Below are 49412 nucleotides of genomic sequence, written 5' to 3'. Positions count from 1 at the left end.
CCGATCCATGGAGAGCCCGTTGCGGTGAGAATCGCACGGCGGGTTCGGTGGGCGGCTCGGGGAAACGGAGCGGCAGCAATGCCACCGCCGCGCCCCGAGCCGACCCTACTGGCGGCAGACACGCCGGGGAGATAAGTACGTGACCGTGATCATCGACCTGACCCCGATCCGCAACGGGACGGGCCCGTCGCGGTTGCTGGACATGGTCGAGGGACGCTCCAAACAGGTCTTCAAGTCCTGGCTCGCCGACCGGCCCCAGGCCTGGCGGGACGGGATCCAGGTCGTATCCATGGATGGGTTCACCGGGTTCAAGACCGCAGCCGCTGAGGAACTACAGTCAGCGGTCGCAGTCATGGACCCGTTCCTCCCCCGCAAGCGGGGGTACCCCCAGTGATCCGGCTCGCCGGAGACGCCCTCGACGGCTGCCGGCGCCGGTTTCAGCAAGCCACGTGCGGGCACCGGGGCCGTAAAGGCGATCCGCTGTACTCTGCCCGACGGACCCTGCACACCGGGGCGGACCTGCTCACAGAGAAGCAGGAACATCGCCTCACCGACCTCTTCACCACCGACACCCACGTGCAGGTCGAAGCGACCTGGGGCATCTACCAGCGCATGATCAACGCCTACCGGGACGAGGACCGGGCCAAGGGCCGGACGTCCATGGAGAAGCTCATCGAAGCGGTCAGCCACGGTGTCCCGGCCGCGCTCACCGAGCTGCGCACCCTCGGGAGGACCCTGAAGAAGCGAGCCGCGGACATCCTGGCGTACTTCGACCGGCCTGGGACCTCCAACGGACCCACCGAGGCCATGAACGGGCGCCTCGAACACCTCCGCGGCTCAGCCCTGGGCTCCCGCAACCTCGCCAACTACATCGCCCGCTCCCTCCTGGAAACTGGAGGATTCAGACCCCAACTACACCGTCGTTTATGAAGAGCCCGTTTATGAAGAGCCGGTTATCGGCGAGCTGCCTAACCCTAATCACCGCTCATCGGGTTGTCCCGTAGGGACCCAGCGTGGCGCAGGAAAGGAGCCATGGCTTCCCGTGAGCAAGTTCGATTGGTGATCAAACCTTCAACGATTCCGGAGGCGTCATCATCCTCCAGATGCGTAGCGCGACGTGAACGTCGATTAGGTCAGGGGCGCGGCGCCAAGAGCTGCCGAGTAGAGAGTCGATTCTTTCGATTCTCTGACGGACCGTGTTGGGATGAATATTGAGATTCTTGGCGGTGTTGGGTGCGTGTGACCCGTTCTCCAAGTAGGTCCAAGCGGTGTGAGTAAGCGTTGTCTTTCGTGTTTTGTCATACTCAAGAAGGGGCAGCAACTGCTGATCGACGAGATTGCCGATCGACTGCTTGTTGGCGTTTCCCAGCAACAGGCCGATCAGTCCGAGGCCGGTGGAATCCACACATTCACTGTGTCGTCCTAGTGCGTTGAGCGCATCAACGAGGTCCTGAGCGCGTTGATGCGCGGCGCGAAGCTGGGTTGGTCCTTTTTCTGCGATCGAACAGCCCCCGGTAGCTGCTGTACCTTGAGCGATGAGGGTAGTGACGAGTTTTTCACCCCATACCAGCCCGTCGCTGCCGGGCACCATGACGCAGAGATGGCCCTCATGGAGTGCGACCAGGCCTGCTTTTCCGCCGAGTAATTCTCGAGCTAACACCATCGCCTTGTATCGGTCCCGTCGGAGCACATTGATTACGAGCATCGTGCACGGGTCACCTATTTTCAGTTCATAGGCAGCCAGGCGGGAGGCCAGCGTTGTCCGATCCAGTGGCCGTTCAGACAGCAAATCGTCGATCAATGTTGCCTGGGTTCGTTGGTCCGCATCGATAAGCGTGCGTTCAAACAGCATCATCACGCTAATGAACACCGCGGATCGCTCAATGGCCGGTACGAGATTCATGCCCGGACCTCCATGAGCTACCACTGTGCCAAGAACTTCATTACCTGCCACTGCCGCGACGACAGTAAGTGGCGAGGACTCCTGATTGACTGTGACGGCTGCTCCGCTGGCTGCTGAGGTGTTTACCGCTGCATTCAGGTCCGGAAGCAAGATGCCGTCATGGGAGTTACTGACGATTAGCTGCCCGGCAGCGTCAAATACGGAAACGGGCAGACCGATCGCGGTGGACAGCACTGAGACCACTCCCGGAGGCCCGGTTCCCTCTAGGAGGCAACCCGTTAGTTGTCCGTCGAGAGTGACCAGCTTGGACAGGGACTGGAGCTTGGACGCGTGTTCGCTTTCGGTCAGGCCGAAAAGAGCTTCGGCGGAAGTGATCCGTTCGTTCAGGCGTTCCTGCTCCAGGGCGATGGCTGTTTGCGCAGCGAGGGCCTCGAGACAGGTCAGAGCTTCATCGTCATAGATCGTGTTCGAGCGGCTCGCCACAAGCAGCGCTCCCACTACCCGACCGGCTATCCGTATGGGAGCACCCATAATTGCTTTCACTCCTTCACCTTCAACGATTGAATCGATGAAGGACAGGTGATTCATATGCGGGTCGCTCAGGTAGTCGTTGGTTCGAATGGATGTTCCTCCAGCAGCGGCCGCTCCGAGGATCCCTGTTCCCAGGGGCATCCGGATCTGTCGGTAGGCCTCGGTTTCCACTCCGTCAGTGACGTCAATGAAAGTCTCCCCTGCCTTGAGATCATTGCGACTCAGGTAGGCCATGTCAGTTCCGATCAGGGCTCTGGTCCGGCGGACTATCCCCTGCAGGATCAGCCGCCGGTCGCGCATGCTGGCTAGATCAATGTTCGACTCCAGTACTGCTTGCAGGAGGGCCTCTCTACCATCGGAGGTCAGTACGGGGCCTTTCCGAACATGATTCCCGGACCGGGCAGGCAAGACCATGGGAGAAGCATATACGGTGCGGACATGGCGTCGCCTAACATGTTCAGGATGTGCCTATGGCGTCTTGTCATATAGCCAGCGTTTGACAACTGCGGAATTATTGCTGGGAGACGCGGCGCAGTAGGGCGCAGTGCGGCAAGCAAAGGTGGTTGTCATGACGGATGAAATGCGGGTCCATGTACTCCAGACGGGAGTCATGGAGACGGACCTTACGTGGCTTCTCCTGAAAGGTGGCCACACCATTAGGGACCGACATCACAAGAATGATCCTGTTGTCTGGGGAGATTGTCCCACTCACGCAGTACTGATCGAACATCCCGAAGGTCGTATTCTCTGGGACACAGGAGTACCCCGTGATTGGGAGGAACGCTGGGCGCCCACTGGTTTCCAGGACTTCTTCCCCGTTCGCGAGCCCGTGGACGGGCCCGGCTACCTGGACACCTCCCTGGCTGCACTTGAACTGGCACCGGATGACATTGACATTTTGGTGCTCTCCCACCTGCATTTCGACCACGCGGCCAATGCCAAAATGTTCAACAACGGCAAGACACGCATCATCGCGAACAGCGATGAGATCGAGGGTGCCCTTGCCATCGATGGTCCTTTTAAGGGCGCCCACCTGGTGAGTGACTTCCAAGGGCTGAACCTTGAACCGATCAGTGGTGACGTCGAAATCGTGCCAGGTGTCAGTGTAATTGAAACACCCGGCCACACGTGGGGAACCATGTCGCTGCAGCTCGATCTGCCAAAGGAGGGTACGAAGATTTTCACTTCCGACGCTGTGTACCTCGGAGAGAGCTGGGGTCCACCGGCAGTTGGAGCGGCCATTGTGTGGGACAACCTGAAGTGGCTCGAATCCGTGGATAAATTGCGCAGCATCGCGGATCGGACTGGAGCCGAGGTCATCTTCGGCCACGACGCCGGCCAGGCCAAAGAGCTACGGTACGCACCGGACGGTTACTACAGCTGAGCCGGGCGGGCCCATTAGTTTCCGCTACGAAAGGAAGCCATGATCCTGTACGACTTCAACTGCACAGAAGGACACCGGTTCGAGGCCGGCGTGCAATCCATGCTCTCCGAGAACCCCGCGTGCCCCATTTGCGCGGCTCCCACCCGACGCCGGCCCAGTACGGTGAAGATCGGCGGCCGGGCCGATGCAGGGCCCTCTAGGGACCAGATGCCCCGCAGCTGGCAAGGCGTGCGCAACGGAGACCACGAGACCGTAGCTCACTGGCGTGAACTCGCCACGAAACGCGAAAGGCTGGAAGAGAAGTATCCCGAGCTCGCTGGAGACCGCCGTCCGGTCCTGGCTCACGAGGGGATTTTCAGCGCCAAACCCCTACGCGCCGGGGACGACGTCCCCAAAGCGGTGGCAGAAGCCAAAGCCTCAGGGGTTCTCCCCCATGGCCACGGGGCGACGCCGCTGTAAGGGCACACACCCCATACGAAGAAACACTTCACCAACATAAGGGACAACGACGTCATGAAGATCAAGGGAGCAGTCCTCGAGGAGATCGGCCGGAGCCGCCCCTACGCAGATTCAAAACCAATCAGCATCTCCGAGGTGGAACTCGACCCACCAGGACCGGGCGAAATCCTGGTACGGATTGAGGCGGCCGGAGTGTGCCACTCCGACTTGTCTGTGGTGGATGGCAACCGCGTCCGGCCCGTCCCCATGCTCCTCGGCCACGAGGCCGCAGGCAAGGTCGAGGAACTCGGCGAAGGCATCACCGACTTGTCCGTCGGCGATCGCGTGGTCATGGCGTTTCTGCCGCGCTGCGGTCAATGCAAGAACTGCCAGACCGACGGCCGACTCCCTTGCACCGTCGGTTCCGCCGCCAATAACGCAGGCACCCTGCTCAATGACGGCCAACGACTACACCGCGACGGCGAGGACATCAAACATCACCTCGGGGTATCCGGATTCGCCACCCACGCCGTGGTCAACCGGAAGTCCGTCGTAGCCGTAGGCGATGACGTTCCCCCCGAAATCGCTGCCGTCCTCGGATGCGCTGTACTCACCGGCGGCGGCGCCGTCATCAATACAGCAGACCTGCAGGACGGCGACGCCGTCATTATCGTCGGATTGGGCGGTGTCGGTATGGCAGCGCTTATCACCGCGATCTCACTCGGCAAAGGCGACGTGATCGGCGTCGACAGCGTTCCGGAAAAACTGGAATCAGCCAAAAAGCTCGGCGCTACCTCCGCCTACACCCCGCAGGAAGCGATCGAAACAGGACTAAAGGCGGCGGTGGTCATTGAAGCGGCAGGCAACGCTCGCGCATTCGAGACTGCAGTGAACCTCACCGACGTCGGCGGCAAGACCGTTACTGTCGGCCTGCCAGCGCCGGACGCACGTGCCTCCCTTGCCCCACTGGGTATCACTGCCGAGGCACGTACCATCGTGGGTAGCTACCTCGGCTCCGCAGTACCGGAACGTGACATTCCGACCTATGCGCAACTTTGGCGGGAGGGAAGCCTTCCCGTGGAAGCGCTGATCTCCTCTCACATCACCCTCGACCAAATCAACGAAGCTATGGACCAACTGGCGGACGGACACGCCATTCGGCAGGTCATTACATTTGGTAACAAAGGACAAACGTTATGAGCGCGAATAATGAGGAACCAAAACTACGCGGCTCGCTTCCCCGCCAACTCTTCATCGGCGGAAAGTGACACGTCGCCGAGGAAGGCGGCACAAGTCGAATCGGTCCGGTTTCTCACCGTGGCGCGGAACTCCGCGGTGAAAGCCCGCTCCGCTGCACTCGTTGAACTACAGGATGTCCTTGTCACCGCACCGGCTCACGTCCGCGACCAGATCACCGCGAGAGGCGGGCACGCACAGGCCACTCAGTGCGCAAAATTGCGTGCCGATATCATACGACTCGATGATCCGGCCCAAGCAGCGAAGCTGACGCTACGCAGCCTGGCCAAACGTATTCATGGGCTCGACGATGAGATCGCGGCCCTCGATGCACAGCTCCACAAACTCGTCACTCAAACTTTCCCAACCGTCGTCTCCCGACTCGGGATCGGCACTGGACATGGAGCTCAGCTCCTCATCACCGCGGGGCAGAACATCGACCGCCTCGGATCCGAAGCGGCCTTCGCTCGGCTCTGCGGCGTCGCCCCGATTCCTGTCGCTTCCGGTAAAACTCACCGGATGAGACTCCACCGCGGCGGTGACCGGCAAGCCAACCGTGCACTGCACATGATCGCGGTCTGCAGACTCCGCTACGACCCAAGGACCACCGGCTACATGCAACGACGCCTAGCCGAAGGTCTCTCGAAAAAAGACATCCTCCGCTGCCTCAAACGCTTCATCGCCCGCGAGGTCTTCAACGACGTCAAAACCGATTTTGGATTCACCTGGCATCTACGGGATCGTCCCGGTGCAGGCCACTAAAGGGCACTATTCTTATGCCTCGACTGCTCACAACATGGAACCTTGAGTACCGTGGAAGAAACGAGTAGGGAGAACGCGATGCAAAGCGAGCACTCCGCCAAGGTCTTCGGCGACAAAGAAGACCCGCGTAAGCGGCTGGACAGCATGTTCGGTGACGCTGATCCTACGAGGACATCTCTGCGGACCGCCGAGGAGTGGGCGCTCGGGAAGCTCAGCGACCACGCTATCGACCCTGCTCGCCATCCAGTTGCTGCAATCGCGTGCCTGCGTAAAGTAGAACCCCGGCTGACCCTGAGGACCGCCACATTCCTCGTGAACGCTCTCCCTCAAACAGCGCCATGACGAACGGCTACTTCTTCTCCGCAGATGCCGAAAAGCTGGACAGGCCCCGAATCCACCAGTGGTTGAGTGAACAGTCGTACTGGGCAAAGGGACGATCCCGCGAGAAGCAGGATGCAGCAATCGAAGGCTCGCGGAACTACGGGGTCTACGACAGCAGGACCGATCAGCAGGTCGCCTACGCCCGCGTCGTGACTGATGGCGTGACCTTCGCGTGGCTCTGCGATGTTTTCGTCTCGGCCCAGGTGCGCGGTCTGGGCATCGGGAAGATGCTCACCGCCGGCGTCGTCGAGGACCTGGAACCGCTGGAGCTCAAGCGCATCCTGCTCTCCACCGCGACGCGCACGAGCTGTACAGGCAGTACGGGTTCACCCACCTGAGTGAGCCGTCCACGATGATGGACCGCGTCCTCAGCTGAGTGAGAAGGGTCAGGCGGATGGCAGGGGAAGCTGGAACCACCCTCCGACGTCGTGCCGCCCGGCGCGCAACGCCGACTGGATGGCGCCACGGTTGTCGGCATGAATCGTACCGATCAAGACGCGATCGGGCTCAGGGAGTTCGCGGGCGAGGAGGGTTATCAGGTGCTGACCGTAGCCTCGACCGCGGTATCCCGGGGCCAGGATGAGCTCCTGCACCTCGTAGCAGGACAGTCCCAGGGACGAGCTGGTGTCAGTGGTCCCAGCCACCCACCCGGCCCACGCGTCGTCGACGAGAACATCGAACAGCGTGCCTGCATCGATACTCTCCTTCAGGTCATCTTTGTCCTGCAGCGCTGCCTGAGCAGTGTGCTCGGGGTGATCGGCATCGACCGCGGCGTATGCTGCTGCCGCATCATCCCAATGGGTCAGGTCTCTGGTCGGAGCGAGTGACAATTCCGAGGGGACCGACGTCGGACCGGCTTCCCTGAGCTCGCGCAACGGGGCCGCAAGGAAGCGCTTGTCACGGTGAGTGCCCGTGAAGGCGTCTGGTCCTGCAGCGCTCCAGATTCGCAGGTAGCGCGCGCCGAAGGAGCCGAAGGCGTCGACGGCGGCTGCCCGCAGAGCGTCGAGGTCGCTCTCTGCCACAGGACGCGACAGCGCAGAGGCATCCACGAACGGCTTGGTCGCTTCGCCACCCTCGAAGCGGATGCTCAGTAGCGCCGAGAGATCAGGGAGAATGGAGACCCATCTGTTGAGCAACTCGTCGGCGTCGTGGCCGGGCGCCAGGGTTGCGCGTTTGACGGCCAGGTCGAGATCCGTGGCGAGCTGCAGGTCGATCTCGTGGTCCTCTGCGAACCGGGAGAGCCGGTCCTCGTCGTCGGACCATGAACGGGTGGCGGCGTGCTGAGCCGCGAGGCTCCACCGCGCCAGGTCGGTCACGCTCGGAAGGGAAGTCATCACAGTTCACGACAGTAGCTACCGTGGACCTGCTCGGCCCGTAGGTTGAGGACATGAGCGCGTCCACGCCGCTGCATCCACTGCACCTCTGTCCATTGAACGACGCCGATGCGCTTGCGACGGCCGGGTGAGCTGTGGATGGGCTGTTCTGTCAAGGTGGCGGGGTGACGACGCAGAGACGGTCGACGCAGGCAAATACCGAGCGAGGAACCATCAGCGGAGCAGGGCCCTCGGAGGGACACTCGGACGATCCTGACCGCGCTCGCTGCATGAAGGCGGGCCGACGGGGCTCGGATCAGTTTGCCGGGCCCAGCGCATAGGCGTTCCAGGCGCGGATAGTGGCGTGATGCTCTGTCCAGGCCTCCCACACCTGGCGCGCCCACTCGCCGACCAGCCGCTGGTGCTGGGCTGCGTCCTGCGCGGTGAGCACGTCCGCCACGGTCATCAGGTCATGCTGACGCGGGGGCGTCAGCCAGCTCAAGTCGGGCCGACGGTCCATCATCCGCCGGTGCAGGGCCGGGCCCTCGACCGGGTCGACGCCGTCCTCGACGATCAGGCACAGGGTCATCAGGCACAGACCCACCAGTTGCACGGCACGTCGACCGGTAGGCCCGGCGTGCTGGGCCGTATAGGTGTCGACGACGAGCTGGTGCACCCTGCGGTAGTCGGCGTCGGTATAGGACCGCGACAGCAGCTCCCCGTACAGGGACCAGCAGGCGTCGGACGCAGTATGCCGCTCCGGAGCGGGAACCAGCACCTGATTTGTAGGCCGGGAGGCGGTCAGGCCACAGCCCGGACATGTGCTTACGAGCATGCCGTCACCGCCCTGGCCGATCACGAGCGGACCTCCTGCAGGATCGTCGCCCAGGTGCGGACGACCGCGTGGTGCTCGGCCCAGGCGGTCCAGGCCGACTCCAACCAGGCTGCAGCCACTGTGTCCTCCTCCGCCGTCGTCCGTACGCCGTCGAGATCCGCGACGGTCACCGGGCCCTGACGGCTTGGCGGCTCCAGATAGGGCCAGTCGCTCAGACCCACCCGCGGCAGGACGACGTCGCTGGTGCGCCCGCGGCGCGCCGCAGCCACCTCGGGACGCTGCCGCAACTCGAGCAGTGAGCAGAGCGTGATGAGATGGACCGCGACGGACCGGCGTTGGCGCCGGTCGTGTTCGGCGCCGCCGGCGTGCTGGACGGCGTAGGCGTCAACGTGATGCCACCGGGCCGGGCCCGCAAGAGGCTCCGCGTACCAGCGTGCGACGACGTCTCCGTACACCTGCCAGCAGCCGGGCGACGCCCGCATGTAGGGGTGGACGGGCCCGGGCACGTCCGGAACGAGGCCACCGCAGCCGGGGCACGGCAGGACCGGGTCGGTCCGGTTCGACACCGGGCCCTGCTGCTCCATAGCGTCACCGTCCATCTGCATCAACACCGGGCGCCCGCCTAGTCCCGAGGATCGGCGAGAAAGGCCGCGGGAACCAGGTCTGCGCCCACCACATCCTCCAGCATCCCCCGCTCGATGGGCACGCCGCGCCGCATGATGCTGATCTCGCCCGTCGATTCCAGGATCACACAAGCCACTTCCGACCAACTGCGGATGCCAGCCAGCCGCAACCGCGCCGTGATCTCGTGCTCGGCGACATGTGTGCGCCGCAGGTTCGCCATGACTGTTCGTTCTCCAGCCATGAGCACATACGCCCTGTTGCTGACCGCACTCAGTCCCCTCGGGAAGCGGCGCAGCTGTCCGGTGACCGCCTGCAGGACCAGCAGGGTGACCACGCCCAGGGCGCCCGCAACGAACGTAGGGGTGTAGCCGAGGATCGCACGACCGATCACCGCACCCAGAGCCACTGCCGCCGCCAAGTCGAAACTGGACAGGCGTGCCATCGTCCGCTGCCCCATGACCCTGATGAGGGTCAGCATGAGCAGATACAGCCCGACGGTGGAGACCACGACCCGGACGGCATCGGCCCACGTCAGTCCCATCTCATGCCACATGACCGCCCCTTCCTGAGGCGTTTCAGCCTAGTCGACGGGTGCCGGACGGCAGCAGAGGGGCGACGACGCCGCCGCACAGGGGCGTCGTCGTCGACTGTGCCCGATGCCAGCGAGCTTGGCAGCAGGACGGACGACGCAGAGCGGGCGCTGGCCCGCCCGCATCCGGCATGCTGCGGACCTACGGTGCGCGCAGGTGGGCCAGCGTCAGTCCGATGGGAATGCTCGTGAGGATCACGACGAGCAGGATGCGATACATCCACAGCGCCCACGCGGGCCCCTCGCCCTTGCCCCGCACCGTCCGGATCAGCAGCGCGAGGGCGACCACGAGCAACACACCACCGGCGTCGACGATCAGCGGTGCGCCGAGCACCGTGCCGGCGAGCACCGCCACACTGCCCAGATTCCAGGCGACCAGCTCCGTTACGACAGTCGCCCGCGACGGCGGTTGCGGCGCCAGGGCTGACTGCGCAGCACCGAGTGCACTCTGGGCGATGCCGGCCACAAGGACCTGGTAGGCAGCGGCCCATGAACCGTGCTCGAGACGCAGCGGCCCGGTCACCGCTGCGACCAGTCCACCGGAGATGATCCAGGCCGTTCCGATCGCGCGGAACGTGCCCGCGCTGGTCCCTCGCATGCGCTCAGAATTCATGCCGGCCATGCTGCAAATCTACAGCTTTTCTACGGGCCGTAGAATAAGCAGATGGCTACCCTTCGTACCGATCTGCGGGACCGCGACGACGTCGAGGCCCTGCTCACCGTGTTCTACGGCCGGGCCTTCGCCGACGACCTGCTCGGACCGATTTTCATCGACGTTGCCCGGATGGACCTGCAGGCTCACCTGCCGATCATCTGCGACTTCTGGGAGACCGTGCTGTTCAAGGCCGGGCTCTACCGACGCAATGCCCTCGAACCGCACCTGAACCTCCATCGACAGGTCCCGCTGACACAGGCGCACTTCGAGCGCTGGCTCACACTGTGGTCGGCGACGCTCGACGAGCACTACACCGGGCCGAAGGCCGAGCTGGCCAAGGTGCAGGCCTCCCGTATCGCCGAATCCATGCAGCGGCGGTTGCAGGGACGTTCCGGCAGTGCGATGGAGACGATCACTATCGGGGAAACTCCGGCTCCGGAGGGGTGAGCAGGCCCGGGCTGGGGAAGCCTCCGGACCGGCAATAGCATGGAGGGACGCCACGGAAAGGAAAATCCATCATGCCCTCAGCCATCGTCGTCCAGCAGTCCGGCGGACCCGAGGTTCTCACCCTCGACTCCATCGACCGTCCTGAACCCGGTCCCGGCCAGCTCCTCGTGAAGGTCGCCGCCGCAGGAGTCAACTTCATCGAGACCTACCAGCGCAGCGGCGTCTACCCCGTGGAGCACCCCTTCACTCCGGGAGCCGAGGCCGCCGGGACCGTGGAAGCCGTCGGTGAGGACGTCACCGACTTCAGCGCCGGAGACCGCGTGGCCTTCGCCGAGGGCACGGGCACCTACGCCGAGTATGCGCTCGTCGACGCCGACCGCGCCCTGCCCGTGCCCGACGGCGTCGACCTCGAGACCGCTGCGGCACTGCCACTGCAGGGCATGACCGCGCACTACCTCATCAACTCCACCTTCGAGGTGCAGCCGGATCACACGGTGCTCGTCCACGCCGGTGCCGGCGGCGTCGGCCTGCTGCTCATCCAGCTCCTCAAGGCCAAGGGCGCCCGCGTCTTCACCACCGTCTCCACCCAGGAGAAGGAGGTCCTCGCCCGCATCGCCGGCGCCGACGAGGTCCTCGGCTACGAGGGCTTCGCCGACGCCGTGAAGGCGCTGACCGACGGCGTCGGCGTGGACGTCGTGTACGACGGCGTGGGCCAGGCGACGTTCGACGAATCGCTGCAATCGCTGCGGGTCCGCGGCACCATGGTGCTTTTCGGTGGGGCCTCCGGTCCCGTACCACCGGTGGATCCGCAGCGGCTGAACAGCGGTGGTGGGCTCTACCTCACGCGCCCCTCGATCGTGCACTACGTGCGTAGCCCGGAGGAGCGCCGCTGGCGGTCCTCCGAGCTGTTCGACGCCGTCCTGGCCGGGCTGCTGAACGTGCGGATCGGCGCCCGCTACGCGCTCGGCGACGCCGCCCAGGCCCACGAGGATCTTGAAGGCCGGAAGACCACGGGCAAGGTCCTGCTGGTCCCGTAAGAAAGCGCACGCCGCCCGGACCCGGGGACGACCCGGGTCCGGGAGCTGCGTCAGCGCTGCACGGCCCCGAACCGCTCCCCCGCGAGCGCGACCGCGGCATCGCGTGCAGCGCTGGCCTCCTCGGCCGTCAGCGTCCGGTCGGGCGCCCGGAAGCGCAGGGCGAACGCAAGCGACGTGCTGCCGTCCGGAATGCCGGGTCCGGTGTAGACATCGAACAGGCTGACGTCCTCGAGCAGCTCGCCTGCGCCCTCCCGCAGCGTCTCGAGCACGTCCCGGGCGACGACGGCGGAGTCGACCACGAGCGCCACGTCCTGCGTCGCCGTCGGATACGTGGACAGCGAGCGCGCCACGATGATGTCGGCGGCGGCGTCGAACAGGCGGTCGACGTCGATCTCGAATGCCACCGTCCGGGCTGGCAGATCGTGGGCCGCGCTGACCTTCGGATGCAGTTCCCCGGCGTGACCGAGCACCTCTCCGCTGCGCAGCGCGAACTCCGCGGTCCGCCCGGGGTGGAACGCCTGGTGAGCCCCCTGCCGCACCACCACGTCCACGCCGGTCACGCTCCCCATGAGCTGCACCACGTCGACGGCGTCGGCCCAGTCCCACGCCCTCGCCTCCACTCCGGCCGACGGCGGCACCTCGAGACCCGTGAACAGCCCGGCGATGACCTGCGGCTGATGCGGGATCCCCGCGTACAGGGCGTCGAGGACGTCGTCGTCGGGCTTGATGCCCAGCGGCGGGATGGTCTTCGTTCCCATCTGCTCTCCCGGCAGGAAGACGGACCCGGACTCGAACAGGGCCAGATCGCGGAAGCCCCGCGAGTGGTTCCGCTTGGCCGCCTCGATGAGGCCGGGCAGGATGGATCGGCGCAGGAACGCGCGCTCCGCACTGAGCGGATTGGCGAGCCGGACCGCCGGTGCGGCTGCTCCCTCCTCGGACGTGCCGAAAAGTGCATTGGCCTGCTCGCTGACGAACGGGTAGGAGAGCACCTCGGTGAGCCCCGCCGCCGCGAGGGCGTTCAGGAGCCGCCGGCGCTGCTGCTGCACGCGGGTCAGACCGCGCCCGGGAGGCGCCACGGGAAGCGTGGACGGGATGGTGCTGTACCCCACGAGGCGGATGATCTCCTCGGTGAGGTCCTCTCGCGTCTCCAGGTCGGGGCGCCAGCTCGGCGCCGTGACGCGCCAGCCGCCGTCGACCGGCTCCACCACGGCACCGAGATCGGTGAGCGTGCCGGTGATCTGGTCCTCGGTGAACTCGCGGCCGATCAGGCGCGCCGGGAAGTCGGCGGCGAGCTCGATGACGCGCGGTTCGGGTGCCTGCCCGACGTTGGTGACGGCGTCGTCGGCCGTGCCTCCGGCGAGCTCGAGGAGGAGATCGACGGCGCGCTGGGCGGCGACGTCGGCGATCTGCCAGTCGACATTACGCTCGAAGCGCCTCGATGCCTCCGACGGGAGCTTGTGCCGGCGGCGGGAGCGCCCGATGCTCACGGGGTCGAAGTGCGCCGACTCGATGACGATGTCCACGGTGCTGTCCGAGACCTCGGTGGACGCGCCGCCCATGACCCCGGCGATGCCGATGGGCCCGGAGGCATCGGTGATGAGCAGGTCCCCGACGTCGAGCGCACGCTCCCTGTCATCGAGGGTCCGCAGCGTCTCGCCCTCGGCGGCGCGGCGCACCACGATCTCACCGGAGAGCTTGTCGCGGTCGTAGAAGTGCAGGGGCTGCCCGAGCTCGAGCATCACGTAGTTGGAGATGTCCACCACGAGGGAGATGGAGCGGATGCCGGCCAGGCGCAGGCGCGCGGACAGCCACGGCGGGGTGGGACGGGTGGGGTCGACGCCGCGCACGGTGCGGGCCACGAACCGGTCGCAGCCGGCCTCGCCGTAGATCGGCGCCTCGTCGGCCAGACGCACCGGGTACCCCTCGCCCGCAGCGGTGGGCACGACGACGGCGTCGGCCGGGTCGGTGAAGGCCGTCCCCGTGGCGTGGGCGTACTCGCGCGCCACCCCGCGGATGGAGAAGCAGTAGCCGCGATCCGGCGTCACGTTGATCTCGGCCGCCTCGTCGTACAGGCCGAGGAGGTCCATGGCGTCGGCACCCACCTCGGGGTCCAGGCCCAGGGTGGAGAGCACGAGGATGCCGTCGTGGTCCTCCCCGATCCCGAGCTCCTTCACCGATGCGATCATGCCGGCCGAGACGTGGCCGTAGGTCTTGCGGGGGCTGATGCGGAAGTCACCGGGCAAGACGGCGCCGGGCAGCGTCACCACCACCTTGTCGCCCTCCTCGAAGTTGTGCGCGCCGCAGACGATGCCCTGCACGCCCGAGGGGTCGATGCCCTCGCCGGTGAGGGTCTGCTTAGCACCCTCAGGGACCACGCGGACCTGGCACCAGTTGATGGTCTTGCCGTTGGTCTGCGGCTCCGCGATCTTGCTGAGCACCTGGCCGACGACGATGGGTCCGCTCAGCTCGTCGGTGGGACGGTGGACGGCCTCCTCCTCGAGGCCCACCTTCACGAGCTCGGCCATCACGTCTTCCGCGGTTGCGTCCGCGGGCACGGCTGCGTACTCGCGCAGCCAGGACAGTGGGATTCTCATCTAGATCTCCATCCCGAAGTGGTCGCTGAAACGGACGTCGCCCTCGATCATGTCGTGCATGTCCACGACGTCGTTGCGGAACATGAGGGCCCGCTCGATCCCCATGCCGAAGGCGAAGCCGGAGTAGACCTCCGGGTCGATGCCGGTGGCCCGCAGCACATTGGGATTGACCATGCCGCAGCCGCCCCACTCGATCCAGCGGGCGCCGCCCTTGGCGCCCGGGTGCCAGATATCGAGTTCGGCGCTCGGCTCGGTGAAGGGGAAGAAGTTGGGGCGCAGGCGCACCTTGGCCTCGTCGCCGAAGAGCTGCTGCGCGAAGTACTCGAGCGTGCCCACCAAATCGGCCATAGTGAGGCCCTTGTCGATCGCGAGGCCCTCGAACTGGTGGAACACCGGGGTGTGCGTGGCGTCCAGCTCGTCGGTGCGGAACACCTTGCCCGGGCACAGCACGTAGATGGGCAGCTCGCGCTCGAGCATCGACCGGATCTGCACCGGCGAGGTGTGCGTGCGCAGCACGAGATGCGCGTCGAGTGGCTCCACGAAGAAGGTGTCCTGCATCTCGCGCGCCGGGTGGTCCGGCTTGAAGTTCAGGGCGTCGAAGTTCAGCCACTCCGATTCGAGCTCGGGCCCCTCGGCGATCTCCCAGCCCATGCTGACGAAGACGTCGCTGACCCGCTCCTGCAGCGTGGACAGCGGATGGCGCGCGCCGTGCCGCCGACGACGGGGAGCGGCCGTGACGTCGACGGCCTCCTCGACGAGGATCCGCGCATCGCGCTCGGCCTCGAGCTCGGCGGTCCGTGCGGTGAGCGCCTGGTTGATGCGGCCGCGCGCGGGGCCGATGTTCTTGCCCGCCGCCGACTTCTGCTCCTTCGGCAGTGCCCCGATCCCCCGGTTCGCCAGACTCAGGGGTGACTTCTCGCCCGTGTGCGCGATCCGGACCGCCTTGAGCCCGTCCAGGTCTGCCGCGGCGGCGATGGCGGCCAGCGCGGCGTCGACGGCGGCGGCGACGGAACCCGGGTCCAGCGGATCGGGAACCGTCGCCTCGGGGACGGTGTGCCCGGGGTTCTCTGGGGTTTCGGTCATGGAGGTGGGATACCTTGCACTCTCGGACAGGCCGCGATGGCTCCACTGCAGGGAGCCACTGCCGACGGGAACAGGAAAACTTTGGGAACCGGTCCACGGCGGGGCCGCTCCGGCGTGTCAAGTCTAGGCGACCGGGTCGACGGCGCCGCAACCGTGAGCCGGGATCGCCCTTGGTATGGCGACGCCTTGGCGTGCCCGGCGCGTCAGTAGGATGAGCGCATGCGTCGACGGCTCGTTCCCTTCCTCAACTGGGTCAATCTGTCCACACCCGTCGGTCTGGTGGTGGCCAGGCTGTCCGGCTGCCGGGTCTCTGCAGGCCCGCACGGTCTGCTGTTGGCCGAGGGCTACCGCCGGAAGTTGCCGAAAGCCCGGGCCTTCACGCTCGGCAGTGTGGTGCTGCTGCGCGGCAGCGTCCCGCACCAGGCGTCCGCCGGATTCGCCCGCATGCTCGAGCACGAGGCCCGTCACACGCACCAGTACGCCGCCTGCCTGGGTCTGCCGTTTCTCCCGGCATACGCGCTCGCGGCCGGCTACTCGCTGGCACGGACGGGTGACCCGGCGTCGCGCAATGCGTTCGAGCGCGGGGCGGGACTGGCCGACGGCGGCTACACCGAACGTCCGCTTCGCCCCCTCAGCGCGGCTCTACCTGTCCTGCGTGGACGGAAAACCACCGTCAGTGCTCGGCGCCGGCGGTGACGCGAACGTCACGCACCGTGCTCGCCGTCGTCGTCGCAATGGCCACGAGACCGGCCGCCATGGCCTCGATGGAGAGCCCCGGCTGACCGTTCGCCTCACCCTGCTCCAGGGAGTACGGCACGTGGATGAACCCGCCCCTCACCTCGGGGCGATCCGCGAGGCGGTGCATGAGCCCGTAGAAGAGATGGTTGCAGACGTAGGTTCCTGCTGTCTGGGACACCTCGGCCGGGATGTCGAGGGCGTGCAGCGCCTGCGCACAGGCCTTGATGGGCAGCGTGGAGAAGTACGCGGCCGGCCCGCCGTCCACCACGGGAGCGTCGATCGGCCGGTTACCCGCGTTGTCCGGTATGCGTGCGTCGTCGACGTTGATCGCCACGCGCTCCAGCGAGATGCGTTCACGGCCTCCCGCCTGCCCCACACAGAGCACGATGTCCGGGTGATGGTCCTCGAGGGCGACGTCGAGGACAGCGCGGCTCTCTCCGAACACGCACGGGATCTCGACGGCCACGGCATCCCGCCCCAGCTCGCGGAGGCGTTCAACAGCCTGCTGTACCGCGAGCCAGGACGGATTGGTGGCCTCTCCCCCGAAGGGTTCGAAGCCGGTCAGCAGGATCATCCGCCCAGCTTAGGACGAGTGAACAGATCCTGACAGCACACTAGAACACGTGTTCTAATAGGTTCATGCGGTGGCAGGAGCAGCGAATCACGGACGACGGCGACGCAGCCGCCTCGGCCGCCCTGCTGCCCCTTGCCGGTCTCGTCCGTTCCGTCAGCACCCCGGACTTCGCCGGTATCACCTTCCACGAGGTGGCCGCGAAATCGGTCCTGAACCGGGTGCCGCCGACGTCGTCCCTGCCCTTCTCCTGGACCATCAATCCGTTCCGCGGGTGCTCCCATGCCTGCGTGTACTGCTTCGCCCGCAAGACGCACAGCTATCTCGATCTCGACACCGGGCTCGACTTCGATGCCCAGCTCGTGGTCAAGATCAATGCCGCCGAAATGCTCAGGCGTGAGCTGGCCCGGCCGTCCTGGAAGCACGAGCACGTGGCGCTCGGTACGAACACCGACCCCTACCAGCGTGCCGAGGGCCGGTACGGGCTCATGCCGGGCATCATCATGGCGCTCGCCGAGTCGGGCACGCCGTTCTCCATCCTCACGAAGGGAACGCTGCTGGCGCGCGACATCCCCCTGCTCAGGGAGGCGTCCACATCGGTCCCGATCGGCATGGGCATTTCCCTCGCCCTCGTGGATCCGGTCCTGGCCGGGGCGATCGAGCCCGGGACGCCCTCCCCGAAGGCGCGCCTCGCCCTGATCTCCCGGCTGCGCGAGGCAGGTCTGCCCTGCAATGTCATGGCCATGCCGATCCTGCCCTGGCTCACCGACGGCGACGAATCCCTCGACCGGCTGTTCGGCGCCCTCGTCGCGGCCGGCGCCACCGGCGTGAGCGCGGGCCCCCTCCATCTGCGCCCCGGGTCCCGGGAGTGGTTCATGCAGTGGCTCGCGCGCCACTATCCGCTCCTCGTGCCGAAGTACGAGGAGCTCTACCGCGGGGGCAGCTACGCGTCGAAGGAGTACCGGGACTGGCTCACGGGCAGGATCCGGATCTTCCGGACGAAGCACGGGCTCTCCGCCGGGGCGGGCTTCTTCCGAAATCTCTCACCCACACCGGGCGGAGCACCGGTACCGGCCCCGGCTGGAACGCCGGCCGCGGTGCCGGTCGGGGCAGCAACCGAGTCCGCTCAGGCGTCCCTCTTCTGACCGGGTTGTCCTGTGTCCCGAGCAGACACCGCCGCCCTGAGCGCACTGAGGATGGGCCTGTCGGCGGGGATCCAGAGGAGGTCCTCCAGCTCGGTACCCGCAGCCAGGTCCACCCACCGCAGCTCGTCGTGGTCCTGCAGCGCCGTAGGCCGGCCGTCGGTCACCTCGGCGAACCACACGCGCATCGCTGCCCTCTCGTTCAGTGGCCAGCCCTGCTTCCCGGGTCCGTCCAGCTCCCTGCCGAGCCGCACGGTGATGCCCAGTTCCTCGTCGAGTTCGCGGTGCAGGGCCGGCTCGCAGCTCTCCCCCGCCTCGACCTTCCCGCCCGGGAACTCCCAGAGCCCAGCGAGCTCGGGCGGTGAGGTGCGCCGTGCCACGAGGAGGCGCGAGGGCAGCTCGAGGGAGTCGACGACGGCCGCTCCGACGATCTGGAGGAGCAGGCCGGAGGCTGGTGTGGTCACCAGGTGAGTGTAGCGAGGGCTGTGCGCACCCTCGAGATCGCACGCCCGGCGTCGGAAGCCCAGGCTCCCCGGTGCCGCGCCCTCGCTGCCCGCAGCCCCCGAGTCGAGCGCCTGGTCCTGAGCCGATCGCCTAGTGTTGCTGATGACGACGTCGTCCGCGTCGCCGGCCCTGCAACCGCCACCCCGGGTATGCGGCGGACGCCTGACCCCCTCGACGATTGCTGCCGCTAGGACACCCGTGACCACTTCTGCTCCGCCGCTGCCCACCCAGAGACTGCACGGTCGCCGCCTCACGCTCGCGATCGCGGCGCTGGCTGCGGGCGGTTTCGCGATCGGGACCACCGAGTTCACCATCATGGGTCTGCTCGAGGAGATGCGCGCGGATCTCGGCATCGACTATGCCCAGGGCGGGCACGTCATCTCCGCCTACGCACTCGGCGTGGTCATCGGCGCTCCCGTCCTGGCGACCATCGGGGCGAAGAAACCCCAGCGGGCCGTAGCGATCGCCCTGATGCTGGTCATCGCGCTGGCCAACCTGTCGTCCTTCTTCGCCGCCGGGTTCGGCTGGATGCTCGCCTCGCGCTTCCTGTCAGGGCTCCCCCACGGCGCGTACTTCGGCGTCGCGGCCGTCATCGCCGCGACCCTGGCCGACCCGGCCCGGCGCGGACGCGCCATCGCCGAGGTGATGCTCGGCCTGAGCATCGCGAACGTGGTGGGCGTGCCCTTCGCCACGTGGCTGGGCCAGCAGTTCGGCTGGCGTTCCATGTTCCTGCTGGTGGGCCTGATCGGTGGTGTGACCGTGGTGCTCATCCGAGCGTTCGTGCCGGACGTCCCTGTGCGGCCCGGCGCGAGTATTCGTGCGGAACTGAGCGTGCTCCGGAGGCCGCAGCTCTGGCTGACGCTGCTCATCGGCATCGTGGGTTTCGGTGGCTTCTTCGCCGTCTACTGTTCATCTCCCCGATCATGACGGAGGTGGCCGGTCTCGACGTGTCCCTGCTGCCGCTCGTCGTCGCCCTGTACGGCGTGGGGATGGTGGTGGGGAACATCCTCGGCGGCCGGCTCGCCGACCGCTCGGTGATGGGGAGCATCTACGGGGTCATGACGACCATCACCGTGGTACTCCTGGTGTTCACGCTCGCTGCGACCACCCCGTGGTCGGCGTGCCTCTTCGTCTTCTTCGTGGGAGCAAGCGGATCCACGCTCATCCCGCCGCTGCAGGCCCGACTGCTCGACGTCTCCCCCGGCGCGCCATCCCTGGCCTCATCGATGAACCACTCGGCGCTCAATGTCGCGAACGCCCTCGGCGCGGCGCTGGGCGGAGCGGTGATCACCGCCGGATGGGGGTTCACCTCACCGGCCCTCGTCGGAGCCGGACTTGCCGTCCTCGGGCTCGGCGTCGCCCTCGTCAGTGGGCGGCTGGACAGTGTGACGACTCAGCGCGCGCGCTGGGCACGCGCGGAGGCGTAGAGGCAGACCGTCGCGGCCGTGCCCACGTTGAGGGATTCCGCGCTGCCGTAGATCGGCACGGCCACGCGAGCGTCGGCGGCAGCTGTGACAGTGTCGGCGAGCCCCTGCGCCTCGTTGCCGAACAGCCACGCGGCAGGATCCTCCAGTCGCACATCATCCGCTGCAGACGACGCAGCAGCCACGCTCCTGCTCGGCTCGCCGGTCGGCCATGGTGTCGTCGGCTGGGGCGTGGGCGGCTGCGGATCATCGCCGCCCGACGACGGCGGCCTGCTGTCGCCGTCCCCCTGCGAGCCCGCGAAGCGCCGGGACTCACTGGCCTCCTGCAGATCATCGAGGCTGGATGAGCCGTGACCGTCGGCGGCGAGGATGGTGAGTCCGGCAGCGCGAAGCCGGGCCGGAAGGTCCTGGACATCGGCGCCGGTCACGACACCCAGGTGGAACACGGACCCCACAGTGGACCGGACGGTCTTGGGGTTGTAGAGATCCACGCTCCCACCGGTCAGGATCACCGCGTCCGCTCCTGCTGCGTCGGCAGCACGGATGATGGTGCCCGCGTTCCCCGGATCCCGGACCTCGACCAGCACGGCGACGAGGCGTGGCCCGGAGGCGAGAATCTCGTCGAGCGGGGTGTCGACGAAGCGGCAGACCGCGATGAATCCCTGCGGCGTGACGGTGGAGGACATGGCCGCCAGGACCTCCGGCGTGACCATCCGGAGGCGCGGAGCAGTGGGGTGGACAAGGAGCTCCGCGATGTCGTCATGGCGTGCCAGAGCCTCGTCGGTGGCAAAGAAATCCACGACGACGCCGCCGGCTCCGGCGTCGACCCTCGTCAGATGCAGCCGCAGGGCCTCGCGCACGGCCTGCGGACCCTCTGCCAGGAACTCACGACGCCTCAGACGCGAAGGACGCCCGGCCAGGCGAGCCACCTCCTTCACCCGGTCAGCCTGGGTGTTGGTCATCAGTGGCGCCCGGGGGCGTCCGTTCGCGGTCATCGTGTCCAGCGGGCGGACCGAACGGCCTGCCGCGGCTGTTGCGCCTAGGCCGAGGCCTTGACGGGAGCCGATGTGTCGGCCGGCAGGGCGTTCCGGGCGATCTCCACCAGGGCTGCGAAGGCAGCACCGTCGGTGACGGCGAGATCGGCGAGCATGCGACGGTCCACCTGGATCTCGGCGGCCTTCAGCCCCTGGATGAGCCGGTTGTACGTGAGACCGTTCGCGCGGGAGGCGGCGTTGATGCGCTGGATCCACAGGCGACGGAAGTCACCCTTGCGCTTGCGACGATCGCCGTAGCTGTAGACGAACGAGTGGAGCAGCTGCTCCTTGGCCTTGCGGTACAGGCGCGACCGCTGCCCGCGGTATCCCTTGGCGCGCTCGAGGACGACCCGACGCTTCTTGTGGGCATTGACTGCCCGCTTCACACGTGCCACGTGCGTTCTCCTTCAGTTCTTTCGGTGACGGCGTGAGCCGCAGCGCTGCACCTGAGGTGCGCGCTTTCCCGAGGGGTGGATTGGTGGTCAGACGCCCAGCATCTTCTTGATGGCCTTGGTGTCCGCCTTCGCCACGATCTGGTCGCTCGCGAGCCGGCGCGTCACCCTCGAGGACTTGTGCTCGAGGTAGTGGCGACGGTTGGCCTGCTGGCGCTTGAGCTTGCCGCTGCCGGTGAGCTTGAAGCGCTTCTTGGCGCCGCTGTGGGTCTTCATCTTCGGCATGGGAACCGATCTCCTTCTGCTAGCCGGGGCGTGTGCTCCCGGAACGCGGCACCCTCAGGGCGCCTGGTTGGTGTGGTGGAATCTTCGGGCTACGAGCCCTGGTCCGTGCTGTCCGGCTTCGGACGGCTCGCCGTACTCCGGGGAGCCGGTGTCCGCGCGCCGGGCTTCGGCATGGCCGAGGGCTTGGGCGCACCCGGCTTCGGCGCCGGCGTGGGCTTCGCAGCCGCTGCAGGCTTGGGAGCAGCACCGTCCGACGACGGCGCCGCAGCGGTGGTCCGTGGTGCAGGTGCAGCAGGACGGCTCGCGGCCGGTCGTTCCGTAGCCGATCGCGGTGCTGTGGAACGGGGCTCCGAGGAGCGCGGTGCGGAGGAGCGAGGCGCGGAGGACCGGGGCGCTGCAGAGCGCGGTACCGCCGGCCGTGACGATGCGGCTGCCGGTGCCGTGTCGCCGGCGGTGGCCTGCTGGGCCGGTGCTTCGGAGCCTGCGGTCGTGGCCTGCGTGGTCTCCTCGGCCGGAGTCGCACTCGAGGATTCCTCGCTCTGCGCATTCTCGGCCGGGGCATCGGGCTCACTCCGGATGGAGTAGCCCTCGGGCAGCAGATCTGCCAGGGACTGCGTCATCGGGGCGTTGCCCGAGGCGGAGGTCTGTACCCGAGCCGGTTCATCGCCGGACCTGGCCGCCTCGTTCGCGGCCTTGGCGTCGGCGCGCTGCGTCGCACGGCGGGCTTCTGCCTTTGCCTCGGCCTTGTTCTTCGTGGGACCGATGACCATGACCATGTTGCGTCCGTCGATGCGCGGCGTCGACTCGACGACGCCGACCTCGGAGACGTCCTCGGCGAACTTCTGCAGCAGCCGGATCCCCATCTCCGGTCGCTGCTGCTCACGTCCACGGAACTGGATCATGGCCTTGACCTTGTCACCCGCGCCGAGGAACCGCAGTGCGTGCCCGCGCTTGGTCTCGTAGTCGTGCGTGTCGATCTTGAGCCGGAAGCGGATCTCCTTCAGCACCGTGTTGGTCTGGTTCTTCCGGGCCTCGCGTGCCTTGACGGCCGCTTCGTACTTGTACTTACCAAAATCCATGAGCTTCGCCACCGGAGGCTTCGCCTGCGGTGCTACCTCGACCAGATCCAGATCGGATTCGGCGGCGAGTCGGAGTGCATCCTCGATTCGGACGATACCCACCTGTTCGCCGGCAGGTCCGACCAGCCGCACCTCGGGGACGCGGATACGATCGTTGATTCTTGGTTCGCTAATGTGTGACTCCTGGGAATGTTTCGAGCTGGAACCGCCTGCAGACGAAAGAAGGCCTCCCATTGCATGCGCAATCGGAGGCCTCGGGAACCGGTCCTGGGTAACCGGCGGGAGCTCTGACCCCCCGCCCGATCAACAGGTCCGACCAGGTGACCCGGCTACCTGTAATGCGGCTCGGGGCTGCACCAGGCAAACGCGGGTGGGAGAGGACTCCGCTTGCAGACCGGCACATCACCTTCTCCACGAAGGAGCATGGCACGTAATCGTGACCGGTTGGTCTATGCCAAGCTTACCAGTATGAACACGCCACGCGATAATCCACAGACCCCTGACGGCGGGCCGGAAAGCACCACACGCCGCAGCTTCAGCGAGGAACAGGGGCGTGCATCCGACCAGCCGGGAACCGCGGACGAGGTGGAGGAGGACGTCCGCCGGCAGATGAGGGACATCTCCGAGGTCGCCGCCGTGGAGGTCATCGTCACCTCCGCCGTTCACCTGATGAGCGCAGCAGCGGTCAAGTGCGGCCTGGCGCAGGAGGACAACGCGGAGGAGCTCAAGGACCTGGACGAGGCGCGGAAGCTGATCACGGCGCTGGCCGGATTCGTGACGGCGGCGGCCCCGGAGATCGGATCCCAGCACGCCGGTCCGCTGCGTGACGGACTGCGATCGCTGCAGCTCGCCTTCCGCGAGGCGTCGATCATTCCCGATCCCCCGGGCAAGGGTCCCGGCGAGAAGTACACGGGTCCGGTCAACTGATCTCCCGGACCCCGCCGACAGCCGGGTCAGCCCAGGAGTCTGAGATCGAGGGAGTCGACGCGCTCCACGAACTCCGGGAGCGCCAGGAGCTGTGAGCGCAGCGACGCGACGGTGTCGCGGACCTGGTGGGAGGTCAGTCCGGCCCTGAGCTGCAGGTCCAGGCGAAGCTCGGGACCCGGCCCGCCACCGGCGGCGAGAGTGCCGTCGGACCCGCGCGTCGTGACTCCCGCTGCCGGACGCAGGTGCACCGAGAGCACTGCGGGATGTGCGCGCGTCAGGTCCTCCACGAGCGTCGCCAGCGCGGTGTCCTCGTACGACGGCGTCCACTCGAGTTGTTGCGCCAGGGCCCATACGCCCGGGCGCCGCAGTACGAACGTCACGGGCGCGCCCGGGTCGAGCACCATGAGTTCGGCGCTCTCGGACGCAGCGGCAAGGGCAGCCCGTGTGGCATACGCCGCGACGGGCCTGGCGCCCGGATGCCAGCGCTGCAGTGCGGCGGTCGACGAGAAGACCGGAAGTGCCTTCCGCCCGTCGGGTGCGGACAGCGTGACCAGGGACATGTCCGCTTCCTTGTCGGCCCGCAGTCCGGCCTCACCGGCAGCGTGCTGGCTCACCTCGGCCACGATCGGGATGAAGACCCGGGCGGTGGTGAGCGCACCGAAGACCGCGCGCTCACATGGTCCGGGGCGGTCCGTCGGCTCGCGGAGCTGCGCGACGGCGGCGGCGAGCCGTGGGTCGGCGGCGCCGTCGTCGTCGTCGAACGCGTGCAGCGGATTACGCGGGCCCGACAGGTCCCGGCCGGCCCAGGCCTGCCCGGCGGAGTCCGCCGTGTTGCCCAGCAGGGCGGCGGCGATATGGGCCGGCAGTTCCCGCCTCATGCGTCGGCGCCGGGGAGCCCTGCCACGTCCAGCGCCTGGGGAAGGGTGAAGGCTCCGGCGTAGAGTGCCTTGCCGACGATGGCGCCCTCGAGTCCCTGGGGGACGAGATCACGCAGTGCTGCGATGTCGTCCAGGCTCGAGATGCCACCCGAGGCGACGACGGGGCGGGCCGTCCTCGCGAGGACCTCCTGCAGGAGCTCGAGGTTCGGTCCCCTGAGGGTGCCGTCCTTGGTGACGTCCGTGACCACGTAGCGCGCACAGCCGGCGTCCTCGAGCCGCGCCAGCACCTCCCACAGGTCACCGCCCTCCTCGGTCCACCCGCGCGCCGCGAGCGTGGTCCCGCGCACGTCGAGCCCGACGGCGATCGCCTCGCCGTAGCGGGCGATGGCACGCTCGGTCCACTCGGGATTCTCCAGTGCGGCCGTCCCGAGATTCACGCGGGTGGCGCCGAGTTCCAGTGCAGCCTCGAGCGACGCGTCGTCGCGGATGCCCCCCGAGAGTTCCACCCTGATGTCCAGATGATGGACCACGCGTTCGAGAAGTCTCCGGTTGGACCCGCGCCCGAAGGCGGCGTCGAGATCGACCAGGTGCACCCACTGCGCCCCGTCCTGCTGCCAGGCCTTCGCGGCGTCGAGCGGATCTCCGTAGCTGGTCTCGCTGCCGGCCTCGCCCTGCACGAGGCGCACGGCCTTGCCGTCGGCGACGTCGACGGCGGGGAGGAGTTCGAGGACGGGGGAATCGGTGAGGGGAGTCATGGTCTGCTTTCGTACAGGTCGGGTCGGATCAGGGGTGGTCTACAGCGGTCCGGAGAGTGCCTGCTGGTCGCCCGGCAGCGTGAACAGGTAGGCGGCCACGAGGGACAGGCCCGCCAGCACGAGGAACGCGATCCACACCCAGCGCGGGAAGTCCTGACCCCGGAGGGAGAGGGCTCCCCCGATGAGGAGACCTGCCACTGCCATGAGGACAAGACTCAGCACGGAGCGCTCACAGTCCCTCGATCCAGTTCCTCAGCAGCTGCGCTCCGGCGTCGCCGGACTTCTCGGGATGGAACTGCGTGGCACTCAGCGGCCCGTTCTCCACGGCCGCGATGAAGGGACCGCCGTGGTCGGACCAGGTGACCTGCGGCGGTTTCATCGCGGGCTGGGTGACGTCGAAGGACCAGTCCTGCACTCCGTAGGAGTGGACGAAGTAGAAGCGCTCGTCGCCGATCCCGTCGAACAGCGTACTGTCCTCGGGCGGACGGACGGTGTTCCAGCCCATGTGCGGAACGACGTCGGCACGCAGCCGCTCCACCGTGCCCGGCCACTCGGCCATGCCCGGCGTGCGCACCCCGTGCTCCACTCCCTCGTCGAACAGGATCTGCAGGCCGACGCAGATCCCCAGCACGGGGCGTCCCCCGGCCACCCGTCGGCCGATCATCCGCGGGGCATCGACGTCCTTGAGCCCCTGCATGACGGCCCTGAAGGCGCCCACGCCGGGCACCAGCAGCCCGTCGGCACCCAGCACGTCGTCGGGCTTCGCGCTCAGGACCACCTCCGCCCCGACGTGCTCGAGGGCGCGCACCACCGACCGGACGTTGCCGGAGCCGTAGTCGAGGACCGTGACGGTACGCGTGCTCACAGCGCCCCCTTCGTGGACGGGATGCCCTCGACGCGCGGGTCCGGCTCCACCGCAGCCCGCAGCGCGCGGGCGAGTGCCTTGAACTGCGCCTCGACGACATGGTGCGGATCGCGGCCCGCGATCAGCGTGACATGCAGGCAGATGTGCGCGTGCAGCGCGATGGCCTCCAGCACGTGGCGGGTCAGGGATCCGGTGAAGTGACCGCCGATCAGGTGGTACTCCTGGCCCGCGGGTTCTCCCCCGTGCACGAGGAACGGCCGTCCGGAGATGTCGACCACAGCATTCGCCAGGGCCTCGTCGAGGGGGACGGTCGCCTCACCGAAGCGGCGGATGCCCGCCTTGTCACCGAGCGCGCTGCGCAGTGCCTCACCGATGGCGATGGCGGTGTCCTCCACGGTGTGATGGACGTCGATGTCGGTGTCCCCGGAGGAGGTCACCCTCAGATCGATCAGGGAGTGCTTGGACAGAGCGGTCAGCATGTGGTCGAAGAACGGCACCGTCGTGCTGACGGCGGACACGCCGGTGCCGTCGAGATCGAGTTCGACCAGCACACTGGACTCGCTCGTGACCCGCTCCACACGGGCCGTTCGGCTGCGGGCAACCTCGGCTGTCATGGCATCTCCTTCTGTGGGCTGCCGGGTCGCGGCAGACGTTGTCGACTCGATGGACGGCTGGATCCGGGTCGGCTGGTCCGGATCACGCCGAACGCTGGGACTGGTCGTCCCTCTGGCTCTCGAGCAGGCTGCCCAGCACCGTGAGGAACGCCGTGGTCTCCTCCTCGGTTCCGGCCGTGACGCGCAGCGAGCCGGCGATCCCGACGTCGCGCACCAGGACCCCCGCCGCCAGCAGATCCTCCCAGATCCGGTGCGGATCCTCGAGGCCCGAGAAGAACACGAAGTTCGCGTCCGACGGCGACGGCCTGAGCCCGAGCCGCTGGAGCTCGGCGACGATCCTGTCGCGCTGCACCTTGATCGCCTCGACATTGGACAGCAGGGTGCGGGCGTGGGTCAGGGCCGCATTCGCCGTCGCCTGCGTGATGGCCGAGAGGTGATAGGGCAGCCGGACCAGCCTGAGGGCGTCGGCGACCTCGGGAGCGGCGGCAAGGTACCCGATCCTCGCCCCGGCGAGGGCGAAGGCCTTGCTCATGGTGCGTGAGACCAGGAGCCGGGGACGTCCGGGCAACAGGGTCAGGGCGCTGGGGGTACCCTCCTGGGCGAATTCGCCGTACGCCTCGTCCACGATGATGATGGCGCGCGCTGCCTCGCCGGCCTGGTACGCCGCCTCGATGACATCGAGGCCCAGCGCCGTGCCGGTCGGGTTGTTCGGTGAGCACAGGAAGACGATGTTCGCCGCGGACGCACGGACGGCTCGCGCCGTCGCCTCCGGGGTCATCGCGTAGTCCTCCTCACGCTCGGCGGTGAGGTAGCGGGTCCCTGTGCCGCTGGAGAGCAGCGGATACATCGAGTAGGTGGGAGGGAAGCCGAGCGCCGTCCGCCCCGGCCCACCGAAGGCCTGCAGAACCTGCTGGAGGACCTCGTTCGACCCGTTCGCGGCCCAGACCTGATCAGGGGAGAGCCCATGCCCGAGATACGCGGCAAGATTTCTCCGCAGCTCGGCGAACTCCCGGTCCGGGTACCGGTTGAGACCCAGGGTCGCCTTCCCCACCGCTTCGATGATGGCGGCGTGGACATCAGCGGGAACCCCGTGGGTGTTCTCGTTGACGTTGAGCAGAATCGGAACATCCACCTGCGGTGCTCCGTACGGGCTGAGACCGAGGAGATCGTCACGCAGGGGAAGATTCGCTAGCGACTCGGCAGAAGATGGCACCACCTGAGTTTAAGCGATGCGACCACCGGCCCCTAACCGGAGACCGGAACGGCGATGCTCTGGCCGGGCTGGACCACCGAGCTGTGCAGCTCGTTGAGCTCGACCATCTCCGCGACCACATCCCGTGGATCGCGCTCGGGAGCGTAGTGCATGGCGAGTCCCCAGAGCGTCTCTCCCGTGGACACCGCCACCTCGGTGGTCCTCGTCCCCTCGGGCTCCGCCTCCGAGGCCTGCGCCACGGAGGAGAGGAAGGCACCGAGCATGAGCAGCGAAGCCACCCCGAGGGCGATCGGCAGTCCCACCAGGACGAGGCGACCTCGTCGGGTCAGCGTCAGGGGTGGCTGCTTGGCCACACTCGGGCGCTGCGGTACCGGGCGCTGCGGTGCCGGACGCTGCGGTGCCGGGTCCGGAGTCCGCCGGGTCGGGCTCGAAGGGCGCTCGGCGCGGCGCCGCGGCGCAAGGTCGCCCGGTGCGGTGCTGCCGTGGAGCAGTGGTGATGCAGCCATCATGTGTCCTCTTTCCCTTCAGCCATCCAGCCCGTTCCGGGCCCCTCTTTCGAACACGCGTTCTATTTCCTCAATGCCCCTGTCTAGCACCTGTGAGCGACGCTTGTCGAGACTCGCTCGAATATATGTTTGAAAACCTCGCTGCTCTGCCCTACCGTGAACAGAGGGGAAACAGAACAGCGACAGCAGTCCGGCGTTGCGCCGCACACCGCCGGCCAGGAGCTGGATGGGGCGGTCGGCAGAGCGTCGATCCACCTCGAGAGAATCACCCGCCACCGACATTCCGGCTCGATGATCATCGGGGCAGGACGACGGCGACCAGGACCTTCGGATGAGAGGCACGACAGTGGCGGAACCAGAATCGACGGCCCGGCAGGGATCGCCCACCGATGAGCCCCAGCTCGCTGCCGTCCCGGTGAGCGCCGGGCCCGGGCGACCGCGGGGACGGTCGACCTCCAGAGGTCTGTCAGCGCGCCAGCTGACGATCCTCGAGACGATCCAGCGATCGATCGCCGACAACGGGTATCCGCCGTCGATGCGCGAGATCGGCGACACCGTGGGTCTGGCGAGTCTCTCCAGTGTCACCCACCAGCTCTCCCAGCTCGAACGTCTCGGCTACCTCCGCCGTGACCCCAAGCGCCCCCGGGCCATGGAGGTGCTCCTTCCGCTGACACTCGCACCGGAGACCCACGCCGACGACGCGTCCGGTGAGCAGAGACCGGCAGAGCGGCAGATCGCCGTGGACACCGCGCTCGTCCCGCTCGTGGGGCGCATCGCCGCAGGCGGACCGATCCTGGCCGATCAGGTCGTCGAGGACATCATGCCGCTGCCGCGGCAACTGGTGGGCCACGGTGATCTCTTCATGCTGCGCGTCTCGGGCGACTCGATGGTCGACGCCGCCATCTGCGACGGCGACTGGGTGGTGGTGAGGCGGCAGCAGAGCGCCCAGAACGGCGACATCGTCGCGGCGCTGCTGGACGACGAGGCGACGGTGAAGACGTTCCGCCAGCGCGACGGGCACACCTGGTTGCTGCCCCAGAACACGCGGTACGAGCCGATCCTCGGTGACCACGCGAGCATCATGGGCAAGGTCGTCTCCGTCATGCGCACACTCTGACACCGAGGGAACCCGTCGTCAGGGCGATGCTGCTGCTCTCAGCGGGCCGGGTTCAACGGGCGGAGAGCCGCTCGAGGACGCCGGTGGCCGTGGCTCTGTCGGTGGTCGCCCAGAACGGCGGTAGCGCCGCCCGGAGGAATCCTCCGTAGCGCGCGGTCGCGAGTCTGCTGTCCAGGACGGCGACGACGCCGCGATCACCGTCGGCGCGGATCAGCCGGCCCGCGCCCTGCGCGAGGCGGACCGCGGCGTGCGTCGCCGAGACGCTCATGAAACCGTTGCCGCCGCCGCGGGCAACGGCCCTGGTCCGGGCCGTCATGAGCGGATCGTCCGGCCGCGGGAACGGGATGCGGTCGATGACCACGAGTCTGCACGAGGCACCGGGCACGTCGACCCCCTGCCACAGGGACATGGTGCCGAACAGGCACGTGTCCGGCTCGTCCGCGAAGCGGGTCACGAGGGCGTTGAGCGAGGAGTCCCCCTGGCAGAGGATCTCGAAGCCGACCTCCGGACGGAGCGACTCCGCCGCCTCCTCCGCAGCCCGCTTCGAGGAGAACAGTCCCAGCGCGCCTCCCCTGGAGGCTTTCAGGAGGGTGAGCAGCTCCTCCAGCTGGGCCTGGGAGGTACCACGCTCCGGTCGTGGCAGGTCCTTCGCCACGTACAGGACTCCCTGGCGCGGATAGTCGAACGGGCTGCCGACGTCCACCCCGGTCCACGCGGGTGCTCCCGGGCCGCTGAGACCGAGTGCGCCGGCCACCGGCCCGAACTCGGCGCCGATGGCGAGCGTCGCGGAGGTGAGAACCACGGTGCGGTCCTCGAACAGTCCCTCGCGGAGCCGCTGGGCGACGGAGAGCGGAGCGACGTTGAGCGTCGCCGGCGCGTCCTCGTCCGGCTGCCCGTACCCCGACCCCGGCGTGAAGGTGTTCGATCGTGAGGCCCAGACGACCTCGTTGAACGCGGGGGCTGCCAGGATCCGCTCCGAGAGCTCGAAGACGATGCTCACGCGGGACCGGGCGACCTGACGCCCGCCGTCGGCGTCGGACTCGCTCCTGCCGTCGGGCTTCGAATCGGAGAGTGCAGCACGCGCCGCGTCGCGCAGCTGCGTCAGCGCCTGCTCCACCTCCTCCGGCAGGCCGCCGGCCAGCAGTCCCGAGGAGAGCGACGCCGTCGCGATCTCGAGTGCCTCGGCGGCGGTGTCCAGTGCCTCCGTGCCGATCGAGGCGTGGCGGCGCAGCGCCGTGGAGGCGGCGCCGACCATCGCCGCCGACAGCTGACCTGCGACCGCACCCGTGACGCGATCGTGGAGTTCGTGGGCCTCGTCGATCACCACGACGTCGTACTCCGGCAGGACGGCCAGACCCTCGAAGGCACTGATGGCGAGCATCGCATGGTTGGTGATGACGACGTCCGCGTCGGCCGCGGCCGCCCGTGCCTTCTCGCTGAAGCATTCCTGCGCGAGAGGACAGCGCGCCGCCCCGAGGCACTCCATGGCCGAGACCGACACCTGGCGCCACGCGCGGTCGCTCACACCGGGGACGAGGTCGTCACGATCACCGGTCGTCGACTCCCTGGCCCACTCGCGGAGCCGGAGCACCTCGGCGCCGAGCGCGGACGCCGGTGCCCCTCCGGTCTCGACCGGGCTCGGGTGCGGTGAGGCATCCGGCAGGCTGAACAGGGTGCCCGGGGCGTCCTCCTCGGGGAAGCCGCCGCCGGTCTTGTGGAGACAGACGTAGTTGGAGCGACCCTTCAGCAGGGCAATGTCGACCTCACGCGCGAGCGAAGGCCGCACGGCCTCGAGGAGGCGGGGAAGATCCCGCGAGATGATCTGCGCCTGCAGTGCCAGGGTAGCGGTGGCGACCACGGACGGGCGCTCACTGCTCATGGCATGCACGATCAGCGGCACGAGGTACGCGAGGGATTTACCCGTGCCGGTTCCTGCCTGCACGAGCAGGTGTTCCCCCGAACCGATGGCCTCACTGACGTGCCGCACCATCTCGTGCTGACCGGAGCGCAGCTGCCCGCCCATCGCATTGACGGCGACGTCGAGCAGGTCGAGGGCCTGCCGCGTGTCGGCGGAGTACCGCGCAGCGTCCGGCGCTTCCACGGCACCGGCACGCGTGCGCTCACTCATGCCGGAGATACGGCTCCAGCTCCGCCGCCAGGCCCTCGCGGACCATCACGTCGAGTCGCGTGCCCTCGCTGCGGTGCTCCATCCCGAGGATCTCCGCGTCCTGCTGGTGCAGGCGGCTGACGATCTCGCCGTGCTCGTAGGGTACGAGCAGCTCGAGCTTCACACCGGGGCGAGGGATGTTCTCGCTGATCAGCTCCCGGAGCTCGGGCAGTCCCTCCCCGGTGCGGGCGGAGACGACGACGGCGCCCGCTTCGCGCTGCCGGAGCCGCTCGACCACGAACGGGTCGGCAGCATCGGCCTTGTTCAGGACGATCAGCTCCGGCACGTTCTGGGCGTCGACATCGCGCAGCACGGAGCGGACCGCGGCGATCTGTCCCTCCGGGTCAGGATGCGAGGCGTCCACGACATGCAGGATCAGATCGGCGTCGGCCACTTCCTCGAGCGTCGACCGGAACGCCTCGACCAGTTGGGTCGGGAGGGACCGGACGAAGCCGACGGTGTCAGCGAGGGTGTAGCCGATGCCGTCGGGCGTCTCCGCCTTGCGCACTGTCGGATCCAGGGTCGCGAACAGTGCGTTCTCGACGAGCACGCCGGCGTCGGTCAACCGGTTCAGCAGGGACGACTTCCCCGCGTTGGTGTACCCGGCGATCGCCACGGAGGGGACCTGGTTCCGGCGCCTGGTGGACCGCTTGGTCTCGCGCGCCGGTTTCATCCCGGCGATCTCACGGCGCAGCTTGGCCATGCGGGTGCGGATCTTGCGGCGGTCGAGCTCGATCTTGGTCTCACCCGGGCCACGCGAACCCATGCCGGCGCTGGCGCTGCCGACCTGACCACCGGCCTGGCGTGACATCGACTCGCCCCAGCCACGCAGTCGTGGCAGCAGGTACTCCAGTTGCGCGAGCTCCACCTGCGCCTTGCCCTCACGGCTCTTGGCGTGCTGGGCGAAGATGTCGAGGATCAGCGCGGTGCGGTCGATCACCTTGACCTTCACGATGTCCTCGAGCCCGCGCCGCTGCGACGGGGAGAGCTCGCTGTCGATGATCACGGTGTCCGCTCCGCTCGAGGCGACGATCGTCTTCAGCTCCTGGGCCTTGCCCGATCCGAGGAAGGTGGCCGGGTCCGGCTTCAACCGGCGCTGGACGACGCCGTCGAGCACCTCTGATCCTGCGGTCTCCGCGAGCGCTGCGAGCTCCTGGAGCGAGTTCTCCGCGTCCTGGGCGGTGCCCTCGCTCTGAATGCCGGCGAGGACCACGCGTTCGAGGCGGAGCTGGCGGTACTCGACCTCGGTGACGTCCTCCAGCTCCGTGGAGAGCCCTGCCACGCGGCGCAGGGCACGGCGCTCGGTGAGCTCCTCCTGGTCGCCGTCCGCCGCCGAACCCTCGTTCGTGCCGGACAGCGCCAGCGCCCTGGATCGCCAGGTCATCTCGTGCGGCTGGATGCCCTGCTCCCGCGGTGCTGTGCCGCCATCTGCACGCACCGTGCCTGTGCCGGTAGTCGTACGCGACTTCGCCGAGACGGCGTCGTCGCCGTCCAGGATGCGGTCGATGACTGCCTGGATCTCCTCCGGCCCCATGTCGGCTCCGTCGAAGGTGTCGTTGTTCTCGGTCATAGTCTCCCTAGGTGGATGTCCCTCGAGTCTACGTCCGCCGACCGGCCGCGGGGCCGCCTCTTCTCCCAGCGCTGAACTGCAGGACCGCGGAGGTGCTCCGAGAGTGCCACTAGGCTTTCCTCCATGGAGTCCCAGCACTATTTCAGCGCACAGCCGGCCGGTCCGGGCACACGCCGCGCCCTTTCCGTGGTGCTGGCGGGGGAACGCCGCGATCTGGTCACGTCATCCGGCATCTTCAGTCCCGACGGGCTCGACAAGGGGACCGCGATCCTGCTGGACGCCGTCCCGGAGCCGCAGGGAGGGCTGCTGCTGGACATCGGCTGCGGCTGGGGCCCGCTCACACTGACCATGGCGTTGCTGGCCCGCGATGCCCGGGTCGTCGCCGTGGACGTCAATGAACGCTCCCTCGCGCTGACCGCGGAGAACGCGCGGCGGCTCGGGCTCGACAACGTCGCGGCGCAGGCGCCCGACGAGGTCGACGACGCATTGGAGTTCGACACGATCTGGTCGAACCCGCCGATCCGGATCGGCAAGCAGGAGCTGCACGCCCTGCTGCTGCGCTGGCTACCGCGACTGAGTCCGGGGGGTCGCGCGTGGCTCGTGGTCCAGAAGAATCTCGGAGCCGACTCCCTGCAGCGCTGGCTCGGTGAGGAACTGCCCGCGGGGTTCGGTGTGCGCAGGGCGGACACGTCGAAGTCCTTCCGGATCCTCGAGGTGCACCGGGGCCGGTGAGACCCGGACCGGCGTCACGATCGCAGTCGGTTCAGCCCGCAGGAAGCAGGGCGCCCTCCGCCACGAGGACTGCCGGGCCGCTGAGCTCGACGTGCTCGAGTCCGTCGGGTCCGGGGAAGAATCTCACGCCGACCTCGCCCCCGGGTACGCCCACGAGCCATCGGTCCGGCGCGCCGGCCCCGGCCCAGAACCGCGTCGCGACTGCCGCGGCGCAGGCGCCCGAGCCGCAGGAGAGGGTCTCCCCCACTCCCCGCTCGTGCACGCGCATCGCCAGGCGTCCCACGCCGTCGTCCCCGACCAGCGGGTCGGACGGTACCACCACCTCCACATTGGTCCCCTCCGGGGGTGTCGGCTGCACGATGGGCGCCCGATGCAGTTCGGCCGCGTGCAGTTCGGCGAGTTCGGCGAGCGCGACGACGGTGTGCGGGTTGCCCATGCTCACGGACAGCGCCGGACGGTCGACGTCGAGCCCCAGGATGTCCACGAGTGAGTCGGTACCCCTGGCCACGGCGGTGTCGGGGAAGATGAATTCCCAGGGCCCCATGTCCACGGCGTACCCGTCACCCGAGCGGGTGACGTACTTGATCCCGCTGCGTGTCCCGATGGCCAGCTCGCCACCCTCGGGCAGCTCGGCGACGCCCTGGGCGAGGAGGAAGTGCGTGAAGACCCGCACGCCGTTCCCGCACATCTGCGCCACGGAGCCGTCACTGTTGCGGTAGTCCATGAACCATTCGGCACGCGGATCGCTCTGGAGCAGTGCCTTGCCCTCTGTGAGTGACGACGAGCGCACCGCCCTGATGAAACCGTCCGCGCCGATGCCGCGGTGGCGGTCGCACAGTCCCGCGACGAAGACGGCGTCCGTGCGGGACTCACCCCCGGGGTCGAGCGTGAGGACGAAGTCGTTGCCGGTGCCGTGGCCCTTGGTGAAGGCCAGGGTCGGGGATCGGACGCCGGCAGCGTGTCCGACGGGCGGGTTCTCGGTGGGAGCGGGAGTCTCGGTCACCTCCCTAGGATAGGTCCCTGAGCGTGGCGAGCAGAGCGCTCACCCGGTCGACGAGGTCGGGCGCATCGCCGTCGAACCAGGTGACCCGCGGGTCGCCCCGGAACCAGGTGAGCTGGCGCCGCGCGAACCGCCGCGTTGCCGCTATCGTGTCGCTGATGGCGTCGGCTTCCTCGAGGGCGCCGTCGAGGACCCGCAGGAACTGCCCGTACCCCAGCGCGCGCGACGCCGTGCGGCCCTCCCTCAGACCCTGCCCGGCAAGACGTTCCACCTCCGCGGCGAGACCGTCCTGCACCATCGTGTGCACCCGCGCGGCGAGGCGTTCGCGCAGGATCCGGCGCTCGATTCCGAGGCCTAGCTGCACGGTCGGCCGGTGGTACTCCCGCCGCGGCATGAAGGCGCTGAAGGGGCGCCCGCTGATCTCGTGGACCTCGAGGGCCCTGATGAGACGCCGCTCGTCCCCGATCCGGTCGGCCGACACGGGGTCCACCGACCGCAGTCGTTCACGGAGCCGCTCGGGCCCCGCGGACGACAGCTCCGACTCGAGGCGGGCGCGCACGAGGGGATCCGTCGGGGGGAACTCGAGGGTGTCGACGGCGGCTCGGACGTAGAGCCCCGACCCGCCGACCAGCACGGGCACGCGACCACGAGCGCGGATCTCGTCGACGACGCGCCGGGCGTGAACCTGGTACGCCGCGACGCTCGCTTCCTCGCGCACGTCGAGCACGTCGAGCAGATGGTGCTCGACACCGCCCCGCTCGCCGACGGGCAGCTTCGCCGTCCCGATGTCCATGCCGCGGTAGAACTGCAGGGCGTCGGCGTTGACCACCTCACCGTCCAGTCGCTGTGCGAGCGCGACGCCCAGCTGTGACTTGCCGGATCCGGTGGGTCCGACGATCGCGAGGACCGGCAGGGTCAAGGAGCGCTTGCCCGGACGGGCAGGGACGGCATGCCCAGCGACACCGAGCCGGTGCCGGCAGCACCCGGCGCAGGGGTTCCGCAGGAATCGGCCTGTGTCCTGTCCCAGGCGTCCCCTGCCCGGGACCGCCGCAGCACGTAGTCGGTGGGTCGTGGATCGGACAGCAGGTGGAAGGTGGCCGCGGCGGTGATCGGCAGCGTCACGAAGTCCCCGGGCCGGGGTGAGGCCGCGCCCTCCGGGACGGAGAAATGGACGAGCCGCTGGTCACGGGCCCTGCCGGTCAGCCGATGGGTCGTATCGTCCTTCCGGCCCTGCTGGTCGGTGACGAGCACTTCGACGTCCCGACCCACCTGCCGAGCGTTCTCTTCCGCGGCGATGCGGTCCTGCAGCGCCGTCAACCGTTCGAACCGCTCCTGCACGACCGCCTTGGGCAGTTGGTCCGGAAGGTCCGCAGCCGGCGTACCGGGGCGCTTCGAGTACTGGAAGGTGAACGCGGTGGCGAAGCGCGACTGCTCGACGACGGCCAGTGTGGCCTGGAAGTCCTCCTCGGTCTCACCGGGGAAGCCGACGATGATGTCGGTGGAGATGGCGGCGTCCGGAATGCGCTCGCGGACGCGGTCGAGGATCCCCAGGAAGCGGGAGGACCTGTAGGAACGGCGCATGGCCCGCAGCACCCGGTCCGAGCCGGACTGCAGGGGCATGTGCAGTTGCGGCATCACATTCGGGGTCTGCGCCATCGCCTCGATGACGTCGTCGGTGAAGGCAGCCGGGTGGGGACTCGTGAAGCGCACGCGTTCGAGCCCGTCGATCGAACCGCAGGCGCGCAGCAGCTTCGCGAAGGCCGCCCGGTCCCCGAACCCGCTGCCGTAGGAGTTCACGTTCTGCCCCAGGAGCGTGACCTCGACCGCGCCGTCGGCGACGAGCGCCTCGATCTCGGCGAGGATCTCGCCCGGCCGCCGGTCGCGTTCCTTGCCCCGCAGCGAGGGCACGATGCAGAACGTGCAGGTGTTGTTGCAGCCGACGGAGATCGAGACCCAGCCCGCGTAGACCGATTCGCGCCGGGTCGGCAGGGTGGAAGGGAAGACGTCGAGTGACTCGAGGATCTCGAGCTGGGCCTCGGCGTTGTGCCGGGCGCGCTCGAGCAGCGCCGGGAGGGCTCCGATGTTGTGGGTGCCGAAGACCGCGTCCACCCAGGGTGCCTTCCTCAGGATGGTGTCCCGGTCCTTCTGCGCGAGGCAGCCACCCACCGCGATCTGCATGGTCGGCCTGGTGTCCTTGACGGCCTTGAGCATGCCCAGGTTCCCGTAGAGCTTGTTGTCCGCATTCTCCCGGACGGCGCAGGTGTTGAAGACGACGACGTCCGCCTGGTCGCCGTCGACCGGGGTCAGACCAGCGTCCTCGAGCAGTCCGGAGATGCGTTCCGAATCGTGCATGTTCATCTGACAGCCGAACGTCCGCACCTCGTAGGTGCGCTGCTCGGACAGTTGCCCGGAGACGGGCTCGGGTGCATCGGTGCTGGTGACGGGGACAGTGCTGCTCACGTCCTCAAGGGTACGGCCGGTGGGTACGACGCCCACAATCACGGGACCGATCACGGGATCCTTCTCAGTCGCCCGCTTCGGTCTCGGCCAGCACGTTCCTGACGATGGAGAACGCCGTCCCCGGGCCGTATCCCTTGCGCGCGAGGACGCCGACGAGCCGGCGGGTCTCCCTGTCCCTGACGGCGCGGTCCGACAGATCGGCGCCGGGGCGGAGTTTGCGCCGCACCACGTCATGGGCCCGCTCGTTCTCGTCGTCGTCCGTCACCTGGAGCAGGGCGTCCTCCGCCAGGTCGGGCTCGATGCCCTTCTCGGACAGCTCACGCCGCAGTGCCGAACGGGAGAGGGACTTCAGCGCCGTGCGGCTGCGTACCCACATCCTGGCGTACTCTGCGTCGTCGATCAGCTGCACCTCCTCGAACCTGTCGAGGAGCGCGGACGCCGTATCCGCTGGGATCTCGCGTTCGGAGAGCTTCAGCTCGAGCTGATGGCGGCTCCTGGGCCCGAGGGCGAGTTGACGGAGCAGGATCGACCGCCCGCGCTCTGCCCACTCCTCCGAGGTCCTGGGTGTGCCCTCGTCCTGCCCGTCGGTGCCCGCTGCACCGCCTCCGGGCACGCGGGCGCGTGCCGGCCGACGCGTCGAGCGCGAACCTGGTCCGGCTGCCGGGGGCACGGTGCTACTCGCCGCTGACGACCCTGAGCGCAGGAGCCTCCGCGTCCTCGTCCGGTTGCACACCGATGCCCAGCTTGGTCCTGATCTTCTGCTCCAGCTCATCGGCCAGATCAGGATTGTCGATGAGGAACTTCCGGGCGTTCTCCTTGCCCTGACCCAGCTGGTCGCCGTCGTAGGTGAACCAGGCTCCGGACTTCTTGACCAGACCGTTCTCCACACCGACGTCGATCAGACCGCCCTCGCGGGAGATCCCGTGGCCGTACAGGATGTCGAACTCGGCCTGCTTGAAGGGGGGTGCCATCTTGTTCTTCACGATCTTGGCGCGGGTCCGGTTGCCCACGGGATTCACGCCCTCCTTGAGGGTCTCGATGCGGCGCACATCGATACGCACCGAGGCGTAGAACTTCAGCGCCTTGCCACCGGTGGTGGTCTCGGGACTTCCGAAGAACACACCGATCTTCTCGCGCAGCTGGTTGATGAAGATGGCGGTGGTCTTCGTCTGGCTCAGCCGGCCGGTGATCTTCCGCAGGGCCTGGCTCATCAGCCTGGCCTGCAGTCCCACGTGGCTGTCGCCCATCTCACCCTCGATCTCGGCGCGGGGGACCAGCGCGGCGACCGAGTCGATGACCACGATGTCGATGGATCCGGAGCCGACCAGCATGTCCATGATCTCCAGCGCCTGCTCGCCGGTGTCGGGCTGTGAGACGAGGAGGGCGTCGGTGTCGACACCCAGTCGCTTGGCGTATTCCGGGTCCAGTGCGTGCTCGGCGTCGATGAAGGCGGCTATCCCACCGTTGCGCTGGGCGCTGGCGACGGCGTGGAGTGCCACGGTGGTCTTGCCGGAGGATTCCGGTCCGTAGATCTCCACCACCCGCCCCCTGGGAAGACCTCCGATGCCGAGGGCGGCGTCCAGCGCGATGGAACTCGTGGAGATCGTCTCGATCGGCGCTCTGATCTCGTCACCCAGACGCATGACGGACCCTTTGCCGTACTGCTTGTCGATCTGGGCCAGAGCGGCTTCAAGGGCTTTTTCTCGGTCTGGAGCGGCCATTCTTCACCTCGGTTGTCGATGGCCGTGAGGCCCGTGTGCGTGGTCAGGTGGACTGTGGTGATTCGGACTGTAGTAGCCGGCGCCGACAGTTCGGGTTCTTCGTTCGTCCTATGTGAACACGAGCAGCTGACTAAAGGTACCGCCACGACCATCATCCTACCGCTGTACGAACAGATATTCGATTGTTCTCCCTGCCACCAGCGTGTCAGCTGCTCAGCGGCGGGGTGCTATGTCCCGACCGAGCCAGCGCTCCCGCGGGACATCCTGGGTGCTGCAGACCGCGACCCAGACCGCCTTCGGATCCACGCCGTCGTCCAGTGCCTCTGCCGCGGTGCGGTCCCCCAGCCGGTCGACCACGAGATCACGGGCGAGCGTGCGCGAGTAGGACTCACCGAACTCGTCGTCCATCAGTCGCCAGAAATCACTCACGCGCATGATTCGTCCTCGTCCTTCGTCGCATCTCCTGCTGCCGTTCGGGCAGCACCATCGATCCATTCTGCCCCGAAACGCCCGCATATTGCCTGCATGTCGCCGGTTGCCGGAACGCCACCGCGCCCTGCCCCGACGGCACATCTGATGCGGGCCCGAGCAGCCGCCGATGCCACCCGAGACCCTACAATTGCCCCATGAACGCGAAGCTGAACACTTCCGGCCAGGGCGGCGCCCGCCATGACGCCGACGACGCCGCGGCGGACGCCGCCGTCGAGGCCCTGGAACAGCAGCTGAGCATGCTCTGGAGACGCGCGCGGTCGAACTCGTACAAGGTGGCGCGCCGGGTGCACCCGGACATGGAGCCGGCCGCCTACGGTCTGCTGGTCATCCTCCAGGGCGAGGGCGCCATGCGGCTGACCGACATCGCCGCGAGTATCGGTGTCGGCAAGCCCTCGGTGAGCCGGCAGATCGCGATGCTCGAGCAGCTCGGTCTCGTGCAGAAGGAGGCCGATCCGCTGGACGGGCGGGCCCAGTCGATCTCACTGACCGACGCCGGGAGCCGCCAACTCCTCGCGGCCCAGACGGCCAGGAAGCAGGCGTTCCGCGAACTGATGGAGGACTGGGAGGTCGAGGACCTGACCTGCCTGGGCACTCTGATCGCCCAGCTCAACGAGACCTATATCAAGGACAGCTGGTGACCGACACCAGAAAGGCCCGACCCCGAGGGGTACGGGCCTTCGCCGGCGGGCGGGAGCTAGCGGTTCGTCGCCGCGAGTCCACGACCGAAATCGTCGGTGAGGTCCTCGCCGAACTCCCGGGAGAATTCCTGCGGGACCGTATCGGGGATCGATACGCCTTCTGCTTCTGCCAGGCGGTCGCTGACTTCCCGCAGCATCGAGGAGAGAGGCACCTCGAGCGCGCTGCAGATTGATGCGAGGAGTTCAGAGGATGCTTCCTTCTGGCCACGCTCAACCTCACTGAGGTATCCGAGGGAAACCCTTGCACGATGAGACACCTCGCGCAGGGTCCGGCCCTGTCGCTGACGGACATCCCTGAGGACATCGCCGATCTCATGGCGAAGGACGACCATCTTGCGCTCCTTGGGCTTGCGCTGTGCATCGTCTGCCAACCCCACATCACGCCAACGGACCACGCCGTTCACGGATACGGGCTGCTTTACCATCTGTATCGTCTTGCTCCCTCATGAAGGTGGCACCGCCCTTCCTGAGGACGTGTGCCGCGTGATGATCAGCCCATTGCTCGGGCTCGTCGCCAACCCTATCAAGGTCGACTACCTCTATAACTGACCCGGTACATCGTTTGTTCCCCTGGACAACTCGAACAGGAGCTCGGTCAGGACCGCCGCGCAGGCGGCCTGCCGGATCGCCGCACGGTCCCCACCGAAGTGGTGTTCGAAGGTTCGCGTCGAGGCTGCGGTGGAGATCGCCGTGAAGACGGTACCGACGGATCTCCCGCCGTGCGCCGAGGGTCCGGCGACGCCGGTGGTCGCCACCCCGACGTCCGCGGACAGGGCACGGCGTGCGCCGTCGGCCATCGCCGCCGCCACACGGGGATCGACGGCGCCGGCCGTGGCGAGAAGCTCGGCATCGACTCCGAGCAGCTTGTGCTTGACCGAGAGCTGGTAGGCGATGATCCCGCCCTGCAGGACGGACGAGGCACCGGGAACATCGGCGAGCGAGGAGGTGACCAGCCCCGCGGTCAGGGACTCCGCAGTGGCCACTGTCCTACCGAGGCGACCGGCCAGCGCGACGACGTCGGCGGCGTTCGTCACCTGCGTGCTGCCGCTCGGAGCCGTGCCGCCTGCACGATGTAGTCCACGCCCGTCACGACGGTGATCACCACGGCCGCCGCCATGACGAGGGCGGCGGGCCACCAGGCCCAGTCCCCGAGGTTCTGCAACGGGAGGAGGAACAGCAGGATGGCGACCGTCTGCACCACGGTCTTCAGCTTGCCCCCGCGCGAGGCCGGCATCACACCGTAGCGGATGACGGCGAAACGCAGCACGGTGATGCCGAGCTCCCGCACGAGGATGACGATGGTGACCCACCACCACAGTTCGCCGAGGACGGACAGGAGTACGAGTGCCGAGCCGATGAGCAGCTTGTCCGCGATGGGATCGGCGATCTTGCCGAAGTCCGTGATCAGACCCCGGCTGCGCGCGAGATCGCCGTCGAGCTTGTCGGTGTAGATCGCCACGGCGAAGGTGAGGACCGCGAGCCAGCGGAACAGTCCACCGCGTGAATCGTCGAGCAGGAGGAACCAGATGAAGAACGGCACCATGAGGATCCGCACGACCGTGAGGACGTTCGCGATGTTCAGGACCGGCACCGCCGGGCTCGGGGAGCTACTCACGATGTCAGGTTACCTGCCGGTGAGATTCCAGGCGTCGTCGGAGCCACCATCGACCTCGCCCGTATCGTCCGAGCCGTCGTGATAGTCCACCGCCTGCGGCCGCGAGGCGAGATCGTCGGCCACCAGGTCGACCTGCTGCCGACCGGCCGCCGATTCTGCCTGCGGGACCGGCGACGCAGCGGCCTGGGATGCGGGAGGATCATCGCCGCGCATGGCGGCCAGGACGGATGCCAGATCATCGGGCTTGACCAGCACGTCCCGGGCCTTCGAGCCCTCGGACGGCCCGACGACGCCGCGTGACTCGAGCAGGTCCATGAGGCGACCGGCCTTGGCGAAGCCCACGCGGAGCTTGCGCTGGAGCATCGAGGTGGAGCCGAACTGGGTCGTGACCACGAGCTCGGTGGCCTGGAGCAGCACGTCGAGATCGTCCCCGATGTCGTCGTCGATCTGCTTCTTCGGCGCCTCGACCGCGACGTCCTCGCGGTAGACGGCCTGCAGCTGGCCCTTCACGTGCTCCACGACGCGGTGGATCTCGGACTCGGTGACCCAGGCCCCCTGGACGCGGATGGTCTTGGAGGCGCCCATGGGCAGGAACAGGGCGTCGCCCTGGCCGATCAGCTTCTCGGCGCCGGGCTGGTCGAGGACCACGCGGGAGTCGGTGACCGACGACGTCGCGAACGCCATGCGGGAGGGAACGTTCGCCTTGATGAGCCCGGTGACCACGTCCACCGAGGGGCGCTGCGTCGCCAGGACCAGGTGGATCCCCGCCGCGCGGGCGAGCTGCGTGATGCGCACGATCGAGTCCTCGACGTCGCGCGGAGCCACCATCATCAGATCGGCGAGCTCGTCGACGATCACCAGCAGGTACGGGTAGGGACGCACCACGCGTCTGGACCCCTCGGGCGGCACCACCTTGCCGTTGCGGACCGCCTTGTTGAAGTCGTCGATGTGCTTGTACCCGTAGTTGGCCAGATCGTCGTAGCGGGTGTCCATCTCACGGACCACCCACTGCAGCGCCTCCGCGGCCTTCTTCGGGCTGGTGATGATCGGGGTGATCAGGTGCGGGACGCCCTCGTAGGCCGTGAGCTCCACGCGCTTGGGATCCACCATGATCATCCGTACCTCGTCCGGGGTGGAGCGCATGAGGATGGAGGTGATCATCGAGTTCACGAAGGACGACTTGCCCGCGCCGGTGGCACCGGCCACGAGGAGATGGGGCATCTTGGCCAGGTTCGCCACGACGAAGCCGCCCTCCACGTCCTTGCCGACACCCATCACCATCGGATGGTCCGTCTTCCGCGCGTTGCCCGAGCGCAGGACGTCCCCCAGCGAGACCGTCTCCCGGTCGGTGTTCGGGATCTCGATGCCGATCGCGGACTTGCCGGGGATGGGCGAGAGGATCCGCACGTCGGAGCTGGCGACCGCGTAGGAGATGTTCTTCGACAGTGCGGTGACCCGCTCCACCTTGGTGCCCGGCGCCAGCTCTATCTCGTAGCGCGTGACCGTCGGACCGCGGGAGAACCCGGTCACCCTGGCATCCACGTTGAACTGGTCCAGGGTGTGGGTCAGGGCGGCGACGACGGCGTCGTTGGCCTCCGACCGCTCCTTCGGGGGCGTTCCGGCGGGAAGGTAGTCCGAGGGCGGCAGCGTGTACGCCACGTCTCCTGCGAGCTGGAGCTGCTCGGTGCGCTGCGGGATGGGCGTCGGGGGTACCTGCGGCTGCACGGGTGTCGAGGGCACGCGGGGCGTCTTCGCCGCGGCGGCGGTATCAGGTGCGGGAACGATATCGATCGCCTCGGTGGTGCCCTCCGGCGCTCTCTCCAGGGAGATGTCCCCTCGATCGCCGGCCACTTGAGCACCCTGGGGCACACCGATCCCCTGGGCGCGCCTGATCTCCTCGGCCGCCTGCTCCTGGCGGGTGGGTCTGCGCACTCCCGGGGGCACGGTGTTGCCGGCCTCGCGGGCGCGGCGCTCCTCGTCCTCGATGACAGCGCGCTCGAAGGCCTCGTCACCGACGAAACCGGGCTCGGCGGCATCGGCGTCGGAACCCGCATCGCCGTCGGAGGCACCGTCCGGTTCGTCCTTGCGGAACAGCCGCTTCCGGCGTGTGGGCGTCGACCGCCCGGACCTCCCGGCGCCGGTGGTGGCCGTGGCGCCGTGGACCTCGTCCAGGTAGCTCTGGTCGTGATCGCTGTCCCGTGTGCTGTCCCGGTCGCCGCCGGACGTTCGTGGATCGTCGAGGTCCTGGCCCATGAGGTGCTCGTACAGTGCACGCATTCTCGCGGGGATGTGCCGGAAGGGTGTGGCGGTGATGATCAGCAGACCCAGGAAGACGAAGACGCAGAGCAGGAGGCCGACGGGCCAGGCGGTGAGGAGTGCCGTGAGCGGATCGCCCACCAGGTACCCGACGACGCCCCCGGCCTGCCAGAGTGCTCCGAGGCCCTCGGACAGACCCGGCTGCCCGCCCACGAGGTGCGCGATGCCCGCGCCGGCGAAGAGGATGAACAGCATCCCGATCGCGATGCGGTTGTTGGCCCGCTGTCGCTCCGGGTACCTGAAGAGGCGCACGGCGCCGGCACCGAGCATGAAGGGCACGAGCAGCGCCATCCACCCGAAGGTGCCGCCTGCCGCGGCGTGTACGACGTCGGCGAGGACCCCGGTCAGCGCCCACCACTCCACCGCTGCCACCGCGAGAGCGAGAAGGAGCAGGAAGAATCCGGAGCCGTCGCGGCGGAGCTCGCGCTCCGGACGCACGTCGTGACCGATCTTGCGCACGCCCGAGCCTGCGACGCGGGCCATTCCCATCCATACGGCGCGGATCACACGCACCGGCAGCGCCGGGCGGTCCTCGTGCCGGGGCTCGGGCGTCGGGGTCTCCTGGCGCGCGGTGGCGCCGGCGGTACGACCCGGGTTCCTGGGGGACGCGCTGCTCCTTGCAGGTCGTGCCGCCGTCGAGGTGCCCCGGCGGGCGGCCGTCGCACCCTTCGTGGACGCGCCCTTCGGCGTCGTACCCTTCGTCGTCGCTCCCTTGCCGGGAGGCCGTTGCTGGCCCCGCGGGGCAGGGGACGTTCGAGTTGCCATGCTCCACACGGTACCCGACCTCGCTTGAAGAACCAGCGAGAGGGGCCCCCCGGATCAGGCCTCGAGGACCACGGGGATGATCATGGGCCGCCTGCGGTACCGCCGGTTGACCCAGGTTCCGACGATGCGCCGGATGACCTGCTGGAGCTGGTAGGAGGTGTGGTCCGCGTGGGCCGTGACCGCCTCCTCGAGACCCCGGCTGATCAGTGGCCTGATCTCGTCGAAGACCGCGTCGTCCTCCGCGAATCCGCGGGCATGGATGTCGGGGCCGGAGACGATCTTGCCGGTGGTCCGGTTGACGACGGCGATGATCGAGATGAAGCCCTCCTCCCCCAGGATCCGTCGATCCAGCAGATCCGCATCGGTGACCCCACCGACGCTCGAACCGTCCACATACACGTAGCCGCACTCCACGGCTCCGACGATCCCGGCCCTGCCGTCCACCAGATCGACCACGGATCCGTCGTCGGTGACCAGCACGTTCGACGCCGGGACGCCGGTCTGCTGCGCCAGTCTCCCGTTCGCGATGAGGTGCCGGGTCTCCCCGTGCACCGGCATGACCTGCTTCGGGCGGAGGATGTTGTAGCAGTAGAGCAGCTCACCGGCGGCGGCATGACCGGAGACGTGGACCTTCGCGTTGCCCTTGTGGATCACGTCGGCACCGAGCTTGAGCAAGCCGTTGATCACGCGGTGGACGGCGTTCTCGTTCCCGGGGATCAGGGAGGAGGCGAGGATCACCGTGTCCCCGGCGCCCACGGTGATACGGTGCTCGCCGGCTGCCATGCGCGACAGCGCCGCCATGGGTTCGCCCTGGGAACCGGTGGACATCAGGACCACGCGATCGTCCGGCAGGTCGTCGACGTTCCTGATGTCCACGAGGATGCCCTCCGGGACCTTCAGGTAGCCCAGCTTCGCGGCGATGGCCATGGTGCGGACCATCGAGCGCCCCGCGAAGCAGACGAAGCGCTCGTGGGCGGCAGCGGCGTCGAGCACCTGCTGGACCCGGTGGACGTGCGAGGAGAAGGAGGCGACGATGATGCGTTTGCGGACCTGCCCGAAGAGGGTCTCGAGGACCGGACCGATCTCGCGTTCGGCCGTCGTGAACCCTGGGACGTCGGCGTTCGTCGAGTCGATCATGAGCAGGTCCACGCCCTCCTCGCCGAGGCGCGCGAAGGCCCGCAGATCGGTGATGCGCCCGTCCAGCGGCAGCTGATCCATCTTGAAGTCGCCGGTGTGCAGCACGGTGCCCGCCTCGGTGCGCAGGAAGACGGCGAGGGCATCGGGGATGGAGTGGTTGACCGCCACGAACTCGCACTCGAACGGCCCGAGCTGCTCGATCTGCCCCTCCGTCACCGTGAGCGTATAGGGGCGGATCCGGTGCTCCTGCAGCTTCGCCTCGACGAGCGCGAGCGTCAGCTGCGACCCGATGAGGGGGATGTCGGCCCGCAGCCGGAGCAGATAGGGCACGGCGCCGATGTGGTCCTCGTGACCGTGGGTGAGGACCAGGCCGACGACGTCGTCGAGCCTGTCCTCGATGAAGGAGAAGTCGGGCAGGATCAGATCCACGCCGGGCTGGGTCTCCTCTGGGAACAGGACGCCGCAGTCGATGATCAGCAGCTTGCCGTCGATCTCGAAGACCGCCATGTTCCGCCCGATCTCGCCGAGACCGCCGAGCGGCACGATCCGCAGGGTCCCGGGTGCCAGCGGCGGCGGCACGCGGTGGCCCGGCCGGTCGCCTGCGGTCCCACCCGCCGCACTCACGCGCCTGCCTCGGCCAGGTCCGCGAGCACCGGCGCCAGCTCGGCGTCCGTGGGTTCCACCAGGGGCAGGCGCACGACGACGTTCGGCAGCGCGCCCCGCCGGTGCAGGATCTGCTTCGTCGAGACCGCGCCGGGGAGGTGCGTCATGACCGCCCGGATCACCGGGTCGAGCTCGAAGTGGATCCGGCGGGCCGTCGCGAGATCCCCTGCCGTCGCGGCGTCGACGAGGGAGCGGAAGCCGGCCGTGGCCACATGGGCACTGACACTGACCACGCCGACGGCTCCCGCCGCCATCCAGGGCAGGGTCAGGCCGTCGTCGCCCGAGTAGACGTCGAGATCCGTGGCAGCCAGCACGCGGGTCACGGCGGCGAAATCCGCCTTGGCGTCCTTCAGGGCGACGATCTTCGGGTTCTCGGCGAGCCGGAGCATCGTCCCGGTGGTGATGGGGATGGCCGAGCGCCCCGGGATGTCGTAGATCATGATCGGCAGGTCGCCCGCTGCGGCGATCGCCTCGAAGTGCGCCAGCACGCCGGACTGCGAGGGCTTGTTGTAATACGGCGTCACGACCAGCTGCGCATGCGCTCCGGCCCGCTGGGCACGCCGTGCCATCTCGACCGAGTGCGAGGTGTGGTTCGTGCCCGTCCCGGCGATGACCCGCGCGCGGTCCCCCACCGTCTCCACGACCACGCGGAACAGGTCCTCCTTCTCGGAGTCCTCGAGCGTGGAGGTCTCCCCCGTGGTGCCGGAGACCACCAGTGCGTCGCAGCCGTCGTCGACGAGCCGGGTGGCCAGCGCCGCCGCGGTGTCGAGGTCCACGGTGCCGTCGTCCGTGAACGGCGTGATCATCGCGGTCGCGAGCGAACCGAACGGCAGGGTGCGCGGGGAGGTCTCAGCCATGGGGACGACGTTACCCGTGCGGTGCGGCAGGTCGCCAGCGTCGCTATGGGACCATGGCTGCATGAACACGAAGCCCGCTTCCGCGCGGTTGACCGGGATCGATGCTGCCCGGGGGGTGGCCCTGTTCGGCATGATGAGCACGCACGTTCTCCCCCTCTACGTGCCGGGCACCTCCGAGCCCACCTGGACCGCCCTGCTGTTCTCGGGCCGCGCGTCGGCACTGTTCGCCGTCGTCGCCGGGGTCGGCCTGGCACTGCTCACGGGCGGCCGTGCTCCCCATCATTCGCTGCTGCTGTCCGCGGACCGCAGGGGCATCACCGTGCGGGCCCTGATCATCGCAGGTATCGGGCTCGTCCTCGGCGGTCTCGAGACGAACATCGCCATCATCCTGTTCCACTACGGCGTCCTGTTCCTCGTGGCGCTGCCGTTCACCGGGCTGCGGGCCGGGGCGCTCGGCGCCTGGGCAGCAGGCTGGCTGCTGCTCTCGCCGGTTGCGGCGCATCTCCTCCTGCCGGTGGTCTCGGCCGCGGTCGATCCGCCGTCCCTCGGCAGCAACCCCGTCTTCGAGCACTTCCTCGTGCCCCTGACGCTCGTCACGGACATCTTCCTCACCGGGTACTACCCGGTGCTGCAGTGGCTCGGGCTGGTCCTCGTGGGCATGATGATCGGGCGCCTCGATCTCGGGCGCCTGGGAGTGCAGGCGGCACTGCTCGGCGGCGGCGCCCTCGCCGCGGTCGGCGCGAAGCTCGTCAGCGCACAGCTGCTCGGTCCCGCCGGCGGGCTCGCGGCGCTGCTGGAGACGTCGGACGGCAGCCGGTACCCGCTGGAGGACATGCTCGACGTCGGACTCACCGGCGTCGACCAGTCGGACTCCTGGTGGTGGCTCGCGGTGAGCGCTCCGCACTCGGGGACCACACCGGATCTGGTGCATGTCGCCGGCAGCGCGGCCGCGGTCATCGCGGTATGCCTGCTGCTGACCCGCACGTTCCGCCTGGCCCTGCTCCCCCTGTCGGCGCCGGGAGCCATGACCCTGACGCTCTACAGCCTCCACGTGTGCGTCATGAGCTGGGCGGACCAGCTGGAGCCCCTGCCCGATCCGCTGCTGCTCCTCTGGCTGCAGATCCTCGTCGCGATCGTCATCGGTATCCTGTTCCAGCGCATCCACTCCCGCGGCCCGCTGGAGCTGCTGACCTCCGGCGCGTCCGGAGCGGCGCGCGAAGGAGTGCTGGAGCGCCACCGCTAGCCGCAATGCCGTGTAGTTAAGCGGAGGGCGGGGTGGTCAAGGAAGCTCGGTGTTGGGCGTGTCGCCGCTGGTGAGGCAACGGAACTCCGGTAAAGAGGGCATCGACTAGAACACTTCTCT

General features: G+C 68.1%; 49 protein-coding genes and 2 pseudogenes. 16 read left to right on the top strand and 35 right to left on the bottom strand.

Annotation, left to right across the window (positions count from 1 at the left end; translation table 11 throughout):
- Positions 1-109: 109 nt before the first annotated feature.
- Positions 110-930 (top strand): annotated as a pseudogene (locus E8P82_RS13730) (ISL3 family transposase); the annotation flags it as partial.
- Positions 931-1063: 133 nt separating this feature from the next.
- Here the strand turns inward: E8P82_RS13730 and E8P82_RS13725 are convergent.
- Positions 1064-2734 carry a helix-turn-helix domain-containing protein gene (locus E8P82_RS13725; protein WP_281275810.1) on the bottom strand — a complete coding sequence of 557 codons (1671 nt, stop codon included), beginning with the start codon at positions 2732-2734 and terminating at the stop codon, positions 1064-1066.
- Positions 2735-3002: 268 nt separating this feature from the next.
- Here E8P82_RS13725 and E8P82_RS13720 point away from each other — a divergent pair, with 268 nt between their 5' ends.
- From E8P82_RS13720 to E8P82_RS13700, 5 genes are all read left to right on the top strand, one after another.
- A complete protein-coding gene (locus tag E8P82_RS13720; RefSeq protein WP_136455616.1) occupies positions 3003-3818 on the top strand; it encodes an N-acyl homoserine lactonase family protein in 816 nt (271 codons plus the stop codon).
- 39 nt (positions 3819-3857) lie between these two features.
- A complete protein-coding gene (locus E8P82_RS13715) occupies positions 3858-4277 on the top strand; it encodes an FmdB family zinc ribbon protein (RefSeq protein ID WP_136455615.1) in 420 nt (139 codons plus the stop codon).
- A gap of 54 nt (positions 4278-4331) precedes the next feature.
- Positions 4332-5456 carry an alcohol dehydrogenase catalytic domain-containing protein gene (locus tag E8P82_RS13710; protein ID WP_136455614.1) on the top strand — a complete coding sequence of 375 codons (1125 nt, stop codon included), beginning with the start codon at positions 4332-4334 and terminating at the stop codon, positions 5454-5456.
- Between the two features lie 9 nt (positions 5457-5465).
- On the top strand, positions 5466-6254 hold the full coding sequence (locus E8P82_RS13705; protein ID WP_136455613.1) for a transposase: 789 nt from the start codon (positions 5466-5468) through the stop codon (positions 6252-6254).
- Between the two features lie 338 nt (positions 6255-6592).
- Positions 6593-6973 (top strand): GNAT family N-acetyltransferase, encoded by a 381-nt coding sequence (locus tag E8P82_RS13700; protein WP_246021376.1) that lies wholly within the window; start codon positions 6593-6595, stop codon positions 6971-6973.
- Positions 6974-7021: 48 nt separating this feature from the next.
- On the opposite strand, the gene E8P82_RS13695 is transcribed toward E8P82_RS13700, so the two are convergent.
- From E8P82_RS13695 to E8P82_RS13675, 5 genes are all read right to left on the bottom strand, one after another.
- On the bottom strand, positions 7022-7969 hold the full coding sequence (locus E8P82_RS13695) for a GNAT family N-acetyltransferase (protein ID WP_136455612.1): 948 nt from the start codon (positions 7967-7969) through the stop codon (positions 7022-7024).
- Positions 7970-8264: 295 nt separating this feature from the next.
- On the bottom strand, positions 8265-8783 hold the full coding sequence (locus E8P82_RS13690) for a DUF5946 family protein (protein ID WP_136455623.1): 519 nt from the start codon (positions 8781-8783) through the stop codon (positions 8265-8267).
- A 20-nt stretch (positions 8784-8803) separates the two neighbouring features.
- On the bottom strand, positions 8804-9367 hold the full coding sequence (locus E8P82_RS13685) for a DUF5946 family protein (RefSeq protein ID WP_136455611.1): 564 nt from the start codon (positions 9365-9367) through the stop codon (positions 8804-8806).
- 38 nt (positions 9368-9405) lie between these two features.
- Positions 9406-9960, bottom strand: a complete 555-nt coding sequence (locus E8P82_RS13680) for a DUF421 domain-containing protein (RefSeq protein ID WP_136455610.1) — start codon at positions 9958-9960, stop codon at positions 9406-9408.
- A 178-nt stretch (positions 9961-10138) separates the two neighbouring features.
- On the bottom strand, positions 10139-10609 hold the full coding sequence (locus E8P82_RS13675; RefSeq protein WP_246021375.1) for a hypothetical protein: 471 nt from the start codon (positions 10607-10609) through the stop codon (positions 10139-10141).
- A 51-nt stretch (positions 10610-10660) separates the two neighbouring features.
- Here E8P82_RS13675 and E8P82_RS13670 point away from each other — a divergent pair, with 51 nt between their 5' ends.
- Together E8P82_RS13670 and E8P82_RS13665 are read left to right on the top strand one after the other, a co-directional pair.
- Positions 10661-11098 carry a group III truncated hemoglobin gene (locus tag E8P82_RS13670; RefSeq protein ID WP_136455608.1) on the top strand — a complete coding sequence of 146 codons (438 nt, stop codon included), beginning with the start codon at positions 10661-10663 and terminating at the stop codon, positions 11096-11098.
- A 71-nt stretch (positions 11099-11169) separates the two neighbouring features.
- A complete protein-coding gene (locus E8P82_RS13665) occupies positions 11170-12135 on the top strand; it encodes a quinone oxidoreductase family protein (RefSeq protein WP_136455607.1) in 966 nt (321 codons plus the stop codon).
- A gap of 50 nt (positions 12136-12185) precedes the next feature.
- Here E8P82_RS13665 and pheT read toward each other — a convergent pair whose 3' ends face one another.
- Positions 12186-14729: a phenylalanine--tRNA ligase subunit beta gene (gene pheT / locus E8P82_RS13660; RefSeq protein WP_136455606.1), complete on the bottom strand. Its 2544-nt coding sequence runs from the start codon at positions 14727-14729 to the stop codon at positions 12186-12188.
- Entirely contained in the window at positions 14730-15812 is a 1083-nt protein-coding gene (gene pheS / locus E8P82_RS13655) for a phenylalanine--tRNA ligase subunit alpha (RefSeq protein ID WP_136455605.1), read from the bottom strand. It abuts the gene before it with no gap.
- A 219-nt stretch (positions 15813-16031) separates the two neighbouring features.
- Between pheS and E8P82_RS13650 the strand changes: the two genes are divergently transcribed.
- Entirely contained in the window at positions 16032-16508 is a 477-nt protein-coding gene (locus E8P82_RS13650) for an eCIS core domain-containing protein (RefSeq protein ID WP_136455604.1), read from the top strand.
- Here E8P82_RS13650 and pcp read toward each other — a convergent pair.
- Positions 16486-17124: a pyroglutamyl-peptidase I gene (pcp, locus tag E8P82_RS13645; RefSeq protein WP_136455603.1), complete on the bottom strand. Its 639-nt coding sequence runs from the start codon at positions 17122-17124 to the stop codon at positions 16486-16488. The two genes, E8P82_RS13650 and pcp, sit on opposite strands and share 23 nt — an antisense overlap.
- Positions 17125-17189: 65 nt before the next feature.
- Here pcp and E8P82_RS13640 point away from each other — a divergent pair, with 65 nt between their 5' ends.
- Positions 17190-18266, top strand: a complete 1077-nt coding sequence (locus E8P82_RS13640) for an Rv2578c family radical SAM protein (protein WP_136455602.1) — start codon at positions 17190-17192, stop codon at positions 18264-18266.
- Here E8P82_RS13640 and E8P82_RS15350 read toward each other — a convergent pair.
- On the bottom strand, positions 18248-18727 hold the full coding sequence (locus tag E8P82_RS15350) for a (deoxy)nucleoside triphosphate pyrophosphohydrolase (RefSeq protein ID WP_281275809.1): 480 nt from the start codon (positions 18725-18727) through the stop codon (positions 18248-18250). The two genes, E8P82_RS13640 and E8P82_RS15350, sit on opposite strands and share 19 nt — an antisense overlap.
- Positions 18728-18869: 142 nt before the next feature.
- Here E8P82_RS15350 and E8P82_RS15345 point away from each other — a divergent pair.
- Positions 18870-20194 (top strand): annotated as a pseudogene (locus E8P82_RS15345) (MFS transporter).
- On the opposite strand, the gene E8P82_RS13625 reads toward E8P82_RS15345, so the two are convergent.
- From E8P82_RS13625 to infC, 4 genes are all read right to left on the bottom strand, one after another.
- Positions 20161-21153: a TrmH family RNA methyltransferase gene (locus tag E8P82_RS13625; protein ID WP_425456036.1), complete on the bottom strand. Its 993-nt coding sequence runs from the start codon at positions 21151-21153 to the stop codon at positions 20161-20163. The pseudogene E8P82_RS15345 and the gene E8P82_RS13625 overlap by 34 nt on opposite strands.
- A gap of 77 nt (positions 21154-21230) precedes the next feature.
- Complete coding sequence (gene rplT / locus E8P82_RS13620) at positions 21231-21620, bottom strand: 50S ribosomal protein L20 (RefSeq protein ID WP_136455600.1); 390 nt, start codon at positions 21618-21620, stop codon at positions 21231-21233.
- Positions 21621-21707: 87 nt separating this feature from the next.
- Positions 21708-21902 carry a 50S ribosomal protein L35 gene (gene rpmI / locus E8P82_RS13615; protein ID WP_136455599.1) on the bottom strand — a complete coding sequence of 65 codons (195 nt, stop codon included), beginning with the start codon at positions 21900-21902 and terminating at the stop codon, positions 21708-21710.
- 89 nt (positions 21903-21991) lie between these two features.
- A complete protein-coding gene (gene infC, locus E8P82_RS15430; RefSeq protein ID WP_136455598.1) occupies positions 21992-23215 on the bottom strand; it encodes a translation initiation factor IF-3 in 1224 nt (407 codons plus the stop codon).
- Positions 23216-23449: 234 nt separating this feature from the next.
- Between infC and E8P82_RS13605 the strand changes: the two genes are divergently transcribed.
- Positions 23450-23908: a DUF1844 domain-containing protein gene (locus E8P82_RS13605; protein WP_246021374.1), complete on the top strand. Its 459-nt coding sequence runs from the start codon at positions 23450-23452 to the stop codon at positions 23906-23908.
- Between the two features lie 26 nt (positions 23909-23934).
- Here the strand turns inward: E8P82_RS13605 and E8P82_RS13600 are convergent, their stop codons facing one another.
- The 7 genes from E8P82_RS13600 to E8P82_RS13570 form a co-directional block, all read right to left on the bottom strand.
- Positions 23935-24786: an SseB family protein gene (locus E8P82_RS13600; RefSeq protein ID WP_136455597.1), complete on the bottom strand. Its 852-nt coding sequence runs from the start codon at positions 24784-24786 to the stop codon at positions 23935-23937.
- Positions 24783-25541, bottom strand: coding sequence for a bifunctional 1-(5-phosphoribosyl)-5-((5-phosphoribosylamino)methylideneamino)imidazole-4-carboxamide isomerase/phosphoribosylanthranilate isomerase PriA (gene priA, locus E8P82_RS13595; protein WP_136455596.1), 759 nt, complete (start codon positions 25539-25541; stop codon positions 24783-24785). Before priA ends, E8P82_RS13600 begins: the two co-directional genes overlap by 4 nt.
- A 39-nt stretch (positions 25542-25580) precedes the next feature.
- Complete coding sequence (locus E8P82_RS13590) at positions 25581-25745, bottom strand: hypothetical protein (protein WP_425456035.1); 165 nt, start codon at positions 25743-25745, stop codon at positions 25581-25583.
- Positions 25746-25770: 25 nt separating this feature from the next.
- On the bottom strand, positions 25771-26406 hold the full coding sequence (gene hisH, locus E8P82_RS13585) for an imidazole glycerol phosphate synthase subunit HisH (protein WP_136455594.1): 636 nt from the start codon (positions 26404-26406) through the stop codon (positions 25771-25773).
- Positions 26403-27020 (bottom strand): imidazoleglycerol-phosphate dehydratase HisB, encoded by a 618-nt coding sequence (gene hisB / locus E8P82_RS13580; protein WP_136455593.1) that lies wholly within the window; start codon positions 27018-27020, stop codon positions 26403-26405. The genes hisH and hisB overlap by 4 nt, the downstream gene beginning before the upstream one ends.
- An 82-nt stretch (positions 27021-27102) precedes the next feature.
- Positions 27103-28233: a histidinol-phosphate transaminase gene (locus tag E8P82_RS13575; protein WP_136455592.1), complete on the bottom strand. Its 1131-nt coding sequence runs from the start codon at positions 28231-28233 to the stop codon at positions 27103-27105.
- A gap of 32 nt (positions 28234-28265) precedes the next feature.
- Positions 28266-28742: a LysM peptidoglycan-binding domain-containing protein gene (locus E8P82_RS13570; RefSeq protein WP_246021373.1), complete on the bottom strand. Its 477-nt coding sequence runs from the start codon at positions 28740-28742 to the stop codon at positions 28266-28268.
- Between the two features lie 328 nt (positions 28743-29070).
- Here E8P82_RS13570 and lexA point away from each other — a divergent pair, with 328 nt between their 5' ends.
- Positions 29071-29856 (top strand): transcriptional repressor LexA, encoded by a 786-nt coding sequence (gene lexA, locus E8P82_RS13565; protein WP_136455591.1) that lies wholly within the window; start codon positions 29071-29073, stop codon positions 29854-29856.
- Between the two features lie 52 nt (positions 29857-29908).
- On the opposite strand, the gene E8P82_RS13560 is transcribed toward lexA, so the two are convergent.
- Positions 29909-31984, bottom strand: coding sequence for an ATP-dependent DNA helicase (locus tag E8P82_RS13560; RefSeq protein ID WP_136455590.1), 2076 nt, complete (start codon positions 31982-31984; stop codon positions 29909-29911).
- A complete protein-coding gene (hflX, locus tag E8P82_RS13555; protein ID WP_136455589.1) occupies positions 31977-33593 on the bottom strand; it encodes a GTPase HflX in 1617 nt (538 codons plus the stop codon). The genes E8P82_RS13560 and hflX overlap by 8 nt, the downstream gene beginning before the upstream one ends.
- A gap of 123 nt (positions 33594-33716) precedes the next feature.
- On the opposite strand from hflX, the gene E8P82_RS13550 reads away from it, so the two are divergent.
- A complete protein-coding gene (locus tag E8P82_RS13550) occupies positions 33717-34325 on the top strand; it encodes a class I SAM-dependent methyltransferase (RefSeq protein ID WP_136455588.1) in 609 nt (202 codons plus the stop codon).
- Between the two features lie 31 nt (positions 34326-34356).
- Here the strand turns inward: E8P82_RS13550 and dapF are convergent, their stop codons facing one another.
- The 6 genes from dapF to E8P82_RS13520 all read right to left on the bottom strand — a co-directional run bounded on the left by dapF (position 34357) and on the right by E8P82_RS13520 (position 39941).
- Positions 34357-35328 carry a diaminopimelate epimerase gene (gene dapF / locus E8P82_RS13545; protein ID WP_136455587.1) on the bottom strand — a complete coding sequence of 324 codons (972 nt, stop codon included), beginning with the start codon at positions 35326-35328 and terminating at the stop codon, positions 34357-34359.
- Between the two features lie 4 nt (positions 35329-35332).
- Positions 35333-36244, bottom strand: coding sequence for a tRNA (adenosine(37)-N6)-dimethylallyltransferase MiaA (gene miaA / locus E8P82_RS13540; protein WP_136455586.1), 912 nt, complete (start codon positions 36242-36244; stop codon positions 35333-35335).
- Positions 36241-37728: a tRNA (N6-isopentenyl adenosine(37)-C2)-methylthiotransferase MiaB gene (miaB, locus tag E8P82_RS13535; RefSeq protein ID WP_136455619.1), complete on the bottom strand. Its 1488-nt coding sequence runs from the start codon at positions 37726-37728 to the stop codon at positions 36241-36243. Before miaB ends, miaA begins: the two co-directional genes overlap by 4 nt.
- 121 nt (positions 37729-37849) lie before the next feature.
- On the bottom strand, positions 37850-38455 hold the full coding sequence (locus E8P82_RS13530; RefSeq protein ID WP_342773247.1) for a regulatory protein RecX: 606 nt from the start codon (positions 38453-38455) through the stop codon (positions 37850-37852).
- A 4-nt stretch (positions 38456-38459) separates the two neighbouring features.
- Positions 38460-39506 (bottom strand): recombinase RecA, encoded by a 1047-nt coding sequence (gene recA, locus E8P82_RS13525; RefSeq protein ID WP_136455584.1) that lies wholly within the window; start codon positions 39504-39506, stop codon positions 38460-38462.
- A gap of 213 nt (positions 39507-39719) precedes the next feature.
- Entirely contained in the window at positions 39720-39941 is a 222-nt protein-coding gene (locus tag E8P82_RS13520) for a DUF3046 domain-containing protein (protein WP_136455583.1), read from the bottom strand.
- 191 nt (positions 39942-40132) lie between these two features.
- Between E8P82_RS13520 and E8P82_RS13515 the strand changes: the two genes are divergently transcribed.
- Complete coding sequence (locus E8P82_RS13515) at positions 40133-40636, top strand: MarR family winged helix-turn-helix transcriptional regulator (protein WP_136455582.1); 504 nt, start codon at positions 40133-40135, stop codon at positions 40634-40636.
- 56 nt (positions 40637-40692) lie between these two features.
- Here E8P82_RS13515 and E8P82_RS13510 read toward each other — a convergent pair whose 3' ends face one another.
- From E8P82_RS13510 to dapA, 6 genes are all read right to left on the bottom strand, one after another.
- On the bottom strand, positions 40693-41121 hold the full coding sequence (locus E8P82_RS13510; protein ID WP_136455581.1) for a helix-turn-helix domain-containing protein: 429 nt from the start codon (positions 41119-41121) through the stop codon (positions 40693-40695).
- A gap of 114 nt (positions 41122-41235) precedes the next feature.
- Entirely contained in the window at positions 41236-41730 is a 495-nt protein-coding gene (locus tag E8P82_RS13505) for a CinA family protein (RefSeq protein ID WP_136455580.1), read from the bottom strand.
- Positions 41727-42314, bottom strand: coding sequence for a CDP-diacylglycerol--glycerol-3-phosphate 3-phosphatidyltransferase (pgsA, locus tag E8P82_RS13500; protein ID WP_425456037.1), 588 nt, complete (start codon positions 42312-42314; stop codon positions 41727-41729). Before pgsA ends, E8P82_RS13505 begins: the two co-directional genes overlap by 4 nt.
- Positions 42315-42320: 6 nt before the next feature.
- Complete coding sequence (locus E8P82_RS13495) at positions 42321-45392, bottom strand: DNA translocase FtsK (protein ID WP_136455578.1); 3072 nt, start codon at positions 45390-45392, stop codon at positions 42321-42323.
- 54 nt (positions 45393-45446) lie between these two features.
- Positions 45447-47153, bottom strand: a complete 1707-nt coding sequence (locus tag E8P82_RS13490; RefSeq protein ID WP_425456034.1) for a ribonuclease J — start codon at positions 47151-47153, stop codon at positions 45447-45449.
- A complete protein-coding gene (gene dapA / locus E8P82_RS13485; RefSeq protein ID WP_136455577.1) occupies positions 47150-48049 on the bottom strand; it encodes a 4-hydroxy-tetrahydrodipicolinate synthase in 900 nt (299 codons plus the stop codon). Before dapA ends, E8P82_RS13490 begins: the two co-directional genes overlap by 4 nt.
- A gap of 61 nt (positions 48050-48110) precedes the next feature.
- On the opposite strand from dapA, the gene E8P82_RS13480 reads away from it, so the two are divergent.
- Positions 48111-49292 carry a heparan-alpha-glucosaminide N-acetyltransferase domain-containing protein gene (locus E8P82_RS13480; protein WP_136455576.1) on the top strand — a complete coding sequence of 394 codons (1182 nt, stop codon included), beginning with the start codon at positions 48111-48113 and terminating at the stop codon, positions 49290-49292.
- Positions 49293-49412: the final 120 nt, after the last annotated feature.

Origin of the sequence: Arthrobacter echini (genome assembly GCF_004803505.1) — a bacterium.
Lineage (GTDB): Bacteria > Actinomycetota > Actinomycetes > Actinomycetales > Micrococcaceae > Arthrobacter_D > Arthrobacter_D echini.
Note: the sequence above shows the minus strand (reverse complement) of the source record. Positions and strands in the feature narration are given on the sequence as shown.

What these genes read in the sequence shown, in the direction of transcription:
- E8P82_RS13515 (WP_136455582.1), top strand. Translation starts at nt 40,133, where the DNA reads ATGAACGCGAAGCTGAACACTTCCGGCCAGGGCGGCGCCCGCCATGAC.
- pcp (WP_136455603.1), bottom strand. Translation starts at nt 17,124, where the DNA reads ATGATCCTGCTGACCGGCTTCGAACCCTTCGGGGGAGAGGCCACCAAT.
- lexA (WP_136455591.1), top strand. Translation starts at nt 29,071, where the DNA reads ATGAGAGGCACGACAGTGGCGGAACCAGAATCGACGGCCCGGCAGGGA.
- E8P82_RS13510 (WP_136455581.1), bottom strand. Translation starts at nt 41,121, where the DNA reads ATGGTAAAGCAGCCCGTATCCGTGAACGGCGTGGTCCGTTGGCGTGAT.
- E8P82_RS13495 (WP_136455578.1), bottom strand. Translation starts at nt 45,392, where the DNA reads ATGGCAACTCGAACGTCCCCTGCCCCGCGGGGCCAGCAACGGCCTCCC.
- rpmI (WP_136455599.1), bottom strand. Translation starts at nt 21,902, where the DNA reads ATGCCGAAGATGAAGACCCACAGCGGCGCCAAGAAGCGCTTCAAGCTC.
- E8P82_RS13675 (WP_246021375.1), bottom strand. Translation starts at nt 10,609, where the DNA reads ATGAATTCTGAGCGCATGCGAGGGACCAGCGCGGGCACGTTCCGCGCG.
- infC (WP_136455598.1), bottom strand. Translation starts at nt 23,215, where the DNA reads ATGGGAGGCCTTCTTTCGTCTGCAGGCGGTTCCAGCTCGAAACATTCC.
- hflX (WP_136455589.1), bottom strand. Translation starts at nt 33,593, where the DNA reads ATGACCGAGAACAACGACACCTTCGACGGAGCCGACATGGGGCCGGAG.
- E8P82_RS13625 (WP_425456036.1), bottom strand. Translation starts at nt 21,153, where the DNA reads ATGACCAACACCCAGGCTGACCGGGTGAAGGAGGTGGCTCGCCTGGCC.
- E8P82_RS13480 (WP_136455576.1), top strand. Translation starts at nt 48,111, where the DNA reads ATGAACACGAAGCCCGCTTCCGCGCGGTTGACCGGGATCGATGCTGCC.
- E8P82_RS13520 (WP_136455583.1), bottom strand. Translation starts at nt 39,941, where the DNA reads ATGCGCGTGAGTGATTTCTGGCGACTGATGGACGACGAGTTCGGTGAG.
- E8P82_RS13690 (WP_136455623.1), bottom strand. Translation starts at nt 8,783, where the DNA reads ATGCTCGTAAGCACATGTCCGGGCTGTGGCCTGACCGCCTCCCGGCCT.
- pheT (WP_136455606.1), bottom strand. Translation starts at nt 14,729, where the DNA reads ATGAGAATCCCACTGTCCTGGCTGCGCGAGTACGCAGCCGTGCCCGCG.
- E8P82_RS13600 (WP_136455597.1), bottom strand. Translation starts at nt 24,786, where the DNA reads ATGAGGCGGGAACTGCCGGCCCATATCGCCGCCGCCCTGCTGGGCAAC.
- E8P82_RS13705 (WP_136455613.1), top strand. Translation starts at nt 5,466, where the DNA reads ATGAGGAACCAAAACTACGCGGCTCGCTTCCCCGCCAACTCTTCATCG.
- E8P82_RS13550 (WP_136455588.1), top strand. Translation starts at nt 33,717, where the DNA reads ATGGAGTCCCAGCACTATTTCAGCGCACAGCCGGCCGGTCCGGGCACA.
- E8P82_RS13700 (WP_246021376.1), top strand. Translation starts at nt 6,593, where the DNA reads ATGACGAACGGCTACTTCTTCTCCGCAGATGCCGAAAAGCTGGACAGG.
- E8P82_RS13605 (WP_246021374.1), top strand. Translation starts at nt 23,450, where the DNA reads ATGAACACGCCACGCGATAATCCACAGACCCCTGACGGCGGGCCGGAA.
- E8P82_RS13725 (WP_281275810.1), bottom strand. Translation starts at nt 2,734, where the DNA reads ATGCGCGACCGGCGGCTGATCCTGCAGGGGATAGTCCGCCGGACCAGA.
- E8P82_RS13680 (WP_136455610.1), bottom strand. Translation starts at nt 9,960, where the DNA reads ATGTGGCATGAGATGGGACTGACGTGGGCCGATGCCGTCCGGGTCGTG.
- E8P82_RS13640 (WP_136455602.1), top strand. Translation starts at nt 17,190, where the DNA reads ATGCGGTGGCAGGAGCAGCGAATCACGGACGACGGCGACGCAGCCGCC.
- recA (WP_136455584.1), bottom strand. Translation starts at nt 39,506, where the DNA reads ATGGCCGCTCCAGACCGAGAAAAAGCCCTTGAAGCCGCTCTGGCCCAG.
- E8P82_RS13560 (WP_136455590.1), bottom strand. Translation starts at nt 31,984, where the DNA reads ATGAGTGAGCGCACGCGTGCCGGTGCCGTGGAAGCGCCGGACGCTGCG.
- E8P82_RS13590 (WP_425456035.1), bottom strand. Translation starts at nt 25,745, where the DNA reads ATGGCAGTGGCAGGTCTCCTCATCGGGGGAGCCCTCTCCCTCCGGGGT.
- E8P82_RS13685 (WP_136455611.1), bottom strand. Translation starts at nt 9,367, where the DNA reads ATGGAGCAGCAGGGCCCGGTGTCGAACCGGACCGACCCGGTCCTGCCG.
- E8P82_RS13670 (WP_136455608.1), top strand. Translation starts at nt 10,661, where the DNA reads ATGGCTACCCTTCGTACCGATCTGCGGGACCGCGACGACGTCGAGGCC.
- hisB (WP_136455593.1), bottom strand. Translation starts at nt 27,020, where the DNA reads ATGACAGCCGAGGTTGCCCGCAGCCGAACGGCCCGTGTGGAGCGGGTC.
- priA (WP_136455596.1), bottom strand. Translation starts at nt 25,541, where the DNA reads ATGACTCCCCTCACCGATTCCCCCGTCCTCGAACTCCTCCCCGCCGTC.
- pheS (WP_136455605.1), bottom strand. Translation starts at nt 15,812, where the DNA reads ATGACCGAAACCCCAGAGAACCCCGGGCACACCGTCCCCGAGGCGACG.
- E8P82_RS13695 (WP_136455612.1), bottom strand. Translation starts at nt 7,969, where the DNA reads ATGACTTCCCTTCCGAGCGTGACCGACCTGGCGCGGTGGAGCCTCGCG.
- E8P82_RS13715 (WP_136455615.1), top strand. Translation starts at nt 3,858, where the DNA reads ATGATCCTGTACGACTTCAACTGCACAGAAGGACACCGGTTCGAGGCC.
- dapA (WP_136455577.1), bottom strand. Translation starts at nt 48,049, where the DNA reads ATGGCTGAGACCTCCCCGCGCACCCTGCCGTTCGGTTCGCTCGCGACC.
- E8P82_RS13665 (WP_136455607.1), top strand. Translation starts at nt 11,170, where the DNA reads ATGCCCTCAGCCATCGTCGTCCAGCAGTCCGGCGGACCCGAGGTTCTC.
- E8P82_RS13710 (WP_136455614.1), top strand. Translation starts at nt 4,332, where the DNA reads ATGAAGATCAAGGGAGCAGTCCTCGAGGAGATCGGCCGGAGCCGCCCC.
- E8P82_RS13650 (WP_136455604.1), top strand. Translation starts at nt 16,032, where the DNA reads ATGCGTCGACGGCTCGTTCCCTTCCTCAACTGGGTCAATCTGTCCACA.
- E8P82_RS13570 (WP_246021373.1), bottom strand. Translation starts at nt 28,742, where the DNA reads ATGATGGCTGCATCACCACTGCTCCACGGCAGCACCGCACCGGGCGAC.
- E8P82_RS13720 (WP_136455616.1), top strand. Translation starts at nt 3,003, where the DNA reads ATGACGGATGAAATGCGGGTCCATGTACTCCAGACGGGAGTCATGGAG.